This window comes from Achromobacter sp. F4_2707, assembly GCF_047501535.1.
Lineage (GTDB): Bacteria > Pseudomonadota > Gammaproteobacteria > Burkholderiales > Burkholderiaceae_B > Yanghanlia.
Map to the genome: position 1 here is coordinate 113686 of NZ_JAZDRJ010000009.1, position 57671 is coordinate 171356.

Annotated in this window: 44 protein-coding genes, 4 tRNA genes and 1 pseudogene (2 of these 49 only partly in view); 26 read left to right on the forward strand and 23 right to left on the reverse strand. The window is 57.1% G+C overall.

Annotated features, from left to right (window positions below; translation table 11 throughout):
* The 4 genes from VRY85_RS10380 to VRY85_RS10395 all read right to left on the reverse strand — a co-directional run.
* Window positions 1–330, reverse strand: the beginning of a protein-coding gene (locus VRY85_RS10380; protein ID WP_414598522.1) for a TRAP transporter large permease. It extends 1587 nt beyond the left edge of the window; only the first 330 of its 1917 coding nucleotides appear in the window; its start codon is at window positions 328–330; its stop codon lies off the left edge, out of view.
* 14 nt (window positions 331–344) lie between these two features.
* Window positions 345–956 (reverse strand): TRAP transporter small permease subunit, encoded by a 612-nt coding sequence (locus VRY85_RS10385; RefSeq protein WP_414598523.1) that lies wholly within the window; start codon window positions 954–956, stop codon window positions 345–347.
* Window positions 957–1162: 206 nt separating this feature from the next.
* Window positions 1163–2320, reverse strand: a complete 1158-nt coding sequence (locus VRY85_RS10390) for a TRAP transporter substrate-binding protein (protein WP_414598524.1) — start codon at window positions 2318–2320, stop codon at window positions 1163–1165.
* Between the two features lie 287 nt (window positions 2321–2607).
* Window positions 2608–4077, reverse strand: a complete 1470-nt coding sequence (locus VRY85_RS10395; protein ID WP_414598525.1) for a hypothetical protein — start codon at window positions 4075–4077, stop codon at window positions 2608–2610.
* A 390-nt stretch (window positions 4078–4467) separates the two neighbouring features.
* On the opposite strand from VRY85_RS10395, the gene VRY85_RS10400 reads away from it, so the two are divergent.
* The 6 genes from VRY85_RS10400 (at window position 4468) to VRY85_RS10425 (ending at window position 7869) form a co-directional block, all read left to right on the forward strand.
* On the forward strand, window positions 4468–4704 hold the full coding sequence (locus tag VRY85_RS10400) for a type II toxin-antitoxin system CcdA family antitoxin (RefSeq protein WP_414598526.1): 237 nt from the start codon (window positions 4468–4470) through the stop codon (window positions 4702–4704).
* A 122-nt stretch (window positions 4705–4826) separates the two neighbouring features.
* A complete protein-coding gene (locus VRY85_RS10405) occupies window positions 4827–5072 on the forward strand; it encodes a type II toxin-antitoxin system ParD family antitoxin (protein ID WP_414598527.1) in 246 nt (81 codons plus the stop codon).
* Complete coding sequence (locus tag VRY85_RS10410) at window positions 5069–5353, forward strand: type II toxin-antitoxin system RelE/ParE family toxin (RefSeq protein WP_414598528.1); 285 nt, start codon at window positions 5069–5071, stop codon at window positions 5351–5353. The genes VRY85_RS10405 and VRY85_RS10410 overlap by 4 nt, the downstream gene beginning before the upstream one ends.
* A gap of 395 nt (window positions 5354–5748) precedes the next feature.
* Window positions 5749–6267 (forward strand): transposase, encoded by a 519-nt coding sequence (locus VRY85_RS10415; protein WP_414598529.1) that lies wholly within the window; start codon window positions 5749–5751, stop codon window positions 6265–6267.
* An 88-nt stretch (window positions 6268–6355) separates the two neighbouring features.
* Window positions 6356–7138, forward strand: a complete 783-nt coding sequence (locus VRY85_RS10420; protein WP_414598530.1) for an IS3 family transposase — start codon at window positions 6356–6358, stop codon at window positions 7136–7138.
* A gap of 458 nt (window positions 7139–7596) precedes the next feature.
* Window positions 7597–7869 carry a helix-turn-helix domain-containing protein gene (locus tag VRY85_RS10425; protein WP_414598531.1) on the forward strand — a complete coding sequence of 91 codons (273 nt, stop codon included), beginning with the start codon at window positions 7597–7599 and terminating at the stop codon, window positions 7867–7869.
* Window positions 7870–8111: 242 nt separating this feature from the next.
* On the opposite strand, the gene VRY85_RS10430 is transcribed toward VRY85_RS10425, so the two are convergent.
* Window positions 8112–8188, reverse strand: a tRNA-Met gene (locus VRY85_RS10430).
* 134 nt (window positions 8189–8322) lie between these two features.
* On the opposite strand from VRY85_RS10430, the gene VRY85_RS10435 reads away from it, so the two are divergent.
* The 3 genes from VRY85_RS10435 (at window position 8323) to VRY85_RS10445 (ending at window position 11946) form a co-directional block, all read left to right on the forward strand.
* Window positions 8323–8922 carry a hypothetical protein gene (locus VRY85_RS10435; RefSeq protein WP_414598532.1) on the forward strand — a complete coding sequence of 200 codons (600 nt, stop codon included), beginning with the start codon at window positions 8323–8325 and terminating at the stop codon, window positions 8920–8922.
* A 337-nt stretch (window positions 8923–9259) separates the two neighbouring features.
* Entirely contained in the window at window positions 9260–9475 is a 216-nt protein-coding gene (locus VRY85_RS10440) for a cold-shock protein (protein WP_414598533.1), read from the forward strand.
* 209 nt (window positions 9476–9684) lie between these two features.
* Window positions 9685–11946 (forward strand): diguanylate cyclase domain-containing protein, encoded by a 2262-nt coding sequence (locus VRY85_RS10445; RefSeq protein WP_414598534.1) that lies wholly within the window; start codon window positions 9685–9687, stop codon window positions 11944–11946.
* On the opposite strand, the gene VRY85_RS10450 is transcribed toward VRY85_RS10445, so the two are convergent.
* Window positions 11943–12128 (reverse strand): hypothetical protein, encoded by a 186-nt coding sequence (locus VRY85_RS10450; protein ID WP_414598535.1) that lies wholly within the window; start codon window positions 12126–12128, stop codon window positions 11943–11945. The two genes, VRY85_RS10445 and VRY85_RS10450, sit on opposite strands and share 4 nt — an antisense overlap.
* A 20-nt stretch (window positions 12129–12148) precedes the next feature.
* The gene (locus tag VRY85_RS10455) at window positions 12149–13348 is read right to left on the reverse strand and encodes an MFS transporter (protein ID WP_414598536.1); all 1200 of its coding nucleotides are present in this window, start codon (window positions 13346–13348) and stop codon (window positions 12149–12151) included.
* Between the two features lie 586 nt (window positions 13349–13934).
* On the opposite strand from VRY85_RS10455, the pseudogene VRY85_RS10460 reads away from it, so the two are divergent.
* The 3 genes and pseudogenes from VRY85_RS10460 to VRY85_RS10470 form a co-directional block, all read left to right on the forward strand.
* A pseudogene (locus tag VRY85_RS10460) lies at window positions 13935–14064 on the forward strand (methyl-accepting chemotaxis protein); the annotation flags it as partial.
* A 109-nt stretch (window positions 14065–14173) separates the two neighbouring features.
* Entirely contained in the window at window positions 14174–14377 is a 204-nt protein-coding gene (locus VRY85_RS10465; protein WP_414598537.1) for a hypothetical protein, read from the forward strand.
* Window positions 14378–14629: 252 nt separating this feature from the next.
* Window positions 14630–15073: a GNAT family N-acetyltransferase gene (locus VRY85_RS10470; protein WP_414598538.1), complete on the forward strand. Its 444-nt coding sequence runs from the start codon at window positions 14630–14632 to the stop codon at window positions 15071–15073.
* Here VRY85_RS10470 and VRY85_RS10475 read toward each other — a convergent pair.
* The 4 genes from VRY85_RS10475 to VRY85_RS10490 form a co-directional block, all read right to left on the reverse strand.
* Window positions 15068–16969, reverse strand: a complete 1902-nt coding sequence (locus tag VRY85_RS10475) for a diguanylate cyclase (RefSeq protein ID WP_414598539.1) — start codon at window positions 16967–16969, stop codon at window positions 15068–15070. The two genes, VRY85_RS10470 and VRY85_RS10475, sit on opposite strands and share 6 nt — an antisense overlap.
* Before the next feature lie 92 nt (window positions 16970–17061).
* Window positions 17062–18189 (reverse strand): ABC transporter permease, encoded by a 1128-nt coding sequence (locus tag VRY85_RS10480; RefSeq protein ID WP_414598540.1) that lies wholly within the window; start codon window positions 18187–18189, stop codon window positions 17062–17064.
* Between the two features lies 1 nt (window position 18190).
* Window positions 18191–20953, reverse strand: a complete 2763-nt coding sequence (gene rbbA, locus VRY85_RS10485; RefSeq protein WP_414598541.1) for a ribosome-associated ATPase/putative transporter RbbA — start codon at window positions 20951–20953, stop codon at window positions 18191–18193.
* 39 nt (window positions 20954–20992) lie between these two features.
* Complete coding sequence (locus VRY85_RS10490; RefSeq protein ID WP_414598542.1) at window positions 20993–22072, reverse strand: HlyD family secretion protein; 1080 nt, start codon at window positions 22070–22072, stop codon at window positions 20993–20995.
* A gap of 162 nt (window positions 22073–22234) precedes the next feature.
* Here VRY85_RS10490 and VRY85_RS10495 point away from each other — a divergent pair, with 162 nt between their 5' ends.
* The 5 genes from VRY85_RS10495 (at window position 22235) to VRY85_RS10515 (ending at window position 38659) form a co-directional block, all read left to right on the forward strand.
* Window positions 22235–32236 (forward strand): cadherin-like domain-containing protein, encoded by a 10002-nt coding sequence (locus tag VRY85_RS10495; protein WP_414598543.1) that lies wholly within the window; start codon window positions 22235–22237, stop codon window positions 32234–32236.
* 126 nt (window positions 32237–32362) lie between these two features.
* The gene (locus tag VRY85_RS10500; protein ID WP_414598544.1) at window positions 32363–34015 is read left to right on the forward strand and encodes a TolC family protein; all 1653 of its coding nucleotides are present in this window, start codon (window positions 32363–32365) and stop codon (window positions 34013–34015) included.
* Window positions 34016–34045: 30 nt separating this feature from the next.
* Window positions 34046–34960, forward strand: a complete 915-nt coding sequence (locus tag VRY85_RS10505) for an efflux RND transporter periplasmic adaptor subunit (RefSeq protein ID WP_414598545.1) — start codon at window positions 34046–34048, stop codon at window positions 34958–34960.
* A gap of 7 nt (window positions 34961–34967) precedes the next feature.
* Window positions 34968–36305, forward strand: a complete 1338-nt coding sequence (locus VRY85_RS10510) for an efflux RND transporter periplasmic adaptor subunit (RefSeq protein ID WP_414598546.1) — start codon at window positions 34968–34970, stop codon at window positions 36303–36305.
* Window positions 36299–38659 (forward strand): site-2 protease family protein, encoded by a 2361-nt coding sequence (locus VRY85_RS10515; protein ID WP_414598573.1) that lies wholly within the window; start codon window positions 36299–36301, stop codon window positions 38657–38659. The genes VRY85_RS10510 and VRY85_RS10515 overlap by 7 nt, the downstream gene beginning before the upstream one ends.
* A gap of 149 nt (window positions 38660–38808) precedes the next feature.
* Here the strand turns inward: VRY85_RS10515 and VRY85_RS10520 are convergent.
* Together VRY85_RS10520 and VRY85_RS10525 are read right to left on the reverse strand one after the other, a co-directional pair.
* Window positions 38809–38893 (reverse strand) — tRNA-Leu (locus tag VRY85_RS10520).
* Window positions 38894–38976: 83 nt separating this feature from the next.
* Window positions 38977–39061, reverse strand: a tRNA-Leu gene (locus VRY85_RS10525).
* Between the two features lie 120 nt (window positions 39062–39181).
* Between VRY85_RS10525 and rnr the strand changes: the two genes are divergently transcribed.
* Genes rnr through VRY85_RS10540 form a run of 3 tightly spaced genes read left to right on the forward strand, consistent with a single transcriptional unit; the run spans window position 39182 to window position 43667 of the window.
* Entirely contained in the window at window positions 39182–41623 is a 2442-nt protein-coding gene (gene rnr, locus VRY85_RS10530) for a ribonuclease R (RefSeq protein WP_414598547.1), read from the forward strand.
* Window positions 41624–41676: 53 nt separating this feature from the next.
* Window positions 41677–42432 (forward strand): 23S rRNA (guanosine(2251)-2'-O)-methyltransferase RlmB, encoded by a 756-nt coding sequence (gene rlmB, locus VRY85_RS10535; protein WP_414598574.1) that lies wholly within the window; start codon window positions 41677–41679, stop codon window positions 42430–42432.
* Window positions 42433–42434: 2 nt separating this feature from the next.
* Window positions 42435–43667, forward strand: a complete 1233-nt coding sequence (locus tag VRY85_RS10540) for a cystathionine gamma-synthase family protein (RefSeq protein WP_414598548.1) — start codon at window positions 42435–42437, stop codon at window positions 43665–43667.
* Between the two features lie 191 nt (window positions 43668–43858).
* Here VRY85_RS10540 and VRY85_RS10545 read toward each other — a convergent pair.
* Together VRY85_RS10545 and VRY85_RS10550 are read right to left on the reverse strand one after the other, a co-directional pair.
* Window positions 43859–43934 (reverse strand) — tRNA-Val (locus VRY85_RS10545).
* Window positions 43935–44024: 90 nt separating this feature from the next.
* The gene (locus tag VRY85_RS10550) at window positions 44025–44297 is read right to left on the reverse strand and encodes an HU family DNA-binding protein (protein WP_414598549.1); all 273 of its coding nucleotides are present in this window, start codon (window positions 44295–44297) and stop codon (window positions 44025–44027) included.
* 543 nt (window positions 44298–44840) lie between these two features.
* Between VRY85_RS10550 and VRY85_RS10555 the strand changes: the two genes are divergently transcribed.
* The 5 genes from VRY85_RS10555 (at window position 44841) to VRY85_RS10575 (ending at window position 49273) form a co-directional block, all read left to right on the forward strand.
* On the forward strand, window positions 44841–45794 hold the full coding sequence (locus tag VRY85_RS10555) for an energy transducer TonB (RefSeq protein ID WP_414598550.1): 954 nt from the start codon (window positions 44841–44843) through the stop codon (window positions 45792–45794).
* A 9-nt stretch (window positions 45795–45803) separates the two neighbouring features.
* Window positions 45804–46850, forward strand: a complete 1047-nt coding sequence (locus tag VRY85_RS10560; RefSeq protein ID WP_414598551.1) for a MotA/TolQ/ExbB proton channel family protein — start codon at window positions 45804–45806, stop codon at window positions 46848–46850.
* On the forward strand, window positions 46850–47335 hold the full coding sequence (locus tag VRY85_RS10565; RefSeq protein WP_414598552.1) for an ExbD/TolR family protein: 486 nt from the start codon (window positions 46850–46852) through the stop codon (window positions 47333–47335). The genes VRY85_RS10560 and VRY85_RS10565 overlap by 1 nt, the downstream gene beginning before the upstream one ends.
* Before the next feature lie 146 nt (window positions 47336–47481).
* The gene (locus tag VRY85_RS10570) at window positions 47482–48168 is read left to right on the forward strand and encodes a response regulator (protein WP_414598553.1); all 687 of its coding nucleotides are present in this window, start codon (window positions 47482–47484) and stop codon (window positions 48166–48168) included.
* The gene (locus VRY85_RS10575) at window positions 48143–49273 is read left to right on the forward strand and encodes a sensor histidine kinase (RefSeq protein ID WP_414598554.1); all 1131 of its coding nucleotides are present in this window, start codon (window positions 48143–48145) and stop codon (window positions 49271–49273) included. The genes VRY85_RS10570 and VRY85_RS10575 overlap by 26 nt, the downstream gene beginning before the upstream one ends.
* A 36-nt stretch (window positions 49274–49309) precedes the next feature.
* Here the strand turns inward: VRY85_RS10575 and VRY85_RS10580 are convergent, their stop codons facing one another.
* The 7 genes from VRY85_RS10580 to VRY85_RS10610 form a co-directional block, all read right to left on the reverse strand.
* A complete protein-coding gene (locus VRY85_RS10580; protein ID WP_414598555.1) occupies window positions 49310–49825 on the reverse strand; it encodes a hypothetical protein in 516 nt (171 codons plus the stop codon).
* A gap of 135 nt (window positions 49826–49960) precedes the next feature.
* The gene (mnhG, locus tag VRY85_RS10585; RefSeq protein WP_414598556.1) at window positions 49961–50326 is read right to left on the reverse strand and encodes a monovalent cation/H(+) antiporter subunit G; all 366 of its coding nucleotides are present in this window, start codon (window positions 50324–50326) and stop codon (window positions 49961–49963) included.
* Window positions 50323–50604, reverse strand: coding sequence for a K+/H+ antiporter subunit F (locus VRY85_RS10590; protein WP_414598557.1), 282 nt, complete (start codon window positions 50602–50604; stop codon window positions 50323–50325). The genes mnhG and VRY85_RS10590 overlap by 4 nt, the downstream gene beginning before the upstream one ends.
* A complete protein-coding gene (locus VRY85_RS10595) occupies window positions 50601–51086 on the reverse strand; it encodes a Na+/H+ antiporter subunit E (RefSeq protein WP_414598558.1) in 486 nt (161 codons plus the stop codon). The genes VRY85_RS10590 and VRY85_RS10595 overlap by 4 nt, the downstream gene beginning before the upstream one ends.
* The gene (locus tag VRY85_RS10600) at window positions 51083–52720 is read right to left on the reverse strand and encodes a monovalent cation/H+ antiporter subunit D (RefSeq protein WP_414598559.1); all 1638 of its coding nucleotides are present in this window, start codon (window positions 52718–52720) and stop codon (window positions 51083–51085) included. Before VRY85_RS10600 ends, VRY85_RS10595 begins: the two co-directional genes overlap by 4 nt.
* A complete protein-coding gene (locus VRY85_RS10605; protein ID WP_414598560.1) occupies window positions 52717–53061 on the reverse strand; it encodes a Na+/H+ antiporter subunit C in 345 nt (114 codons plus the stop codon). Before VRY85_RS10605 ends, VRY85_RS10600 begins: the two co-directional genes overlap by 4 nt.
* 1 nt (window position 53062) lies before the next feature.
* The gene (locus tag VRY85_RS10610; protein ID WP_414598561.1) at window positions 53063–56005 is read right to left on the reverse strand and encodes a monovalent cation/H+ antiporter subunit A; all 2943 of its coding nucleotides are present in this window, start codon (window positions 56003–56005) and stop codon (window positions 53063–53065) included.
* Window positions 56006–56250: 245 nt separating this feature from the next.
* Between VRY85_RS10610 and hemN the strand changes: the two genes are divergently transcribed.
* The gene (gene hemN, locus VRY85_RS10615) at window positions 56251–57666 is read left to right on the forward strand and encodes an oxygen-independent coproporphyrinogen III oxidase (RefSeq protein WP_414598562.1); all 1416 of its coding nucleotides are present in this window, start codon (window positions 56251–56253) and stop codon (window positions 57664–57666) included.
* Here hemN and VRY85_RS10620 read toward each other — a convergent pair.
* A protein-coding gene (locus VRY85_RS10620; RefSeq protein ID WP_414598563.1) for a YbaN family protein crosses the window boundary here: on the reverse strand, window positions 57648–57671 show its end. It continues 381 nt past the right edge of the window; 24 of the gene's 405 nt are visible here — the last part of the coding sequence; the start codon falls outside the window, past its right edge — the gene reads right to left on this strand; its stop codon occupies window positions 57648–57650. The two genes, hemN and VRY85_RS10620, sit on opposite strands and share 19 nt — an antisense overlap.

Here is a 57671-nt window from a genome sequence, read left to right on the forward strand (position 1 = left end):
AACCAAATACCCCATGAAGATGAACAGCGGTACGGCGATCAGTACGTCGTTGGTCATCACAGAATAGGCGCGCAGCACCATGAGATCGAGTGTTTGTTCAATGGCCGTCTGCATGGGCAGCTGGCTGTAGGCCAGATACGTGAACACGACACCCATACCCATCAAGGTGAAGGCAGTGGGGAAGCCCAGCATAATCGTGACCACGATGAGGGCCAGCATCAGCAGCCCAAGGTGACCGTTGGTGATGTTCTCCGGAGACGGCATCAGAATGGCGATGCCCACCACGATGGCTATCAGGATGGACAAGCCGAACCATACTTCTTTTCTCATTGTCAGTTCCTTTGCTATCGCTGTGTCGACGTGGAAGTATTGGCCTCGGGCGACGTGCCTCCCACATTAACCATGCCCTTCAGTTTGTCTAGATCGACCTCTTCAACGTCTTGGTCGCGTCGTGGCCAAGCGCCCTGCTTAAGGCAGGCGATGCAATACACGACTTCAACAAACCCCTGAAATAGCAAAGTGAGCCCAGCGATTGGAATGACAGCCTTGAAAGGATAGAGAGGAGGACCGCCGGAAGCGAGGCTTGAGGTTTCCCTGATGGCCCAGGATTCTTCGAAATAGTAGAAGCCGGCCCAGCACAGGGCGATGACTCCTGGAAAATAGAAAAGAAAGTACAGGGCGAGATCAAGCCCGGCCTGCAGGCGGGGTGGAAAAAAACCATAGAGCACATCGCCGCGCACGTGGCCGTTCTTGGAAAGCGTGTATGCGCCTGCCATCATGAACAAGGTGCCATACATCATGTTCATGGCGTCGAACGCCCACGCGTGCGGTGCCGCGAACACGTATCGGGATATGACTTCGTAGGTAATGAACAACGTGAGCGCCAGGACAAGCCAACCGAAAAACTGGCCTATCCGGGTATTCACGCGGTCAATGATGAACAACACTTTCTGCATGGAGAACCTACCTGTGGCCGTCGAGCGGCGCTACCATCCGACCCGCACGGATGTTCCCGGGTACGGGAACGCTCTGTGGGTGTGGCGAGAATCTTCCATATGTCCGCCTGAGTACTGCTGGGCAGAACGCCAGAGGAGCATATGGTGCCAAAAAAACACCATCAGCTTTTGTGAGCGATGGTGTTTAAGAGCCCTACATGGAAAGATCAGCTCTTTGTCTGGCGACGGCCGAAATAGTGGTTGTAAGCCATGCGACGGTTGTTGTTGGTGTCCATGTCCCATGCCAGAGCACGTTGTGCGAAAGCGCGTTGAGATTCTTCGATCTCTTTGAACATTGGGTTGGTTTTGGCTTTTTCTTCCACGATTCGATCCCAGACTTGCAGTTGCTGCTGCAGGATGGTGTCGGGCGTTTTGTAGAACTTCACACCGTCTTCCTGTTGCAGCTTGATGTAGTCTTCGGAATAGCGGTGGATGGCTTTCCAGGACATATCGGCCGAGGCGGCTTCGCATGCATTGGTGACAATGGCACGCAGTTTTTCAGGCAGAGCCTCGTATTTGGGCTTGTTGAAAATAACTTCAAAAGTTTCCGACGACTGGTGGAAGCTTTGCAGCATACATACCTTGGAAACGTCGGGGAAGCCCAGCAGACGGTCGGACGTGGCGTTGTTGAATTCAGCACCATCGAGCAGGCCGCGATCGAGAGCGGGAACGATTTCACCGCCAGGCAGGGCGTTGACGGCCGCACCCATTTCGGTGAACAGGTCGATTGCCAAGCCGTTGGTGCGGAACTTCAGGCCTTTGAGGTCTTCAGTGCGCGTGACGGGCTTTTTGAACCAACCAAACGGTTGGGTGGGCATGGGCCCGTAAAGGATAGAGACTACGTTGACACCGATAGACTCGTAGAGTTTATCGAGAAGCTCTTTTCCGCCCGCATACTTGTACCAGGACAGCAGCATGTTGGCGTCCATGCCAAAGGCGGGGCCGGAAGAGAACAGCGCCAGCGCATTCTGCTTGCCGTAGTTGTAGCCTAGAACGCCATGGCCGCCGTCAAGCGTACCTTTGGCAACGGCATCTAGTAGTGAGAATGCAGGCACCACGGCGCCAGCGGGCAAAACTTCGAGCTTGAGTTCGCCGCCTGACATATCGTTAATTTTGGCGGCAAGATCGAGTGCGTATTCGTGGAAGATATCGACCGTAGGCCAGGTGCTCTGGAAGCGGAACGTGACAGGGGATTGTGCCTTCACAATGGCGGGAAAGGCCATCGTTGCGGCGGCTGCCGTACCGGCTGCCGCGCCTCCTAGAAAGCGGCGCCGTGAATTTTGTACGGGAGTTTCGGTATTGCTGACTGCAGAGCTGCTCTTCATCGGTGTCTCCTTGTTGATCTGTACTTTGGAACAGCAGTATGACTTTTTAGCTTTTCTTTTATTAGAACCAGCGTTGCTTTTATAGGCGATGCCATAGGTAGCGTCAATGAGGGATACCGAATGTAAAAAAAGCCCTAAGACTATTGTTTATGCATTCCTTATGTAGAAATAGGTTGTTGATTTTAAAGTTGTTTTATTCTGTTTTTTGTATTCTGGCGGTTGTTGCTGACGGAACCCGAGTTGCGAGCAGGCAGGGTAATTACCGAGATCAGGAAATATTTAGAAACTCACAGCATGATGGCGCAGGCCATCATCGCTAACAGAGCGAAGCACATGCCGATATAAGGGAGGAGCGCAGCGTAGACAGTACGTTCTTGGCCGTGCCCGTGTGTCAGTGTCGCTGCAATGGACATGCGAACCGGTGAAAACGAGCTCATGGCTGTGCCCGATACATGCTGTAGGGCGGCGACCGCCGGGATTCCCAGCCCGGCCTGAATACCCAGTGCCAGCTGAGACGACATAAACAGGCTGTTTGGCGCGTTACCGCTGTTTGTCAGGATGCCAAACGCACCCGATAGCAGAGGGGTCAGTACCAATGCCCCTTGCTCCAGTTTGGCAAACATGCCATTGGCAATCGCTTGGGAGATGCCGGCGGCAGAGAGTACCTCAGCCATCATGGCAAACAAAAATACCGCCAACACGGCGGGTTTACCTGTGTTCCAAGCGGCTACGCCTTCCCGGGCCAATGAGGCGGCGCGACGCTGCCATAACGCCGTCAAGACCCCGCCAGCCACGAGCCAACTACCCGCATGGTATAGCGGAGGCCAGGCAGGAAGGTCGCTGAACGGGGTCACGGCAGCCACTGTGCTCAGTGTGTGTTGAGCCTCTGGGGCCAGGCGGCTGAGCGCCAGAGAGCTGATCAGCAATATGAAGGGCAGTATTTTCCGAGAGGTAGCAAGGGTGTGTTTGAGGTCCGGCCTGCGCTCAAACAGGTAGTAGATGACGATGAGTGGCCCGTATGTGGCCAGCAGAGCAGCTTCCGGCCCGAGGTAAAGCGTTGCGATGGCCAAGAGGCTGAGGCCCACGCTTATCCAGATGGCTTCCCGCACAGATTCTCGTCTCGACGCCTTAAAGCCCGCCAGCTTGGCGGTGCGCCAGAACAGCGGGAGCCAGATCAACATGAGCAGCCCGGTAGGTAGGGCAGAATAAAAGCCCATCTCGTTAGCGGGCATACGGGCATACGCAGCTGCCAACATCGTACCGCTGCCCATGCCACCCCATGGAATCAAGGTCTGGCTCATCAGGGCGAACACCATAAGGTGACGAGGGCTGATATTCAGGTGTCGAATGAGGGCAATGGTGCCCAGCATGCCAACACCAAACCCTGTTGCAGACTCCGCAAATGGCCCAATAAGAAAGCATGCGAAAAACAGCAAGCGCCTCTGGGCTAGCGCCGAGGAGGGCGCTTTGGTTTCCACCGGCAATGTGCCTTGGGCCCCAGGTCGAGCACCGGGTACAGCGATCTGCCAGAAAAACAGTCCTCCCAGAATATACGGGGCGATGGTCAGACCAATCCAGAAACCCCGGGTTAGTGCGACCATTAACTGTTCGCCGCCGAACAGCCCGGGCCCTGTGAGGGCTGCAACAGGAATCGCTACAACCAACCCCAGAAATGCGGCTAGCGTAGTGCTGATACGCCCGCTAGCCACCGCCGCTGCGACAGTGAGAGCAGGGAACAACCAGAGCAGATAATTCATTTGCCGGAGAACCCTATATCGGCTTACTCAGCCTGACCTTAGCTTTAAAGAGGTGAGTACCGTGGCGCAGGAACGCCGTTTTGTCAACGAGATGCAGGGCTCACACAAAAAAACCGCCCCGAACTTTGCGGTTTCGGGGCGGTTTGTCTGTTCTGGTGGCGCATCCCTGATGCTGTAAATTTGCACAGGAATTCCTCAATTCATATTGATTATCAATGGCTTACAAGCTGTTTGAGAGCAGTGTAGCAGCGGTGTGTCGCAGCATTCAAGGGAAATCAATTACGAAATTTGCTATCATTTTTCCCAACAATACCCGCCACACTTCATGCCGTAGCATCAGCGCCGGTTCAGTGCTCCCAGGGCGGGTTTCTCTTTTCTCATGAGTGTTCTATGCAGCGTCACGTTCCTGTGTCCAATGACGCATCCATCAGCGACGACCGACCTGCAGTCCACAATGGGCAGGCCCAAGCATCAGGTGTCAGCCGGGCAGAAATAGCAGGAGCTGTGCAGGCAGACACACGCGACATGGCTGAGCGTTGGTTGGCCGAAAACGACGAAGCGCTGAGAAGTTCCAACGATTTGGTAGAAAGGCACGGCTTGCCCCTGGCAAAGTACCGGATGTTCTGACGCTCCCCTCAGTTGTCTTGGATGCTTCACATAGAGGTATTGCAACCTGCAAAGGCAGCAGTAAAGACACGACGATTTACCAATAAGTAATATAAAATGGTAGAACCGTAAGGAGAGAACCCATGCGAAACACATCCGTATCCCTCGGGCAGCACTTCACCAGCTTTATTGAATCCCAAGTCCAGGGCGGGCGCTATGGCTCTGCAAGCGATGTGGTCCGGGCAGGGCTGCGGCTCTTGGAAGAACACGAAACAAAGGTCAAGGCGCTGCAAGACGCGCTAAACGCCGGTCTTGAATCCGGCGAGCCGCGCCCGTTCGACTTTGAGGCTTTTAAGGCTCGCAAACGCGCAGGGCACGAAGCCCAATGAAAGCTGTTGCGTTCTCGCCCGCAGCAGAAGCCGACCTTGGCGAGATTTGGGACTACACCGCCGATAGGTGGGGGCCGGACCAAGCCGACAGCTACACCGACGCGATTCGGGATACTTGCTATGCGTTGGCTAAAGGAACAAAGCAAGGCCGTCCCTCAGTGCTGCCGCGCTTTCAAAAATACCTGTGCGGCTCGCATGTGGTCTATTTCTTGGATTACGCCGACCGCTTGGACGTTATCCGTATCTTGCACCAAAGGCAGGACGCAGAACAGCACTTGTAGGACGCAACGGCGCAGAGCGGCTGCACGGGCATCATGCAGTACTTAAGCATAGGTACAGTATTTTGCGCGTCAATGATTGACGATACGGGTGTCCGGAACGGCAACTAGGCCTTGAGTGTTACCGAGCCACTCTGCGATAAGTGCCAGTAGTTTGGTGCACCCGAGACCTTCGACAGGGTCGCACGCAAAAGAGGTGTATTCGGGAGTGCAGATGTTGCGACGCTCGTATGTGCTATCAATAAGCAACCATTGGCGCAGATAACGACTTAGGGCGTAGTGCTTGACTCGGTCTTCTAAGGTTCTTTGGCGCACTGCCGCCACACCAAAAATATCCAGACTGAATCACACCGGATTTGAACTGACCCCCAAGAGTTGGACACAACGTTGGAGGGCATATGAGGAAATTCGACCTCAGGTTCAAACTGAAAGTGGTTCGTGACTACCTCGCGGGCAAAGGGGGATACAAAATCCTCGCAGCCAAATACGGCATCGCTAACAGCCTCGTCAGAAGTTGGGTGGCGGCATACCAACACCATGGCAGTGCCGGTCTCGTGCGTCAGCGCGGCCGATACACACAAGAGTTCAAACTGGAAGTGCTGCACCGTAGGGCAGCTGAAAATCTGTCTTACCGTGAGCTTGGCGCTATTTACAATATCGGTAACCCTCATAGCATCATGTTATGGCAGCAACAACATGAACGCGGCGAGCTTCGTGCGCCGCAGAGCCTTCCATCATTGGACCATTCGATGTCGACAAAGAAAAAGAGGTCGCCTCGGTCGCCAGAATCTGAGCTGTCAGCGGAAGACGGACTACTGCGCGAGAATCAACGGTTACGCGCGGAGGTCGCGTACTTAAAAAAAGTCAGTGCCTTGGTTCTAGCGAAGAAATTGGCGCAGCGCAAAGGGCGCAAATAGTGCTGGAACTGAGGCATGAATTTCCCTTGACAGACTTGCTGCATGTTGCGCAACTGCCCCGCAGCACGTTTTATTATCAGGCAAGGTTTTGCGGTCGCCTGGTCGACATGACGAGCTCAAAGCGAAAATTCAGGCCGTCTATGCGGAACATCGCGGCCTGTATGGTTATCGTCGCATCACGGCGACTATCCGTCGTGATGGCCATCTGGTCAATCATAAGGCCGTACAGCGACTTATGAGTGAAATGGGCATGAAATCGCGCGTGCGCGCAAAGAAGTTCAGGTCTTATAGGGGCGAACTCGGTGAGGCTGCCCCCAACTCTCTGAACCGCGAATTTGCTGCATCGCAAGCAAACCAGAAATGGGTGACGGACGTGACCGAGTTTGCCGTGGCAGGCAAGAAGCTGTATTTGTCGCCGGTTATGGACCTCTACAATGGTGAAATCGTGGCTTACCAGACCAGCAATCGACCCGATTTCTCACTGGTCATTAATATGCTCAAGAAAGCCGCAGGGAAATGCACAGGGACGGACGGTCCCCTACTTCATTCCGTCAGGGGGGCTCAATACGTTTCGATTCGCTATTCCGACCGGCTAAGCGAAGCCGGAATCAACCCGTCAGTCGGTAGCACGGGCAGTGCCTACGACAACGCACTGGCCGAGACAATCAACGGTCTGTACAAAACGGAAGTGATTCACCGCAGGGCGCCTTGGAAAACCAAGGCCGCCGTGGAACTGGCCACCCTGGAATGGGTGTCTTGGTTCAACCATCAACGCCTGCTGGAATCGATCGGAGACATCCCGCCGGCAGAAGCCGAAGAAAGGTACTATCGACAACTTGCAGCACCCGCTGCGGAACCTGTTTTACTTTAACCAAACAGCCTCCGCGATTCCCGGTTCGATTCAGATTTCCCGGGCCATGATTGTTCTTACAGGCAAGGTTGCTGGTGACAGGGTGCCGCGAGCCTTTTTAGCTCGAGCGTTTTACGCAGCGAAAATAAAACATGAATTCTCGACGGTTGACACCTGTTCCGATGACGCGGTCTCCTTCTTGCATCATCTCCATGCCTTGCTCCGAACAATATTGTCGCGCTGTTGCGGCAGAGTTAGACAACAGGCTCTGGGTGCCGACAAGAGCGCTGGTAGATGAAGACGAAACCACATAAGTGTCCCTATCTATTTGCGCAACTTGTGTAGTGGATACACATGCGGAAAGTGTGAAGGGGAGCATGCAAGCCAGCAAAGCGTTCTTCATTTGGACTTTATGAGATTTAAAAACAGTAGAGTTACATACTGTAGTAGATAAAGCAGTAGTGCGCCACTCTACGCGGATGAACAAAAGTATTGCCACTTCGCCGACTAACGCACGCGCCAGAATTGCGACGAATTTGAAGCGTCTGCGTATGGAGCGCGGCCTCAGTCAGGAGCGTATGGCAGAGCTGGCAGACTTTCATAGGACCTACGTGTCCCAGCTTGAACGGTGTGTGACGAATATCAGTATTGACGGGCTCGAGCGCATCGCACAGGCTCTGGAAGTCGATGTGATTGATTTACTCGCTGCCGGGTCGGCGGAGTTGCCGAGTGACGCATCAGACGAAACGTAGGCCGACCATATTGCGCTGTAGCGCAACGGCTTCCTCCACGCAATTGTCATTGGCGAGAGTCCGGGAGGCTCAGTTCCTACTCTGAGAGACCCGGCAGGATGGGGGGGAATCGGTGAGATAGCAGTGTGCGATGCAGTCACTGCGTAGTTGCACGTTGTGTAAAAGTGTTTACAAAGTGCTTACACAAATAGCAGAAAGCAAAACGCCAACCCCGAGAGGTTGGCGTAAGTGCTTGATATTCTTGGTGGCGCATCCCTGATTCGAACAGGGGACCTGCGGATTATGATTCCGTCGCTCTAACCGGCTGAGCTAATGCGCCAAAGAACGCAACTATAACAGACGTTTTTTTAGAATGCAAGCAGCAAGAACCCATGTTTTCAAGCGGGCTTATCCGGTTCTATGGCAGCGCCTGCAGTACAGTGGGTTGTACAGAAATATTCAGGGTTATGGGCGATGGCTTATCCGGCTTTTTTTGACACGATTCCTACCGTTATCTTGCGCGATCCATTGGCGCGGTTTTTGGGGGCGGCCGAGGATGGATTGATCGAGTATTCATTTGCCGAGGTGGTGAAGCTGACAGGGCATTCGTGCCCGACGGTGGCTGGCGCCTGGCTGATGACGGTGGGGGCGCTCAAGCGGTTGTACGGCGATGACACCCCCATACGCGGTGAGGTTGCTGTCCGGTTTCAGAAAAATGCCGCCGAAGGCGTTACCGGCGTGATTGCCGGGGTAGTGACATTTTTGACGGGCGCTACCGAGGATACCGGTTTCAAGGGCTTGCGCGGGCGCTTTGTCCGGCGCGGCCTTATGAGTTTTGATCAACCTATCGACGGTGATATCCGCTTCGAGCGCGTCGACACAGGCCAGGCTGTGACAGTGAGTTTTGACGCATCGCAGGTGCCCTCGCCGTCAGATCTCATGCCTCGATTGTTTATGGCGATGGATAAAGAGGCCACGCAGGAACAGAAAGCGGCCTTTGCTGCAGCTTGGCAGGACCGCGTGCGTCGCATTTTTGAAGAGGCGGAAAAAGGGCAGGTGTTGAAATATGCGTGATGCCCGATCCTTCGAATGCGCGCTGTCCGAACTTTCGAGCAAGTTTGGTTATTGATGGTGCAATGAAGTGCGGCATATGAAACTAAGAAAGTGCCGATCCAAGAAAGCGCTATTTGGTGCGGAATTCCGGCCCGTGTGTCCGAGATTGTGCACAAACACAAAATCTTGCACGATAATCATTGACCGCAACGTGCCGCCCGGTTACTCTGCTGTTGGCAAGTGAATATTTAGGTTAGTTATTTGGATCAGTTAGCACAACATCATGTGCCGATGAGTGCCTGTATACGCCTGGTGTCCTGCCCGAGCATTTCCGCTCAACATCAACAGGAGTATTAACATGAGCACTCAAAAAGAGTTCGGTATCGTCAAGTGGTTCAACAATGAAAAGGGCTTTGGCTTCATCACCCCCGAAGCGGGTGGTAAAGACCTTTTCGCTCACTACACGGAAATCGTTGGCGAAGGCCATCGTTCCTTGGAAGAGAACCAGCGTGTTTCTTTCGTTTCCGGCATGGGCCAAAAAGGTCCTCAAGCCAAGTCGATTCAGGCTGCATAAAGCTTGAAATAAGCCTGGTTTGAATAAGCTGGGCTTTATGGCGTAAAGCGCCTCGATTCAAACACCCCGGTGGCTTAGGCCTTCCGGGGTGTTTGTGTATTTGCGGGTTATAGCGTGTTTTTACCCCCATCTCCGCCAATCTAGATAGCTTATTGGATGCTATCCTGCCCTAAAATGATGTCTTTTGTTCATATCGATTGGTGGAATGAATGCCATCAAGATGGTTGAAGTCGCGATTACTGCAGTTTTCGGCGGTTATCGCGTTGGGTATCGGGGTTCTGGTTTTCATTCAGCTGCTGGAATCGCGTTCCTCTACCTGGCAGCGGGCCCAGACAGCGAACACCAACCTGCTGTTCACGGTAGGGCATGCGCTGGAAAGCACGTTCGAAACCGCTGATCGTTCATTGCGGCACTCTGTCGTGGTGATGGAAGCGGCAGCGGGCCACGGCAGAACAGGCATGAATGCGGCTTTGACGGTGCCGCCCGACACCCTGTTATTCGCCGCAGTGCCCGAAAACGGTTTTGGACACCAGCTGGTGCTGGACAACCAGGGCAATGTTCTTGCGGCCTCTGGTTCGCCGCCGCCGGGCGATTGGGGCTTTGGCGGTCGCCCTTACTTCACAGCCCACCGCGATCACGCGGATGCCGGTTTTTTTATCGGCGCGCCGTTTCTTTCCGCAATGGACAACCGGCCCAGCGTGCCGATGAGCCGCCGCTGGAACCTTCCCGATGGCAGCTTTGGCGGCGTGATTGTCCAGACGCTGAAGCTGTCTGTCTTGTACGAGCTGTTTTCTTCTTTTGAACTGGGCGCCGACAGCGGCATCAATGTTTTTTCAAGCAATGGCAGCGTGCTGGTGCGCTTCCCGTATACAGGTGAGTATCTCGGGGTGTCGCTGAAGGGCACACCCAATTTCGAGCGTTTTGCCAGGGAAAAGCAGGGCAGTTTCACCGGCATTGCCGCCATTGACGAGATTGAGCGTCTGTATGTGTTCCGCACACTCAACCGTTATCCGATCATTATCAATGTGGCGCAATCCTCTCAGACCATACTGGGGAACTGGCAGCGCAATGCTCTGTGGCTGGGAAGCGCCACGCTGGCCCTGATGGCCGCTTGCGTGTTTCTGGCCATATTCGCCGAGCAGCATTTAAGGGCTCATCGCCGCACTTCTCAACGGCTGGGGCAGGCGGAACGGGAACTGCGCACCATCGTGGACAGCCTGCCGGCGCTGGTAGCCTACTGGGATAAACAGCTTGTCAACCGCATGGCCAATATTGCCCACCAGCAGTGGCTGGGGCTGGCGCCCGGAGACATGGTGGGGCGCCATGTCAGCGAGGTTACGAAAACTGACAAACTTTTCGCACAGCCTTACCTGGATGCGGCGCTGGCGGGTGAACCCCAGGTGTTTGAACACGATCTGGTCGATGCCGACGGCGCCTTGCGTCACACCCTGACCACGCTGATTCCCGACAAGGAAGATGGCGAAGTAAAGGGGCTCTTCCTTCTGGTTACCGATATTTCAGCGCGCAAAGCCACGGAAATGGCGCTGTTTGAGGAAAAAGAACGTTTCCGGGTGATTCTGGAATCCATCAAGGATGGCGTGATTACCACCAACCATGAGGGGAGGGTGCGGTATTTGAATCCCGCTGCCGAAGCCATGACGGGCTGGAGCCTGGAAGAGGCCCGTGAAAAACGCATGGAAGAAGTCATGCAGGTGGAGTCCGCCACGGGCGAGGGCATTGGCCAGTGCCCCTTGCAGGAGGTGCTCAGCAGTCGGCGGGCTTCCAGAAACAAGATAGAGCTGGTGCTGGTAAGCCGTGCCGGCGAACGCATGCATATTGAAAATTCCGCTGCGCCCATTCTGAACGAGCAGGGCCAGGTGCTGGGCGCGGTGGTTGTTTTCCATGACAGCGGCCCTGTGCGTGCTATGGCCAACAAGATGATCCATCTTGCCCAGCATGATGCGCTGACCAGCCTGCCAAACCGGCGTCGGCTGGATCTGGTCGGGCGTCAGGCGCTGCTGAGGGCGGGTGCGGCAGGCCATAAAGTGGCCGTGCTGTACCTTGACCTCGATGGTTTCAAGCAGGTCAACGATGAGCATGGCCACGCGGTGGGGGATCAATTACTGGTGGCGATCACGAATCGTCTGTCGGCCCGCCTGCGCTCCAACGACAGCCTTTACCGGCAGGGCGGGGATGAATTCGTGGTGTTGATGAAGCGTATCGAGAGCTATGAGGAAGTCGAACGCCTGGCCATGCGACTGATAGAAAGCTGCCAGACGCCGGTGGGAGTGGCTGACCAGCGTTTCTCGATTACAGTCAGCATCGGGATTGGCATCTACCCCGACGACGCGCTGAAACTGGGGGATTTAATCCAACATGCCGATCGGGGCATGTATGTCGCCAAGGGCACAGGGCGGAATCGCTATGCCTGGCTGAGCGAAACGGCTGATACGGGCGACGCGGCTGATTAAAAGCCGCACAGCGCCATGAGGTTTTCCCATTGCAGCTTCATGGCGGGCGACAAATGGCCGACAAAAGCCAGCCCCAGTACGGCAAGCAGTATCAGCACGCGGGCTACCCGCCACACCCGCCCGGGGCGATGAGCGGGAGGCGCTTCAGAATGCGATGCTTCGGGCGACGAAGAAAAAGGCATGACCAGATTCCTTCAGGGGTTTATGCTGCGGCGGGCTGAGCGAGCGTTTCTTCCTTGATGGGCAGGCATAGAATCGCAGCCACCACAGCCAGCACAATGCCCACCCACCACACCAGTGTATAGCTTCCTGTCGCCTGATAGGCGTAACCACCCATGGTGACGCCGATGAAGCTGCCGATCTGGTGCCCCAGAAAGACGATGCCGGACAAGGTGGCCGCATAGCGCAGGCCGTAGATCTGCCCGATCAGCCCTTGGGTCAGGGGCACGGTTCCCAACCAGAAAAGCCCCATCCAGGCGGCAAACACGTAAGTCACCATGGGTGAGGGGGGTAGGGAGATCAGAAGAAGAATGCCGAAGGCGCGTAGAAAATAGATCCAGGCCAGAAGCGCCTTTTTGCTATAGCGGCCTCCAAGGCTGCCTGCGTAATAGCACCCAGCTACGTTGAACAGGCCAATCAGGGCGATAGCAGTGGCGCCGTGGGTGGCAGACAAGCCGCCATCCATCAGGTACGCAGGCAGGTGCAATGTGATGAATGCGGTATGAAAGCCGCACACCGCATAGCTCCAAAACAGGAAATGAAAGGATTTATGCGTAAGAGCCTGGTGTATTGCACTGCTGAGCGATTGGCTGCTGCGGCTCCCTTCTGGTTTGCCGGTAAGAAACGTGGACAGGGGAAGGCCGATGGCGATACACAGCGACAGCACCCACAGCGCGCCTGTCCAATCCAGATTGGAAATTAACATCTGGCCGCCGGGGACAACCAGAAACTGGCCGAGAGAGCCGCCCGATGCGGCGATCCCCATGGCAGTGCTACGGTAAGCGAGCGGCACCGCCCGAGCGACCACAGGCATGATAATTGGAAAGGTCGTGCCTCCTTGCCCAAGGCCGACAAGCACTCCTGCTGTGAGGTAGAGCGAGAGCTCATCGGTGGAATAGCGCATGCCCAGCATGCCCAACATGTAAAGCAAAGCGCCTAAGGCGATGGTGCGGCCCGAGCCATAGCGATCCGCCAGCATACCCATGAAAATCGCGCTTACCCCCCACACCAGGTTCTGAATGGCGAAAGCCAGGGAAAAGACATCGCGCCCCCACCCTTTGTCAACGCCCATGACGGGCATGAAAAGCCCGAAGGTGGCTCGCACACCCAGAGCCAGCAAAACAACGAAGGCGCCCACATAAAGTGTGCGGATATAAGGGGTGGGGTGGGCGGCGGTGTTCATGCAGACGTGATGGCTCAGGCAGGAGAAAGCAGCAATCTTACCGCAGTGCGTCGCAGAGGGCGGTTAGAAGGGCGAATAGTTATGAATTGCAAAACTCTACCGTCTCAATTATCAAGAATCTTCTAATATAACGGCCCCGCTTAAAGCGGCTTTAGTTTTATATACAGGTGATTTCGGATGGCGAGTACCCATTCCCTATTGTCTGCGCACTATCAACGCGCGGATCGGGTGATGCTGCCCCTGCTGTGGGGCTTACCTATATCGCTGTGTGGTTGCAGCGTGATGCCGTACAAGCGGGCGAGCTGCAGCAGATGGTAGCGAGTATGGCCAGTGCAGAGGACGGCACAATCGATCTCCATGTCGATAGCGTGGCGTACCGCAGCGTGGGGGCGCAATCCCTGTCTGGCACACTGCAATCGCTTAGCGGGGCCGTTGGTCAAGTCCGCAGCAATGCGGTGCTGACTGATGAGCTGTTGCGCAACATCACCGGCATCACATCGCAAGTTCGGCAGGGGGTCGGGCGTCAGGCGTCAGGCGTCCATGGTGGTAGGGGCGGAACACGCCGTCGATACCATTCTTGCAAACAGCCGGGCCGGAAGGCAGAGGGTTTTCGGTGGTGGCCGGTGAAGTGCGCTCTTTGGCGCAACGCTGTGCCGACGCAGCGAAAGAGATCCGTGCGCTGATTGACGTGTCGAGCGCACAGGTCAGCCAAGGGAGCGCGCGCATCCAGGCTGCTGAGCATGTTATGAGCCGCCTGCTGGGGGAATTTCGCAGCTTACCGCCGTAATTGCTGAAAGCCGCCAGGCAAGCGAGCAGCAAGGTGAGTTGATTAACGAGATTGGCCGCATCGTGAAGGAAATTAGCGCCATCGCGCATGAGAACCTGGGGCGATTGGGCCTGGCAGACGACTCGATGCTGCAATTGGAGCAGGCGACGGTCGGGCTGGTGGATTCAGTACAGCGCTTTAACGTCAGGGCGGATGAACGGCAGCGGTTGGATGCTGGGGAAAGGTTCAGTTTGCTGACCTGACCAAGAATTTGCGGGAAACTGAAGCCAATAATAGAAGGCCCCGCCATTGAGGCGGGGCCTTACTGCCGTTGCGGCAGTGGTGCACTATTGAATAGTGCGATAAGAGGGCTTCAAGCCGCTCGCCATCCCTTGACGGCAATGCCAGTTTAGCCTGATGTTCTATCCCTGAAATAGGTATTTACCCTAGCGTGAAAATGCTCACGCTATATTGCTGATTTCGTAGATGATGTGTCAAAACAGAGAGGCGAAACGGTGAAGGGCTCAAAGGTTCTGGAAGGGTATCGGGTGACGCTAGGCGACTGGGAGGCCTGCAGTGCGGATGCCAGCGCGATTCGTCATGAAGTCTTTGTTGTTGAGCAGAAAGTGCCGGTGCAAGACGAGCAGGATGAACACGATGCCGTATGCGTGCATGCGGTCGCCTATGCAGCCAATGGTGAGCCGGTGGGCACGGGGCGTTTATTGCCGGACGGCCATATTGGGCGCATGGCTGTGCGGCGATCACAGCGGGGTAAGGGGCTGGGTTCTTTGCTACTGACGCGGCTTATGGAGGAAGCCCGGCGACGGGGTCTCCCGCAGGTCGTGCTGGCCGCTCAAGTTTCAGCCCGGCCTTTTTATGCTGCGCATGGCTTTGAAGCGCACGGCTCGGTATTTTTAGACGCCGGTATTGAACACATCATGATGCGGCGGGCGCTATAAAGGAGCAGCCGCTTCCACGCGATTGCGGCCATTCTGTTTGGCGCTGTAAAGTGCTTGGTCTGCGCGTTTGCTCAGGCTTTCAAAGGTTTCGTCCGGCCCCAGCGTCGCAACACCCATAGAGGCCGTTAGGTGGAACTCAGCACCGTCTTCGAGGGGGATGGGGGTGTTCTGAATCGTGACGCGCAGCCGTTGTGCTACTAGCATGGCGTGCTCCAACGAGGTGGCGGGCAATAGAATGGCAAACTCTTCCCCACCGACCCGCGCGGGAATGTCCTGCTCCCGGCATGCTTCGCTCATTTTCCGGGCAGAGATCTGCAAAGCTAGGTCTCCCGCCTGGTGTCCGTATGTATCATTGACCCGTTTGAAATGGTCGAGGTCGAATGCGATCAAGGACAAGGCTTGCGTGTTATGGCGAGACTGTATTATTTGGCCGGCCGCCGCCTCCTTGAAGTAGCGGTGATTGAAAATGCCCGTCAGCCCGTCGCGTTCGGCCAAGTTGCGCAGCTTTTCGTTCAGGCTGATATGGGCTGAAATATCATGGCCAATGGCGATGATATTGTTCACGGCTTGGTTTGGGGTGATGACGGGGCACAAGGTCCATTCTATGTGCGGGGTGCCGTTGGGTGTCAGGCATCTTGTACGCAACTGCTGCTCGGCAGCGTGTTTTAAAGTCGCACACACGCTTTGTTGTGCCGTTTTGGTGTCTTCTTGCGCCATCAGGCTGGAAAAGCTTAGCTTGCTGATATCAGCACCAGCGATGTCGAACAAATTACAAAACGCAGGGTTGGCATAAGATAGTTTGCCGTTGGAGTCGAGCCGAATAATGCACGTAGTGGTGCGTTCGACAATGATCCGGTAATCCTGTTCTTGTGCCTGCAAACGTCGTTGGTCGTGCCGGATACGGCGGACATAGTCGCGCCGCCGCATGGCATATCCAAGACGTCGCTTTTGGATAAACAGCAGCCCGGCTGATGTGATGACAATAAACAGCAACAACAGGCCGCCTTGGACATAGGCGAAACGGCGCCATTCAGCCAGGATCGAGTGGAAGTCGCGGCCGGTCACCACTTGTAGCGGCAAGGGGGCCATGGACGAATAGCCTGCAATGGCGCTGGCCGCTGTCAGTTGGGGGGAGTCAGCGCCTTCAAGCAGCATGAATCTAGACTCATTGGTCGAAAGCGGTGGCGGCAGGGGGAGGGGTTCGAGATTGTCGCCCACCATGGCCAGAGGGTCATGGCGTTGTACCGCCGCACCGCCACCCCCAACGCGAATGGCGGCACGGCTGTCCTTATGGCGCAGGGCTGCCCACATATCGGGGGCATACAGCGTGGATTGCATCAAGCCTTTTATATAGTCCGGGTTAACCGTGGCGGCAACAACTCCGACGAAGCGCCCGCTTCTATCATGAATGGCCTTGCTGAAGGAGATCGTTAAATCTCCGCTAACGTTGATATAAGGGGTCGATACATACAGCCGCAAGGGCTGAGGGTCGGCAAGGACGTTGCGAAAATAGGGGCGGCCGCTAAAGTTGCCCTGGTTGCTGGAGTCGCGTGTGCCGATGACTTGTATGCCATTTGCATCGAGGATGCTGATGGAGCGGATCAGAGGCATGGCATTGACCAGGGATTGCATGTGGTCACGCTGCTGCTCCAGATCAGTGAAATATTGCATGGCAAGAATTTCTTCAAGCACTCGGTCCACGCTCGTGACGTGTATTTCGATATTCGCCGATACGATTTGGGCTTGCGTGACTAGACTCTGGCTTTCAGTGCTGCGTTCCTGGCGGTAATCCATAAAGATGGATAGCGCGACCATACCACTGAGTACAAGTAAAAAAGCCGTTAATGCCAAGCGTTGTAAGCGGGCTTGCCTAGCAAGCAGGGTAGCTGTCTGCATGGGGGAAAGCCGACCTGCCTGCTAAGTTGGCATGGTCGATGAATATTTAATTAGAGATTTCTAATAATAACATTATGTAATAATTAGATACTTTATGTCATACGAGCCAAGGTGTGACGGAAGCGTCTGAGCGAGTAGGTAAAGAGCACCGCGCCAATCAGGAACAAGGCCAGAAACGAGGGCCAGACTGTTTCCAGCCCAGCACCGCGATAGAGCACGGCTTGGCTTAAGCTGACGAAATGGGTGGTCGGCGCCGCAAGCATAATGGTCTGAACCAGTTCCGGCATGCTTTCGCGCGGGGTCGAGCCGCCGGAAAGCAATTGCAGCGGCAGCAGCGTAAGAACCAGCAGCAGCCCAAATTGCGGCATGCTGCGGGCCACCGTGGCCAGGAAGATGCCCATGGATGTGGTGGCGAATAGGGAAAGCCCCACTCCTATAAAAAACAGCAGTAGCGACCCTTCTATGGGCACGCCCAAAGCGCCACGCACGACCAGCGTCATGGAAACCGTGGTGGCGATCAGCACCACCAGCCCCATCGACCAGACTTTGGCAATCATGATTTCGGTGGGGGTGACGGGCATGACCAGCAGGTGCTCGATAGTGCCGTGTTCGCGCTCTCGTATCAGTGCGGCCCCCGTCAGAATAATAGACAGCATCGTAATGGAGTTGACGATTTCCATGACGCTGCCGAACCAGGCGGGCTCCAGGGTTGGGTTGAAGCGCATACGCAAGGCTAGATCGACAGGAGGCGTTTGCGCGGCCCGGTGGCTGGCCACGAATTCACGCACTTCATCAGTGACGATTTTTTGAATGTATCCGCTGCCGGTAAAGGCTTGCGACATACGCGTGGCGTCGACATTCAACTGAAGTGACGGGGTGTCGCCAGCCAATGTGTCGCGTTGGAAACCAGACGGGATGGTGAGTGCGAAAGTGTATTCGCCTGCGTCCATGCCAGGGTCAATGTCCGCATGAGTGACCATGACTGGCGGTAAGAAGTGCGGCGGGTAGAAGGCGGATGTGACGCGAGTGGAAAGAGGAGATCGGTCTTCGTCCACGATCGCGATCACTGAGTTATGCAGCGTTTCAGGTATGGCGGTGGCGGCCGTATACAGCGCGACGGTGAACAGGTAGACAATCAGGATCAGCATCACGGGTTCTCGCCACAAGCTCCACAATTCCTTGACGCCCAGATTCCATATATTCAGTAGGTGCCGTTTCATCTCAGGCCTCCTGCTTTTTCAGCATCAGTATCGCCAGGCCCAGGATGACCGGCACAGCGATGATCAGCGGCCAGAAGTAGTCATGCAGTTCAGCCATGCCTAGCGCCTTGTTGAACACCCCGCGGCTAATCACGAACATATGGGTGGAAGGGTAGATTTCGCCAATCAAGCGGGCCCCGCCTTCCATGGCCGACACCGGGTTCATCAGCCCCGAATACTGTACGGCGGGTAGGAGCGTGCCTATCATGGTGAGAAAGAGTGCGGCAATCTGGCTGCGGGTCAGGGCGGAAAACAGCAGCCCAATCCCGGTGGAGCACACAACGTAAATAAAGGTTGCGGCGGTGAGCACAAGAAAACTGCCCGTCATGGGCACATCAAACAGGGTGACGGCCAACAGACACATGGCCAGATAGTTCACCATGGCAAGGCCGACGTAGGGAATCTGCTTGCCGATCAGAAACTCAGTTCGGGTTACAGGGGTTACGTACAGATTAGTGATAGAGCCCAACTCTTTTTCCCGCACGACCGAAAGCGCTGCGAGCATGGCAGGCAGCATCATCAACAACAAGGGGATGACCGCCGGCACCATGGCGGGCAGGCTGCGTACGTCGGGGTTGTAGCGGAAGCGGGTTTCAACATTGGGGGCGATGCTGGCGCCCACAATTTGAGGGAAGGTTTCTGCCAGCCAGTGGGTATGAATGCCTTCCACATAGCCGCGCAGCGTTTCCGCGCGCGAAGGCATGGCCCCATCCACCCACGCGCCAATCTGTGTGGGCGTGCCGCGTTTGATGTCCCGCCCAAAGCCCGGCGGTATTTCTATAGCCAGAGAAATTTCGCCACTGCGCATGCGGCGGTCCAGGTCGGCGTAGTCGGTAATGGGGGGCTTTTCCGTAAAGTAGCGTGAACCCGATAAACTGAGTGAATAACTGTGGCTGAGCGTGGTTTGGTCGCGGTCCAGCACTGCAAAGCTCAGGTCTTCGACATCCAGGCTGATACCGAAGCCAATTACCAGCATCAAAATCAAAGAACCCGCCAGAGCCAGCGTGGCTCGAATAGGGTCGCGGCGCAGCTCCAGCGACTCGCGCCAACAGTAGCTCAACAGCCGCCCCAAACTGAACGAGGGCGACTTAATGGGGTCTGTCCCGGTTTTGGTTTCCAAAACCGGGACAGACCCCGTTGGTGCGTCGCTTTCGCTGGCTTCAAGCAGGTAGCCGATAAAGGCGTCTTCCAGGTTGCGGGCGCCGCGTTTTTCCACCAAGGCTGCGGGGCGGTCGCTGTCGAGCACCTTGCCTGCGTGCATCATGGACATGCGGTCACAGCGTTCCGCTTCATTCATGAAGTGGGTGGAAATGAAAATGGTGACTTGGTCGCGCCGCGACAATTCCACCAGGTGGCGCCAGAAAGCGTCGCGGGCAACGGGGTCAACGCCTGAGGTGGGTTCATCCAGAATGAGGATTTCTGGCTTGTGCACCATGGCCACGGCCAGTGAAAGCCGCTGCCGTATGCCAAGGGGCAGTTTGGCAGGCAACTCGTCGCGTACATCGAGCAGGCCGAAGCGTTCCAACATGGTTTCAATGCGTTCGGCGCGGTGTTCCTGCGGTACGTGGAACAGGCGGGCATGCAGCAGCAGGTTCTGGTGAACCGTGAGCTCTCCATATAAAGAGAACGACTGCGACATATAGCCGACTCGGGCGCGGGTGGCCATGTCGTTTGGGTCCACTTCGCGGCCAAACAGCCAGGCCCGGCCTTCGGACGCGGGTAACAGGCCCGTTAGCATCTTCATGGTCGTGGTTTTGCCGCAGCCATTGGAGCCCAGAAAACCAAAGATCTCGCCGCGCCGGATGCGAAAGCTCACGTTATCCACGGCCACGAAGTCGCCAAAGCGCATTGTCAGGCCTTCGGCTTCAATGGCGATTTCGGCGTCGCTGTCGTCGACCAGCGGGGGAATCTCCACCGCACGGTGGCCGCGTTTTTGCTCTTCGGGCAGCAGGGCGATGAAGGCTTCTTCCAAAGAAGTGCTGGATGTGCGTTCCAACAGTTCCTGCGGGCTGCCGGTTGCCAAAACACGCCCTGCATCCATCGCAACCAGATGATCAAAACGCTGGGCCTCGTCCATATAGGCCGTGGCCACCAGCACACTCATGCCTTCGCGCTCACCGCGAATCCGGGCGATTAAATCCCAGAACTGGGCGCGGGCCAAAGGGTCAACCCCTGTGGTGGGTTCATCCAGTATCAGTAAATCAGGGTCGTGAATCAGGGCGCAGCATAGCCCCAGCTTCTGCTTCATACCCCCGGATAGCTTCCCCGCCGGGCGGGCAAGAAAGGGGTAAAGGTCGGTGCTGCGGGTCAGGGAGTCAATGCGGCGGCGCCGTTCCTGCGCATCGTGGCCGAACAGGCGCCCAAAGAATTGCAGGTTTTCTTCTATGGATAGGGTGGGGTAGAGATTCTTCCCTAAACCTTGTGGCATGTAGGCAATGCGCAGGCAGTTGGCGTTGCGCTCGCGCTTGCGCGACATGTCTCCACCCAGCACATGTATGCTGCCCTCCTGAATACGGCGAGCACCGGCAATCAAAGCCAGCAGGCTGGATTTACCCACCCCGTCGGGGCCGATCAGGCCGGTGGTGCAGCCCGCAGGAATGTCTAGTGATACGCCATCCAGTGCTACGGTTTTGCCATAGTGCAGACTGACGTCACGTAGTGTCGCCACAGACCCTGGAGAGGCTGAAGTCGGCCTGTGGGACGTGTGGTCTCCCGGACTGCTCATCGCTTGAGTTCCGTCGTTCAAAGGTCCGCCCCCTTACCCTTATTGCCCGATGTTCGGGGTCAGTTCCTCGGGCCAATCGGCCGTGTCATCCACTTTGACCCAGGTGATGCCGGGCAAACCGGTTTTGACGTATTCCAAATATTGCTCAAGCAAGGTGGGGGGAATGCGTGCACGCACACGGAACATCAGCTTTTGCCGCTCCGTAGCCGTTTCCACGGTTTTTGGGGTGAACTGCGCCGTGCTGGCAACAAAGCTGATTTCCGCTGGGATCACAAACTGTGGTGCAGTATCGAGAATGATGCGCGCCTCGCCGCCCAGCGCCAGGCGGCCCGCTTGTACTTCGGGCAGGAAAAACGTCATATAGACATCGGATAGATCCACCAGATTCAGCACTTTGCCCCCAGGGGCCAGCACCTCGCCCGCTTGAGCAATCAAAAACTGTACCCGTCCTGTTCGTGGTGCCCGCAAAATAGAGTCGGCAATATCGGCCTCAACGCGGGCCACCGTCGCCGCGGCTGCGCGTGCGCGGGATTCCGCGCCAATATGCTGGGCCTCGGCGGCCTGCACTGCCGCTTCGGCAGCAACAACCTGGGCACGGGCAGCCGTCAGGGCGGCTTCTGCACCCAAGGCACCTGTACGGTCGTCATCTAATTGCTGGCGGGAAGTAGCCCCCTGGCCCGCCAGAGACTGCGAACGCTTCAGGCGCTGATTGGCAGCATCCAGCTCAGCCTGGCGCTGCATGACAAGGGCTTGCGCTGCCGCCACATCGCTTTGGCGCAGAGCGATCTGTGCCTTGGCCGCCGCCACGGCATGCTCTGCTTCTTGGCGAGACGCCTCCGCCTCTGCCAATTGGGCTTCCAGCGTCGTGACCTGCATCCGGGCCAGCGCCTGCCCCTCTTGTACGAAATCGCCTTCTTTTACAAGGATTTCTTCAATACGGCCTGCCAACTTGGTGGCTACATCGACTTCGGTAGCTTCGATTCGCCCGTTACCACTGGCAAAACCCGGCCCGGGGCCGTTTTCTTGTATGCCCTGCCAGCCGTACCAGCCCAGCAGAGCCAGCGCCAACAGCGCGATAACAATCAAATAAACCTTGGATTTCTTATGCTTCGTGGCCATGCGACTGCCTTGGAAATTGGAACGAGGATGAAGCGCAGCCCCTGCGCCTCGCGGCTTCCAGTATATCCGCAGGACGTTACAGAGTAGGAGGGCGTACTGCCCCAAGGAAATGCGCAAACGGCAGCGGAACGGGCGACTGACTTTTTATCAAAAAGTAAAAATATGTTCTTAATTAACAATTGTTTATTGTCGAAAAAGAGTGATAAACAGTTGGTTGATGTATCATTTCATCAAAAAATCCATAATTTCAGTATGGTTTTTGTCTGGCCCGCGCGCGCCTGTTCCATTCTTCCAGGGAAAACCCAGTGGGAATGGCGTTGTCAGGTGTTTTTGTCGCTCTCGGTGCCTCTATTGAATCGTTATATCGTTGAGACCCTTATGACTCTCCGCCATCGCCGCCGCCCCTCAGCTCCCGTTACCGCCACGCGTTCCGCCCCTCAGGGGGCCACGGCCATCAATCCGGCCGCCAAGGCCGCCGCCTTCGCGCCGCGCCTGTCGCGCCTGGCGCTGGAAACCCGGATTCTGTTCGATGGCGCCGCAGCCGTCGCCGCTGACGGCGCAGGCGAAGACCCCTTCTTCGACGCCCAACCGCAATCGCAGCAGGATGACGACAAGCAGCAGGACAACCCGCTGTTTGATCAGGGCGGCGATTATGTGATGGCGGATGGGGAGGGGCAGGCCGGGCTGAATGGGCAGGAGGATGACAATATCATCGAAGATCCACTGGATGCGGGAGATAGCGACGCATCGGGTGATGTGGTGGCCGCAGGTGATGGTGTTGGCGCGCCCGAGGCTCCGGTGGGGGAGGCGCTGAAGGAAGAGGGTGAAGGTGGCGACCTCAATGGAGGCTTCCAGCCTTTTTCTATGACGCCAATGAGTACGGGCGACGTCAATATCACGGTGACATTGGCAAATGAGGATCCGCTCCAAGTCTCGGAACCCAGTGACCTTAATGAGGAAGGTGCGCATGTCGTCGACTTGACCGGTTGGGTTTTGAGTGGTGACGACGGTACCTACACTGTTACGGTAAAGGTGCAAGAAGAGTCCGGCATTACCGGGCCGTCGGGCAGCATCATAGAGGAATCTGGTTTTACAGGCACCTTTACAGGCACTAAAGCTGAAATTCAAAGTTGGTTGAATAGCTTGAGCTTCCAGGCCAATGACATAGAGCTTGGCAGTGCCGCGCGCACCGTGACAATTGCAGTGATGGCAGGTGAGCAAGAGCTCGCCACTCGCGAGGTTGTTATCACTCCTAGCAACGACCCAGTCAAGGTGGTGCGCAACCCCGAAGATGAGGGCGTTACGTTAACGATCAATGAAGGTCGTGATGAAAATGGCAACTTCACTGCTCCACAGGTATTGAAGTGGGAAATCAACGACCCTGAGGTTGAAGCCGGGGCGCAGATAGCAGAACAGATTGTTTACAACTTGCAAGAGGCCCCCGAACACGGATATTTAACATTGAATGGTGGGCGCCTGGGGGTAGGCTCAATCTTCACTCACGAAGATGTGGAGAGCGGGCGCGTTAAGTACGTTCATGAAAAAACCGGTGCGGATCAGAACACACCCGACACATTCAAGCTACGCGTAAATGATGGCGCTACACCAATCGGTGACTCGGATGTCGTTGAATTTACCCTGGAATTCACGCCTATTAATCAGCTCCCCACAGTATCGGGCGGCGGCGTGGTTTATGAACACCAACCCACCAATGCGAAAGATACCGGCAGCGTAGGGTCGTATATCCAAGGGAATACAGGTGGCGATCCAGGTGATGATCTGAATGATGCGCTTGTACAGCTTACGAGTTTGAGTGAGGACGATAAGGGTGGGACATTATGGTTTACTGGTACTGCCCTTATAGATGGTGATGAGCAATACATTGATCGTGCCCTTACAGCAAGCGACCTGAGCGGTGCCGGCTTCTTCTTCAAATATGCAAGCCGTGAAGGGTTGCGTTATGAGCACGATGGTAGGGAAGGTGATCATTCAGATTCATTCAAAGTAAAAATCTTTGACGGCGGTGGCGAGGGTGATAGCAGTGAGGAAGCCACTATTACTCTGGAAATCCGTCCTATTGATGATGACCCGGTATTGGGCTACGAGGACGGGAATGGAGTCATCCAAGAGCCTACCCTTGAAGCAACAGTGCTAGCAGGCGAAGTAGGGGACCCTGTTGACACCAACGCCGTCACATTGACCAAGGAAGTGATCAGTGCCACTGACGTTGACACACCGCCTGAGCGCCTGAGTTTCGTGGTGGATTACAGCGCTAGCGATATGGAGCATGGTCAGTTGCAGTTGAAGGTGGGGGGCACGTGGTGGAACCTGCCTAGCGGCAGCTCCTTCACCATGAGGGATGTGGAAGAAGGTAATGTGCGCTATGTGCAATATGACAGTGCTGATGATGCTGCAGAAACAGATACCTTCTTCTTCCGTGTTATCGATAACACCACGGCGATGCGTTGGGATAATAACGGCGACCCTTATGACCGCATAGGCGGTATTTATGTTGACCCTGAAATTCAGGGTTCAGAGCTTGATCGTCATGAATTCGTAATTAATCTGAAAGAATTTACCGGGACGGGTACTGGTGCTGAGCCTCTGAAGAATCTTAATCGCGATGCCACCGAGGAAGCCCTGAATGCAGGTAAGCCTACTGTTGAAGTGTCAACAACGGTGGCGGGCGAAGTCAAGGAAGGCGAGAGTATTCAGATATGGGGCAGCAAGTCAGATGATGAAGCCGAGGAACGCCCGTATATCAGCTATGAAATCACCGGAATCGAAAAGGACCAGATTACCTATACCTTTATGGGTTTTGATGCCGATAAAGGCCACCCCGACGCAGGTTATCTGACGAAGGGTAGTGTAACACTTAACAAATACGACACCTTCACACAAGCAGATCTGGATGCTGGTTTAATAAGGTTCGTGCATCATGGCGGCGAGAAATTCTTTACTAGTGCCTTGTTTAACGTATCAGCTGGCACTACGGAGCTGGTGAATGATGAGATTGTTCAGCAAGTATGGAATCAAAAGCTGGACTTCTACATAACACCTGTGAATGATGCGCCGGTAGTAACTGGTTCCGACAGCCAGGTGATCAAAGAAGGCGAAACAGTCTACATCACTCCGGATATTCTTAACGTATCAGACCCTGATGATGATACCAGTCTGGTACCTGATTATACCGCTCCTGATATAGATAGTAATGAAACTATCGACGAAAGCCACAACTATGCTGTTGATCACGATGACTCGAAACCCTTGACATTCAAAGTGCAAGACTTGCCGGAAAACGGCGGAGTACTTGAGTATTGGAATGGTTCTGGCTGGGTACCAGTAACAGCGGAAACGGTTCTTAATGCCAATCTCTTGAAGGGTGGCCCTGAAGGCTATGCATCCGGTCTGCGTTTCGTGCACGATGGCTCAGAAGTACGTGAATTCAAGTTTGGCGTGGTGGCCACGGACAGGTGGGGTCAGGACTCTGGAGATGCTGCTGAAGTAAGAATCCAGATTACAAACGTCAACGATGCGCCGTTGATTCCGAAGACTCCAGGCGATACAACAACCAAGGCAGGCGAAGACCCTAATCAGATTGGCGATGATATCAAGAACAAAGCCATCACCGTATACGAAGGTGGCAAGCAAGGCATCACTATAGAGTTTTTACAAGCATACGATTCCGACAGCACCGAGAAACAAGTTCAATACACCATTACAGAAGCGACAAAATATGGTGATCTGATGCTTAATGGCGCCAAGCTGGGCGCCGGTTCATCCTTCACGCAGAAAGACATTACCGACGGGAAACTGAGCTACGTACACCGTGGCGGTGAGGAGAATGCCGCTAGTGAGAATTACGACGATCACTTCAAGTTCACCTTGTCCGACGGTGACCTGGAGCAGACAGGCAACGAATTCTGGATTCATGTTCGGCCTACAAACGACGCGCCAACCGTGGAAGTGCCCACCGGCCCGATCAAACCAGATGATCTTGGCGTAAACGTAATTAATGGCATTAAGGTTGATGATCCTGATCTGAAGGATATCGACACTGTTCACGAAAAAGACTTCGTCCAAGTTACGGTAAGGCTGAAGGATGGGGTCGGTACGGTTCAGACAACGGGTTTTACGTTTGAACCAAATAACCCTGCCGCAGGTGTGCTTATTTCGAACGAGGATGGCCTGCTGGTTCTGCAGGGTACTCGCGAGCAAGTCAATAATGCGCTGGACGGCTTGAAAGTCGAGTTTTCTGAGGACAAAAACCTAAAATATACCCTGGAAATCATTGCTGATGACCGTTTGCGTAACACCGATGGCAGCCTGAAAGTTGATGGTGGCGGTAATCAAACTGCTAATGGCGGTGATAAGAACCAACCAGAACAACCGGGTGGTGCGCTTGGTGAGATCAATTTCAATGAGTATGAATGGACCACGGAGTCTGTACCCACAGATCATGGGAATATCACTTCCAAGACAATAGAAATCTGGTCTTCATTAGAGAATGATCCGCCTGTTCTGGAGGTGCCATCAGACATCATCAAGGTTTATGAGGATGTTCTTTCGCATATAGATCTTGGCACATCCTTTGAGTTAAGCGATGTGGAATCTGCAGCATTTGATACACCTGTGACTCTGACCATCACCCTTAAAGGCGATGCCTCTGTGTCTGAATTTGGGAAACTGCAGATCAGCAATGCGAACTTACCTTCGGGTTCTATTGGTGGTGTCACCATTATCGGGCAAGGAGGCGCTTCTCTGGCACTGGTAGGCAAAGCTTCGGATATCGAAGCTTTGTTGAAAGCCAGCGGCAACTCGGGCGGCCTTTACTACACTTCGCCTGGGGACGTTAACCACGACTTGAATGGCGAGGATGGTACCAATGGTGATATCACCATTAACTTTTCTCTGGATGATAATGTCGGAAGTACGTCCGGAAGCGGCTCTGACCTTGGAAAGGAGCCAGAGGAAGGAAGCCGCGAAGAGAAGGCGGTCCACCTGAAGATCGTTGCTGTTAACGACGCGCCTACCGTTACAGCGCCTACCGGTGAAGATTCTGGAATCCTGACCATTGATTCTGCGGACTGGACGCCTGCGGGAGATTTCAGGCTGGCGGATGTGGATGCGAATGATGGCTATGCGACAGGTGAGAAGGACGGAATTATTCAGGTGACCGTCCGGGTGCTTGGCGCTGATGGCACTCCGTTAAACTTGGAGGCTTATGGCACATCAGGCATCAGCTTCCAATCAACGACGGCTGACCACGGCGCTGAAAGCGACGGCACTCTTAATGGCAGCAATAGCGCCCTGCGCATCTATGGCACGCTGGAACAGGTGCAGGCGTATTTGGACGGTTTGCAGGTGCGGTTTGCCAACGCGATGCAATCAAATCTGGACGGCGGTTTCAAACTGGAAGTCATCGTTGATGACCGTTTGTACGAAAAAAATGGTGCTGACTGGGTTCTGACAAAGGGTGGTGATGGCAAGCCACTGGCCAATGGCGGTGCTGTAAACCAGAACGGTACGGCTACGCCGCAGGAAATCTCTGACAAGCAGAGCCTCAACGTCTATACCGACAAGGTTGCGGGCTACGATGTTTTCAATATCGACAATGCCACGCGCGACCTCTTCATTTCCTCCATCAATGACCCGGCGGAAATCGGTATTGGCGGTGTCTATGACGCAGATATAAAAACGCTGAGCGCCGTTGAAACAGGCGATACAAAGACGGTCACGCTTACCGGCCTGACTATCGCCGACTCGGATGCGCAGCCCAATGACATATTGGACATCACCATTGCTGTGCCGGAAGGCTTTACCTTTGCAACCCCTCCCGAAAATAGCCCCGTGAGTGGTGATGGTAAAACCATCACCCTGAGCGGAACCCTGACGCAGATCAATGGCTGGATGTCCAGCGTTACCATTAACCTTCCCGACACGGATGCTCCTGGCGCAGGCGCTCGGGAACAGGATTGGAACGGTTCCTTTGATTTCACTGTCACCGTCAATGATCGGGGCAATACGGGTGTAACGCCAGAAACAGCACCAGATGGTAAAAATGGCAACGGCTTCACGATTGGGGTATATGACGGCAAACCGGCCATTGTCACGACGCGTACGTTGACGTTCACAGTCGCCCCCACCAACGATGCGCCGCTAGTCACGCTGCCTGAAGGCAAGACAGAAGCAAAAGAAACCCTTGCTCCTGTGGACGAGGATTTCAGCAATACCGCCGCGCCGACGCCAGGCACTACACCTACCGTTGAGACCCTGTTCAGTAAGTATTTCGATGACAGTCGCGATGCCATCAATAACAACAGCAATGGCGATATAGGAGCCGTAGACGGTACGGACTCCGATAGTTTCTGGGGCGTGGCTGTGATTGGCAACGCCGCTGATACGGATAATCAGGGTAAATGGCAGTACTGGAATGGCACAAGTTGGGCCGACATTCCCACAACAGTGGGCGATGGTACAGCCTTGCTGTTGAGCAAGGATACAGCCATCCAGTTCCTTCCCAGTAAGGATTGGAACGGCACCCCTGGTGAGCTGACTGTGCGCTTGGTGGAAGACAACACCAATAACGACACTACATCCACAACGACAACGATGACTTCCGGCACGACCGTGAACATCACCTCGGGTGGCGGCTTCGGTGGCACCAGCCTTTACAGCGAGGTCACGGTGAAGCTGGCTACGTCCGTGACCGCGATCAATGACGCACCCACGATCAAGCCGGGTGTCACCATTCCCGCTATTCCCGTGATCGAAGATGCCACTGCGCCGGAGGGGAACAAGGTAAACGATCTTTTTGGTTCGAGCTTCGAGGATGTCACTGATACAGTGGCAGGCGGTTCCAGCAGCAACGAATTCGCTGGCGTGGCGATTGTCGGCGTGGATAGCTCGAATGGCACTTGGCAATATGACGATGGAACGGGTTGGAAAAACCTCCCGACCGATATTGCCGAAGGTAATGCTTTCATCCTGAAGCCCACCGATGAACTTCGTTTTATACCGAATCCTGATTACAACGGCACGCCCGATGCGTCCGTATCCGTGCGCCTGATAGATAATTCAGTGGCTGTGCCGGATTCTGGTACAAGCGTTGACTTAACTGGCGACAAATCAGGGGGAACCACGCCGTATAGCGAACAATCCGTAAAGTTGACGGTGACGGTCGAGCCTGTAAACGACGCACCCACCTTGACTGTCGGGGGCAAGACTGAAGGTATTGAAGTCACACCTGCGGAAACGGAGGGTACGACCGGTGACGCCTTCGAGGTGTCTCTGCTTGAAGACACCGTGGTTGTCACTGACATTGACTTGTCCACCACGAGTAACCTTGGCAATGACGTCTTCGGCGATGGGGAAATTACCGTACAACTGACCGGCTTCATTACCGGAGATGTGCTGCGTCTGGCTTCGATGCCTGGTATGGATGGTCAAGCATCTTACGATGATGCTTCAGGCAAGCTGACCATCAATCTGCTACCCACCGCCACTATTACGGAAGTGCAGAACATCCTTTCCGCCATCAAGTACGCGCACACCACTCAAGACCCCACCAATATCAAGGGAGAGGACGGCACTCCGGTTCCCAGGGACTCGCTGACCTTCACCGTAACGCTCAGCGATGGCAATAACCAGCAAAGTGGCGGTCACGCCGGCGGCCCTAAACCGTTGAGCGCCGAGGTTAGTGGCACCATCAACCTGATCGCGGATAACGACCCACCTGTTGCCGTCCATGACGCCAACTCGCTGACCAATCTGCAAAATTCAGTGACGGGTAACCTGATTTTTGGAACAGGTAAAAATGGCGGTGGTACTGATATAACGCCAAACACTCCGGACAGCGACCCGGATACACCGACCGACCAGTTGAAAATCATCAACATAGAAGTCAAAACACCGGGGCATGGGAATACCACGCCTTCTCGCCCCATCGCGGGCGATGGCGGCGATGTCAAGATTAACGGCAAGTACGGCACCCTGACTATTCACCCGGACGGCACTTACACCTATGAACTGGATCACGACAACGAGGACGTGTTCAGCCATACGTCGGGTACCTTGACGGAAACCTTCGAGTACACCCTGACTGACAGGGAGAACCCTGGGGATGACGATAAGGTCAGGGCCAACTTGGTGATCACCATCAACGGAGCAACGCCGTCAGCGCCCACCATCACACCGAAGGATGGCAATGCTGCGGGTGACGCCGACGGCCACAATACCGTTTACGAAAAGGGTCTGCCCACCGGCAGCGTTGGCGATAACAGCCATAGTGTTGATGGCGTCATCGACCTCAAGACGGATTCCGGCCTTGTTTCGGTAGCGATTACCGGCAAGGATGGCACTACGCTTGAACTGACACTGGCTCAGCTGAAAGGAGCGACTCCCGCTTCGCCTATTGAGATCGTGACTGAGCACGGTACCCTGAAGATTACCGGGCTTAATGTTATCGGCGGTACAGAGAACAGCCCTCGCACAGCAGAGGTGCTTTACACCTATACCCTGAATGAGGCTGTCGAGAATGCGGTTCCGGGCAACGCGGGTGATGAAAATCACACCGATTCAATCGCCCTCAGTGTGAAACAAAATGGGGACCTGACAGGTTCTGGCACGCTGAACATATTTATTGTTGACGACGCCCCCACCGCCAACAATGACTCGAACACGATGACTGTTCAGCAGCCGAATGTGGCAGGCAATGTATTCGACAACGACACCATAGGCGCGGATGGCTACCCCAGCGGTGACCCTGCCGTTAAGAACCCTGTAACAGGCGTTACGGGCGGGGATCCGCAGGGGGACGGCAGCTGGAAAGTGACCGGCGAATACGGCGAGCTGCATATTCACCGCGACGGCAGCTACACCTATACGCCAGATAAAGATAAGTTGGCAAACGACCGTGCCACAGATTCGTGGGAAGAAAACTTCAACTACACCATTACCGACGCCGATGACGACCCGGCCACGGCCAAGCTGACCATCACCATTACCAATGAGGCGCCGGTAGCGAACCCGGATAACCACAGGGTGACGCCGGATACCCCGGCTACGGGCAATATCCTGACCAATGATAACGACCCGGACGGGCCTGACAAGGACCTCAAGATAACCGGTTTCGAATTTGAAGTCCCTGGTTTGGATGAGGATGGTAATCCAACAACGAAGACTGTTAGCGGAAATCCGGGTGATGAGATTGACATTGATGGTGTCGGCAAGATCACCATCAATAAAGACGGAAGCTACCTATTCATACCTGAGGATGGCTGGCAAGGTACTGTGCCGCCCATCACATACACGGTGGAAGATCCTTACGGCGCTACCAGCACATCCACGCTGACCATCACGGTTGCGCCGGATCCTGTGCCTGCGCCACCGCCAACGGATGATTTCTTCCGCCATCCGGAACCGCCGCCTCCGGGCACTCCCGTAGTGGGCGGCCCGCCGCCTCTGATCAGAGGTACTACCCCGCCTTCCTTCGGTTTGTACAACACGCCTACGGGCGAGGTGCGCAGCCCGGTAACGGGCGATCAGGTGCGTGATGTCAGCGTGTTCTTCGATGGCTCGGTATACAACAAGGTTCCGCGCGTGCCGCTGCCTTTCCACCCCATCGTCTATGTGAACCGCGAGGTGCAGGCGGCGCAGGATGAACGCGCCGAGACGGATGCCCGTTCAATGAGCAACACCTTCTGGTCGCAGCCTGGCATGGTGGGCAGCAGTTCCATTGGCGCGGGCCTGGGGCAGGACCCCAACCTGTTCGTGGAACATGCCGTGCGCATGGCGCAGCGTGGCGGTGACATGATTGACAACCTGGTGCTGGGCCGCCTGGGGCGTGTTGGCCTGGGAGCCGATGGCGCGCTGCCTGTGCCGGATCTTTCCGAGCCGGTCATGCGCGGCGTGGCGCCCGCAGTCCAGCCGCCTGCCGCCCAGCCGCCAGCTGAGCCTGCCGCGAACGAGGCGCCTGAAAACACCTCAGCACAGGACGAGGTCGCTCAGGGGGTGTCATCCGCCTTCATGGAAGCCGATGAATTGGCTGCCGAGGACGACGCCGCGCTGCAGCTCAGCCATGCCGCGCCTTCGTTCAGCGAACAGCTGCGAGGGGGTAGCGGGCGCCTGCCGGTGGTACTGCAGGCACCAAAGGATCTGTCTTGATGGCGGCCCTGCCATAGCAGCCGTGAACCCCTGGTTTTTCAGATTCGTGGCGGAATGGCCCTGGCATTGATGCCGGGGCCCGCCTCTTAAACCCGATTTTCAATTATCAGATAAGAATCAACTCCCATGTCCGTCATTTTGCCGAAATCCCTCAATCGCCCGAAAACCCCTGTGCGCCTGCTGGCGGTATCTGCCGTTGCGCTGGTGCTGGCCGGTTGCGGCACTGTTCAGCCTGTTCCTTTTACCGAGGATGAGCTCAAGGAGCGCATGGCGGAAGACCGCCTGCAGATGTACGCGGATCAGGAACCGATCACAGCGCCTATCAGCTTCCATGAGGCCACGGCGCGCGCCCTGAAATACAACCTGGATTACAAGCTCAAGCTGATGGAAACGGCGCTTTCCCGCAGCCTGCACGATGTCTCCAAGTTCGAAATGCTGCCCGCTGTGGTGGCAAGCGCGGGTTACGTCAGCCGTAATAACGATTCCGGCGGCCGTTCCATCGGTATCGAAGACCGTATTGAATCCCTGCGCCCCTCTACCTCGCAAGAGCGCGACCGCACCCTGGCCGATCTGACCTTTTCCTGGAACGTGCTGGATTTTGGCGTTTCCTACTACCGCGCCCAGCAGAAGGCCGACCAGGTGCTGATGGCGGAAGAGCGTCGCCGCAAGGTGGTTCAGAACGTGATGCAGGACGTGCGCAACAGTTACTGGCGCGCGCTGGGCGCCCAGAAGCTGCTGGGCCGCGTGGATAACCTGCTGGCGCGCGTGAATACCGCGCTTGAGCGGGCCCGCGAGATTGAGGACCAGGGCCTGATGCCGCGCCAGGAAGTGCTGGCTTACCAGCGCGCGCTGCTGGACGCCGTCAACCTGCTGACACTGCGCCGCCAGGATCTTGAACTGGCCCGCGCCGAGCTGAGCGCGCTGATGTCCATCGCGCCGGGCACGCCTTACACCCTGGCCGATGAAAATGAACTGCCTCTGCCGCCTGTGCCCGCCAATGTCGAGGCGCTGGAAACCATGGCCCTGGAGCGCCGCCCCGAGATCATGGAAGAGTGGTACCGCAAGCGCGTGACGGAAAACGACATCAAGGCCGCCAAGCTGCTGCTGTGGCCCAACCTGAACCTGGATGCGGGTATCCATTACGATTCCAACACGTACAACTACAACTCCAGCTGGGTGGATACCGGCCTGCGCCTGTCGTGGAATATTCTGAAGCTGACGCAATGGCCGTCGCTGAAGCGCGCTCATAAGTACCAGAACGAGACTGACGACATGCGCCGCATGGCGCTTTCCATGGCGGTGCTGACCCAGGTGCGTGTGGGCCTGCAGCGTTATGATCTCGCCTTGTCCGAGCTGGATTTCGCCAAGGAAAGCCTGCGCGTTGACCAGCAGCTGCTGAAATTCGCCGAAGCCGCCAGCCAGAGCCGCTTCCAGTCTGAACTGGAAGTGATTCGCGCCGAAGCCCGCGCGCTGCTGGCTGAGTACCAGCGCTACGCTTCGTATTCCAACGCCCAGGCGGCCTGGGGCCGGTTGTACAATTCGGTGGGCCTGGATGTTCTGCCTGAAGCCGTGGAAGACCACGATGTGCAGACCATTGCCAAGGCCATTGCCGACACTACCAACCAGTGGCAGCAGGAAGTGTTTGGCGTGACAGCGCAGGCTGCGGGCCAGCCCATTACGGCCACGCCGGTTTCGGTGTCGTTCCCGGCCAGCACACCGGCTGAACAGCTTGAGCAGTCTGCAATGCAGATCAGCCTGAGGGAAACCTCCGGCCGATAGGGCCGGAGTTCTTCGTAACCATTCATCACTATGCACGCAATCACTCATCCACAACCAGGCGGGAACAAGGCAGCGGGCCCGGCGCGGGCGTTGGCAGCAGTTGCCGCGCTGGCGCTGAGCCTGGGAATGACAGGCGCTGCGGTGGCGCAGTCGGCCGATGCGGGCGGCGTGCCGCCCATGCCGGAACTGCCGCCCGTGCCCGCCATGCCGGTGGTGCCGCAAACGCCGCAGCCTGTGCCGCAAGCGCCCTTGCTGGCTCCCATTACGGAAGACCCGAACGCGATCCGCGTACTGCTCAGCCCCGAACTCGAAACCACGCTGGCGGCGCAGATGGTGGGGCGCATAGTGGAACTGCAGGCGAGGCTGGGTTCGGAAGTCAAGGAAGGCCAGCCGCTGGTGAGCTTTGACTGCAATGAATGGGATGCGCGCCTGAAAATGGCGCGCGCTGAAAATTCCGCCGCCCGCGAAACGCTGGGCGTCAAGCAGCGCCTGCACAAGTTGCAGGCGGCGGGCGATCTGGAAGTTTCCATGGCGCGCGCCGAAGTCCACAAAAGCGCTGCCGCCATAGAAGTCGCCCAGGCCCAGTTGGCGCATTGCGTGGTGAAAGCGCCCTTTGATGGCAAGGTGGTGAAGGTTCACGTCAAGCCGCACCAGGGCGTGAATATCGGCGCGCCTTTGGTAGAGCTGGTAAGCGATGGGCCTTTGAAGCTGCGCCTGAATGTGCCTTCGCGCCTGCTGCGCCAGGTGCAGGTGGGTACGCCTATCGAAGTCGATATCATGGAAACCGGCAACAGCTATGTGGCGCGGGTTTCAGCGGTGAATGCGCGGGTGGATGCCGTGGCGCAAACCATCGAACTTGAAGCCACGCTGGATGACGTATCGGCGGAACTGCTGCCCGGCATGAGCGGCGTGGCCCGCCTGCCTGAAGCGCGTACGGGAGACTGAACCCAAGGTGAGTGCAAAGCTTTCCGATATGCTGGAAACGCTGGAAGCGCGGGCCCGGGAGGCAGAAAGCCTGCCCGGGCTCGCTTTTTCCATTGCGAATGAGTCTTACGGCCTGTTGGGTTTCCGGCAGGCGCTGGTATTGCGCGGCGATGCCCGCGCCCGCCTGCTGGCGGTATCGGGCCTGGCCAAGCCCACGGAAGACAGCCCCTACATGGTGTGGCTGCGGCGCGTGTGGGCCTGGCTGCATCCGCAACTGGAAGGCAAGGCGGCCTGGTTCGAGCCTGAACCGGGCGCGGAAATGCCGGAAATGGTGCGCGAGGGCTGGGGTGAGTGGTGGACACAAGGTGTCTACGTCCTGCCGCTGCGCGGCCGTTCGGGCGAAGTCCTGGCCTGGGTGGTTTTCCTGCTGGAAGCCGCGCCCAAGGATTGGCAGGAACGTTCGCTCAAGCGCCTGGCGGGCACCTGGGGCTATTGCTGGGGCGTGTTGTCGGGGGCCTCGCAGCGCAGCTGGCGCAGCCGTATCCGCAAATGGTTCCGGCCCATGCGCCTGCCGCTGCTGGTGGGGGTGGTGCTGCTGGCTTTCCTGCCGGTGCGCCAGACGGTGCTGGCCCCGGCTGAAGTCGTATCCCTGGATGCCCAGGTGGTGGCCGCCCCGCTGGATGGTGTGATCAAGGCCGTTCATGTGCGGCCCAACCAGGTGGTCAAGGCGGGCGAGCCGCTGTTTTCCCTGGATGACACCACCTTGCGCAACCGCTATGAAGTGGCGCGGGAATCGGTTGCGGTGGCCGATGCGGAACTCATCGCAGCGACTCAGAAAGCGTTCTACGACCCGGCTTCCCAGGCTGAACTGGCTTTGCTGACTGGCCGCGCTCATGAACGCCGCGCCGAACTGGCCGCCGTTTTGGCCCAGCTGGAGCGGGTGAGGGTGGCGGCTGAGAAAGACGGCATTGCCGTGTTTGGCGACCCGGACGACTGGCTGGGCAGGCCGGTCAGCACCGGCGAACGCATCATGCTGCTAGCCAACCCCGACGAACCCGGCATGCTGATCCACCTTCCGGTGGCCGATGCGATCGGGCTGGACCCGGGCGCCCAGGTCAAATTCTTTCTGACTGTGCGGCCGCTGGAGCCGCTGGAAGGCAGCGTGATTGAAACCAGCTATCAGGCGGTGGACTCGCCCGATGGCATTGCCAGCTACCGCCTGCGCGCCGTGTTTGCGCAAGGCGAGGGCGGCGATGCCCGCATCGGCCTGCGCGGCACGGCCAAGCTGTATGGCGAGCAAGTGCGCCTGGGCTATTACCTGATGCGCCGCCCGCTGGCCACGCTGCGCGAGTGGACGGGATGGTAGACCCGGAAAAACCGCGGGCCGCCGCAGCCGGGGAAGAAGGTGGCGCGGCGCCAGAGAGAAAGGCCGTGCGCGCGCGGCCCAGAAGGGTGGTGGCCAAAGTCTCGGTGAATACCGTGAAGCGGCCTGCGCCCGCCGCGCTACAGCAAAAGGATGCAGAACAGGCTGGCGTGGCGACATCGGCTTTGGCGGCAGCGCTTTCACAGCTGGAATCCACCCCGAAAGCGGCGGGAAAAACGCCACGCCGAACCGTGGGCAGGCAAGCTCCCGCCCAGCCCAAGGGCCTGCCGCTGCGCGAAGACCTGCGCCTGTACGAGGCCGGGCCATCTCGCGAAGGCGAGCCTGTGTGGGTGATACAGGACCCGGTCAGCAACCGCTTCTACAGCATTGGCTGGATGGAATACGAATGTCTGCTGCGCTGGCCGGGCGACCCGGCCCGCATTGCGGCGGATATTTCCCGCGCCACGCCCATGGTGGTGAGCGCGGAACTCGTTCAGGAATTTGCACAGTTTCTGGAACAAAACCGCTTGCTGCGACCCAGCGCCGAAGGGTTGGATAAATTGCGCCAACAGGCCAATGCACCCGGCTGGCGGGAGTGGAAGTGGTGGCTGAAAAATTACCTGTTCGTGCGTGTGCCTCTGGTGCGCCCGGACCGGGCGCTCAACCGCATGCTGCCCTGGGTGGAGCCGCTGTTTACCCGTACGGCGCTGTTTCTGTTGATTTGCGCCAGCTTGCTGGGGGTAGCGCTGGTGGTTCGACAGTGGGACGTTTTCACTCATAGTGTGATGGATCTCGTGAGCCCCAAAGGTATTGTGGGCTTTGCGTTGGCGCTGGTACTGTCCAAAACCTTGCATGAAATGGGGCATGCGCTGGTGGCGACCCGGCAAGGGCTCAGGGTGGCCCACATGGGTGTGGCATTTGTGGTCATGTGGCCCATGCTGTATACGGATACGGGGGAATCCTGGCGGCTGCGCACGCATAAGCAGCGGCTGGCGATTTCCGTCGCCGGGGTGAGCACGGAACTGGCGCTGGCGGGGCTGGCAACCTTGGCATGGGCACTGTTGGATGATGGCGCACTGCGCCAGGCCATGCTCTATTTGGCCACGACAGGCTGGGTGTTGTCCTTGGCCTTGAATGTCAGCCCTTTCATGCGTTTCGACGGCTACTTTATTCTGTCGGACATCCTCAATTTTCCGAATCTTCACGAACGGGCTGGTGCAACGGCCCGCGTGGCACTGCGTCGCGGTCTGTTGGGTCTGCCCGATGCTTACCCAGAACCGTTCCATCCCCGCACGCGACGCAGCTTGACCCTGTTTGCCTATGCCACCTGGTTGTATCGCTTCACGGTTTTCATGACCATCGCATGGGCGGTCTACACCTTCTTTTTCAAGGTGCTGGGCATTTTCCTGATGATTGTGGAAATCATCTGGTTTATTTTTCGTCCCGTCTGGAGCGAGCTTGTCGTGTGGAAAAAACGTTGGCCCGAGGTGCGGGCGCTGCGCCGCTGGAGCATGTATCTGCTTGCTGTCGCCATTCTTGTGCTGCTGGCCATGCCATGGAAATTCGACATCAAGGCGCCCGCCGTGGCGCAACCGGCCCGTCAGCAGGATGTCTACGCCCCCGTTCCCGCCCGTATCGCCGCCATCCGCGAACCAGGCCAAGTGCGCGGCGGCGACGAGCTGCTGCGCTTTGAAGCGCCCGACCTGCAAAGCCGCCGCGACGGCATTGAGGCGAGTGTCGCTGCATTGGCGCATCGTTTGCAGGGTTTGATGGCAGACGAGCTGGGCGCCACGCGGCGTCAGGCCCTGGTGCGGCAGCACCGCGAACAATTGGCTGAACTGGCGGCCCTGCGGGAAGAAGAGGCACGGCTGCGGGTGGTGGCTGAATTCGATGGCCTCTGGACAGATGTCGATACTATGTTAAGCCCTGGCGCCTGGGTGGATGTCAAGACATCGCTGGGCGCCCTGATCGACCCTTCGGCGTGGGTGGTGGACGCCTATGTGGAACAACGCGATGTGGCGCGTTTCCAGCCGGGTGCGCCTGCACGTTTTTACCCGCAAGGCCAGTCAGGGGCCATCGAGGCTGAAGTCGAGTTTGTCGATACCACTCGCAGCCAGCGTCTGGCTCACGCCATGCTGGACGGTCGCCGGGGCGGGCCAGTGCCCACTCAGGAAGCCGCGCAGGCCGAAGGTGTCCCTGTTGAAGCGTTGTACCGCGTGCGCCTGCGCTTGGCCGGGGCCCCGGCTTCCGGCAGGGAAGGGCGCGGCCGTGTACGCATAGAAGGCGAGCCCCGCAGCCTGTTGTGGGACGGCACCCAATGGCTGGTTGGAGTTCTTGTGCGTGAAAGCGGCTTCTGAGCTTGCCGGGAGCCCGCCTTTGCCGTTTAGCGAGGGCAGGCCGGCAATGCCTGAGGAAGCGGCCAACAAAAAACGGCCAACAAAAAAACCCAGCTAAATCGCCTGACTTAGCTGGGTTTTCTGGATACTGCGTTTGCAGCTTAAAGCGGTGGTGCCCAGGAGAGGACTCGAACCTCCACACCTTGCGGCACTAGTACCTGAAACTAGCGCGTCTACCAATTCCGCCACCTGGGCTTGTTTTAGGCCAGCATTAAAACGCCTGCCTGAAAACTTGAAGAAGTGAAATATACAAAATAAAACGATGTTCGTCAAGGCGGTGGTGCCCAGGAGAGGACTCGAACCTCCACACCTTGCGGCACTAGTACCTGAAACTAGCGCGTCTACCAATTCCGCCACCTGGGCTTAGCGTGTATGCTATGGACTTGCCGAACAGCGTTACGAAATTCACTTCTGAAGTTTCGTACTGCACTTCCGAGGAAGTTGCGAAGTATAGCGCGGTTTTAAAAGAAACGGAAACCCCCTTTGAGCAAACGATCAAAAAAAAGCAATAACGTGGAAATCATCGCCGGTGCGATGGATCTCCCACCTGATTTTGACCCCGATGTCCCCAGCCGCGAAACCATCATGCAGCAATTAAGGGGCTTTGGTAAACCCATGGCCCTTGAAGCTCTGGCTCGCGCGGTGGGGGCCGGTGTGCCGCTTTCTGTGGGTTTTGAGCGACGCTTACGCGCCATGGAACGCGACGGCCAGATATTTATCAATCGCCAAGGCAAGGTACAGCTCAATACCAAGCTGGAATTCATCGCAGGAAAAGTCCAAGGCCACCGCGACGGCTTCGGTTTCCTGTTGCGCGAGGACGGCGGCCCGGATCTCTTCTTGCCGCAACGCGAAATGCTTAAGGTGCTGCATGGCGACCGGGTGCTGGCAAAAATCGAAGGCGAGTATCGCGGCAAACTGGAAGGCACAATTGTTGAAGTGCTCGAACGCCGCACCAATAGTTTGGTGGGGCGCTTCCTGCGCGAACGCGGCGCCTGCATCGTGGTGCCTGAAGATCAGCGCATCAAACGCGACATTCTGATTCCCGTTCAAGAAATCAACGGTGCCGAGCACGGCCAAGTCGTGACTGTCGAAATCATCCAACAGCCTACGCGCCACACCCAGCCTTTGGGGCGGGTGGTGGAAGTGCTGGGGGAAATCGACGATCCGGGCATGGAGATCGAAATCGCTGTACGCAAGTTCGGTGTGCCACATGAATTTTCAGAAGGCGCCCAGGCTCAGGCCGCCCGGCTGCCCGACACCGTCCAGCCAGCGGAAATCAAAGGCAGAATCGATTTGCGCGATGTGCCCTTCATCACCATTGATGGTGAAGACGCTCGCGACTTCGACGATGCCGTCTTCTGCATGCCGGTCAATCTGGGCACTGAAAAGCGGCGGCGCGCCGGCTGGCGCCTTTTGGTTGCCATTGCCGATGTCAGTCATTATGTGCGCCCTGGCGATGCGATCGACGCAGATGCGCTGGAACGCGGCACCAGTGTGTATTTTCCAAGGCGGGTTATTCCCATGCTGCCGGAAGCGCTGTCTAACGGCATTTGCTCGCTGAACCCAGACGCCGACCGCCTGGTGCTGGTGTGCGACATGGTGATCGCGGGAAGTGGTCAGAAGGCCGGGCAGATCACCGCGTATCAGTTCTACGAGGCAGTCATTCATTCCCATGCGCGCTGTACGTACACGCAAGTGTGGGAATCCTTGCAGCAGCCGAATGGGCCGGCAGCGAACGCCATGGGCGATCTTCTGCCTCATGTGCGCGATCTCCACGAGCTTTATCAGTTGTTTGCAGCGGCCCGCGTCAAGCGTGGCGCCATTGATTTCGACACGGTCGAAACCCGCATTGTCTGCACGCCCCTGGGCCGTATTGAGCGCATTGAAGCCACTGTGCGTAATGATGCCCACAAGCTGATTGAAGAATGCATGCTGGCGGCCAATACCTGTGCAGCAGAATTCATGACGCGCAATAAGCGCCATGGGCTGTACCGGGTACACGAAGGCCCTACGCCTGAAAAGCTGCAAACGCTGCGCGCGTATTTGAATACGGTGGGTTTGTCTCTCGACGGCGGGGATGATCCCTCCACGGAAGATTACGCCCGTCTGGTGCTGCAGGCGCGAGGGCGGCCCGATTACGAAATCATCCAGACCATGTGCTTGCGTTCCTTGCAGCAGGCGATTTACAGCCCCGAACAGTCCGGCCATTTTGGTTTGTCCTACGAGCACTACGCTCACTTTACCTCGCCCATCCGCCGCTACCCAGATCTCCTCACCCACCGTGTCATCAAAGGCATTCTGGCGGGCAAGCGCTACGTGCCCAAGGTAGACGACGTCGCCGCAGCCATGGTGTTGCCGGGCGATAACCCCGAAGAGGCTGCCTGGGAAAAACTCGGCCTGGTCTTATCGGCGGCGGAACGCCGCGCCGACGACGCATCGCGCGATGTCGAGGCCTGGCTCAAATGCTGGTTCATCAAGGAGCACGTGGGCGAAGTCTTCAGTGGCAGGGTCACTGGTGTGGTGCCATTCGGCTTGTTCATTACCCTGGACACCTTGTTCGTCGAAGGGATGGTGCATGTGTCCGAGTTGGGTTCCGATTACTTCCAGTACAACGAGTCGGCGCACGAACTGCGCGGCGAGCGCACAGGCATGCGCTATCGCCTCACCGATTCCGTGCAGGTGCAAGTGGCCCGGGTCGATCTTGAAGCGCGTCGTATCGAATTTCGGCTCGTTAAGGGTACAAGCTTTAAATCGTTGTTGGCTTCCGGCCAGCCCGAGGCGCCACGCCGCGTGAAAAAAGCCGCTTCTGCCAAGCCGGAAGCGCTCAAAGGTACAACGGCCAGTCAGCGCCGCGCTGAGGCTAAACGCAGTGCGCGTAAGGCGGCATCCAGTACAAGCAAAAAGTCCGGCGGCACCCGGCGTTAAAATGCCTTGTTGGGGGAAGCTTTGGGCTTCCCTGCACGACCCACTTCGAGGAAATCATGTCGTCACAGGTATTGGCCGGTTTTCACGCCGTCATCGCGCGTTTGCGTCATGCGCCGGAAACCATCAAAGAACTTTATTTCGATGAATCGCGGCGCGATAAACGCATCCTGAATCTGATCGAGCAGGCCAAAGCGGCAGGCGTAAAGCCGCGAACCGTGCCTGCTGCGCGGTTGGATGGTATGTCCGGCGGTATGCGACACCAAGGTGTGGTGGCGCTTGCTCAGGCCCATGTACTGGCGGTGGATGTTGACGAAGTGCTGGACGAACTTGAAGATAAGGGCGAACCGGCCTTGCTATTGCTACTGGATGGCGTGACCGACCCGCACAACCTGGGCGCTTGCTTGCGCACCGCCGATGCGGCGGGCGTTCACGCGGTGATTGCCCCACGCGACAAGGCGGTGGGGCTCAATGCCACAGTGCGCCGTGTGGCTTGTGGTGCGGCGGAAACCGTGCCCTACATCATGGTTACCAACCTTGCACGCACCATGCGTGCACTGAAAGAGCGCGATGTCTGGCTGGTAGGCACGGACGATGAAGCGCCTGCCGGTTTGCATCAGGTCGATGGGCGGCGCAGCATGGGGTGGGTGATGGGAGCGGAAGGCGAGGGCATGCGCCGCCTGACTCGCGAAACCTGCGATGAGCTCGTCAATATACCCATGTTGGGTTCGGTAGAAAGTTTAAATGTCAGCGTCGCTAGTGCTGTGTGCCTGTATGAAACCGTCAGGCAACGGATGGCGGCTAAAGGTTAATCATGTCCAATAATCATTTCACTACTTCCATATTGCATTCGGACCGCCGTCTGGGCACCGAGGACGGCGCGGTACACAAGCCGATTCACCCTTCCGCCCAGTATGCCTTTAACAAGGCTGAAGACCTGGTGGCGGTCTTTCAGGGGCGGCCTGGGTTTTCTTATGCGCGTCAGGGCACGCCGACAACGGGCGCACTAGAGGCCAAAATCACGCAGATGGAAGAGGGCGTGAACTCTGTAGTGTTCGCAACCGGCATGGCGGCGCTAGCCGCTGTATTTATGACTTTGCTTAAGCAGGGCGATCACATCATCAGCAGTCAATACATCTTCGGCAATACCAACAGCCTGCTGGGGACTTTGCAGAATCTGGGTGTGGAAGTGACCTTGGTTGATGCAACCGATTTGGAGCAAGTGAAGGCAGCGCGTCGGCCTGAGACTCGCATGGTGTTTGTGGAAAGCCTGGCTAACCCTGGCACCCATGTATGCGATCTACAAGGGATTGGTGATTGGTGTGCCGCAGAGAGATTGCTCTATGTGCTGGATAACACCCTGGCCAGCCCTTGGCTGTGTACAGGTAAGGCCGTCAAGGCGGGTCTGGTGGTGAATTCGCTATCCAAGCATATTGGCGGCCATGCCAACGCTTTGGGCGGCGCTGTAACCGATACCGGGCTGTTTGACTGGTCGACTTACCCGAATATTTCCGATGTCTATAGAACTGGAAACCCAGCCGGGTGGGGGCTGACCCAAATTAAGAAGAAAGGGCTGCGTGATATGGGGGCGACGCTGTCATCCGATGCAGCCCATCGTATTGCAGCAGGCGCCGAAACTTTGGCTTTGCGCATGGGCAAAGCCTGCGATAACGCCCTCGCGCTGGCGCGCGCCTTGTCGGCACACCCGCGTGTGGCGCGGGTGATATACCCAGGCTTGGAGCAACACCCGCAACATGAACGGGCGAAGCAGTTATTTGGTGGGCGTTATGGCGCTCTGGTGGCGGTGGAACTCGACGACGCCGTAGACCTTTTCGCCTTTCTGAATCGCCTTAAGGTCTTGGTGTTGGCGACCCACGTAGGGGATAACCGAAGCCTCGTTCTACCCGTTGCCCACACGATTTACTATGAAATGGGGCCGCAGCTACGCGCGCAAATGGGTATTTCTGACAACCAATTGCGTATTTCCGTGGGGATAGAAGACACAAACGACCTGATTCAAGATTTTGAGCAGGCGTTAGCGGGCTGACACTTACTTTTGGCAAACCGCTATCTGTGTGAGTTGTGGGCCGATTGTGGCAGCGCGGCGCTGTAAAAGCCGCCTGCCATAAAGAGCTGAGTGCAGCAGTTGCTGAGCGCAGCAGCAAACGCTAAACGCAGCAGAAAACAAAAAAGGACTTATGAGAAATTCATAAGTCCTTAATGTTACTAAGCTTTTGTTGGTGGGTGCTGACGGGTTCGAACCGCCGACCTACGCCTTGTAAGGGCGCCGCTCTACCAGCTGAGCTAAGCACCCCGTGGGGTACCACTTAAAAGCTTTAGCTTGCGAACTGCAAAAAACAAATTATAGCGGCTAAATTTATTTTCTGCAAGCAGCAAGGAAAACTTAGTTGACCGCGTCTTTCAAGCCCTTGCCCGGACGGAACTTGGGCACACGCGCCTTCTTGATTTTGATCTCTTCACCAGTGCGGGGGTTGCGGCCGGTGCGTGCAGCGCGTTCGGACACGGAGAAGGTACCGAACCCAACGAGTGTGACGTCGTCCTTGTTCTTGAGGGCTGTGGTCACCGCGCCAATGAAGGCATCCAGCGCGCGAGCGGCGTCGGCCTTGGAAAGATCTGCCTTCGTGGAAATGTGTTCGATGAGCTCTGTTTTATTCATTAAGGATTACCCCTAAAAATTATTCATCAGACTACTTATAAAGAAACAGCCTGGAAAAGAAAGACTTAGGCTTCTGCCAATGGAACCCACGCAAGACAGAAAACCTATAGCAAGGCTACAGCGTATTAGGCCTTCTGAAATGGAGTGCTGTCAAGGGTGGAACCCCTGAAACCCGCATTAACATTGACCTGAGTGGAATGTCGGCCACGAATATCCCCTTAAGGGGTGTAAGCCGTGGACGGGTGGGTTAGAGTGGCTTCGCCCAGTGTATAGCACCCAGTGTATAGCAGATGGCACGCATCAGAGTCGCGATTGTTGCTCAGGCGGGTTGGCGATGCAAGTGAGTGCTGACAAAAATTTACGTTGGCCGGTGTCCGGCAGCGCCAGTTGTGGCCGTAAGCGTAAATTTTTCGATATGTTGATTCTGATCATACTAGGCTTGATTCTAATTGCGAATGGTTCGCATTAGTGATATTATTTTAGTTCTGGGCAGGCGCAAGCAGCGTCTTGCTGCTATACGCATTTAGCCATTGTTGTTGGGTCATGCCTCGCTCGTCTCCATCTTCTAAAACTAGTCTCGTGCCGGTGCGCTTCATAGGCGCAACGGTGGCCGTTGGGCTGCATGCAGCCATTCTTGCGGCCATTGTTTCGGTGCCGCCAGGAAAAATTGAAATTGATTTGCCTGAAACCGTAGAAATCCACTTTGTTGAGATTTCCGATGACGTGCAGGATGCTGCACCCAATGAAAACCCCAGCGATGAACCTGCATCGGAAGCAGTGGAAGACGCGGTAGAAGACGTGGAGGAGGTTGAGCCTGAACCGATTCCAGAGCCTGAACCCGAACCGATTCCTGAGCCGGAACCTGAGCCGGAGCCGATTCCTGAGCCGGAGCCGGAACCCATCCCCGAGCCAGAGCCAATACCCGAACCTGAGCTAATACCCGAACCCGAACCGGAGCCTGAACCGATTCCAGAACCCGAACCTGAGCCCGAGCCCGAGGCGATTACAGAGCCTCCGCCTGCGCCTGAGCCGCCGCCTCCGCCCAAACCGGAGCCACCTCCTAAGCCTAAGCCCGCGCCGAAGCCCAAGCCGGCTCCAGCGCCAGCGCCTAAACCCAAACCTGCGCCCGCTAAACATGCGCCGGCAGCAGCCGGGCCGGCGGGGCAAGAGACTGCGCCTGTGGCGAAAGCACCGTCTGCACCGGTGGACCCAGACCGTCCTCGTGTCATTGGCAAGGTGGATTACGTGGGCAAGCGCCCCTCGCCCGTGTACCCCCGCATGTCACAGCGCCGTGGGGAACAGGGCAGGGTGATTGTGCGCGTGCTGATTTCGCCAGAGGGTAGTGTGTTGAACGCCACCGTGCAGCGTTCCTCGGGTTATGAGCGCTTGGATGCGGAGGCCGTCAAGGCCGCGCGTACGGCGCGATTTAAGCCTTACACCGAAAACGGCCATGCCTACCGGGCGTTGGCGGATATCCCTTTTGATTTTGTTCTATAGGACACACCCATGCTCGATTTCATCGACCTCGCCCTTCAGTCGCTTGCCCAGGTAAGTGATGCGGCCACGCAGGCGACCGATGGGGCCGGCCAAGCGGCTTCCGCCGCCGGTGCCGCTGCCAACGCCAGTGCCGCAGCCGCTTCGAGCGCTGTGGACGCCGGGGCCTCGGCCACTTCCGCCTTGGGCGGAAGCATGAGCCCTGGGGCGGCGGACTCTGCTGTTGCGCCCGCTTCATTCCCTGGTGCTGCGGGTGCTGCTGCCACGCAGCCGGAGGGCCTTGCGGTAACCGGGCCTGGAATGGTGCCGCCCGCTGAGAGCGCGCCGCCCACCGGCTTCCTGCACTTCATCGCACAAAGCGATATTGTGGGTAAGTCCCTGTTTGCCGTGCTGATCATCATGTCGCTTATCAGCTGGTACCTGATTGTGGTCAAAATGATTATGCGGGTACGGGTCAAGCGTCGTTCGGCGCACTTCCTGAGAGAGTTCTGGGCCGCCAGCTCTTTGGAACAGGTGGAGAATGAAATTGCCACCCACGGCGCAAACGAGCCCTTTGCGCATTTGGCCAGCCATGCTATCCACGCCCGTAACCATCACGCTAAGTATGGCGCAATGCGTTTGGAAGAAAAGGGTTCGACAGGCGCGTTTGTCACGCGCACCATTCGCAAAGTGATCGATGAAGAAACGGCCAAGCTGGAAAACGGCCTGACCATGTTGGCCTCGATTGGTTCGACCTCACCGTTTGTGGGCTTGTTCGGGACGGTGTGGGGGGTTTACCACGCTTTGGTGGGCATTGGTTTGTCGGATGGCGTGACCATTAATCGCATTGCCGGCCCTGTGGGCGAAGCCCTTATTATGACGGGCCTGGGTTTGGCAGTAGCCATTCCTGCGGTGTTGGCTTACAACGGGTTTGTGCGCAGCAACCGAGTGTATTTGGCCAAACTTGACGCCTTCGCCCACGACTTGTTCACTTTCCTCACCACTGGTCAGCAAGTTGTTGAAGGTAACGGCAAAATGCGCCGTGTCACGAAGTTGCCGGCCGCCGCGGGAGACGCATAATGGCATTTGGCAGCTTTGACAATAAAAGCAGCAGCAATGCGGTATCTGAAATTAATATGGTGCCGCTCATTGACGTGATGCTGGTGCTGTTGGTGATTTTCATCATTACGGCGCCATTGCTCAGTCATTCCATCAAAATTAACGTGCCGCAAGCCAGCTCTGAGCCGGTGCAGCAGGATCCTAAGGTGGTGGATTTTGCAGTGGATGCTGACGGGCAACTGTTCTGGAATGAGCAACCGGTCAGCATGGAGCAGATTCCGGCCCTGATGGCGGCTGAGGCGGCGCTTGACCCGCAACCTGAAATACGCCTGCGTGCAGACTTAGATACCCGCTATGAGGTTTTGGCGCAGGTCATGAGTATGGCGCGCCAGTCGGGCCTGAAGCGTTTGGGCTTTGTGACGCGGCCCGGTTCGACGCCTGCTGCGGCACCCGGCCCGGTAGCTGATACGCCTGCCGCCATGCAAGCGCAAGGTGCGGGTTCTTAACCGCCTGCCGCAACACGCCGCGCGCTGCACAAATGCCGGTCATCGAAAGCGCTCCTCACAAGGGCGCTTTCGTTTTTTTGTCGAAGGCGAGCGATATCCGGCAGTATTTACGGCGATTTCTCCCGACCTTCCCTATAATTGCGTGTATGCGAATACTCGTAATCGAAGACGACCCAACCCTTGGCCCGGCACTGCGGGAATTTCTCACCCAGCAAGGTTATGCCGTTGACTGGCTGCAAGACGGCTCTCAGGTGCTGAACACTGTAGCGGGGCAACTCTACGATCTTCTTCTGCTGGATCTCAACCTGCCCGGCAAAAGCGGGTTGGAAGTGCTGCGCGAACTGCGTGCGGCCTCCGAGTCTTTGCCTGTATTGATTCTCACAGCACGCGATAGCGTGGATGATAGGGTGGACGGGTTGGACAGCGGAGCGGACGATTACGTCACCAAGCCCTTTGAGCTGCCCGAGCTGGCCGCCAGAGTCCGGGCGTTGGGCCGTCGTCGGGCGGGCCAGGCTCATGCAGTCATCGAAGCAGGGCCTTTGCAGTTTGATACGGTGGGCCGGGAAGTCCGGGTGGCAGGGGAACGGCTCAGCCTTTCCGTGCGCGAGCTTTCCGTTCTGGAAATGCTGATCATGCGGGCGGGCAAGGTGGTGACTAAACAGCAGATTGTGAATTCCTTGTCTGCCTGGGATTCGGATTTCAGCGAGAATGCGGTGGAAGTCTATATCTACCGGCTAAGGCGCCGGCTGGAAGGGACGGGAGCCACGATCCAAACGGTGCGAGGTTTCGGCTATCTGCTGGAAACGGATGAAGCGCTGGCTGCAAAACACTAGTCGCCTTGAGCGGCTGATGCCGCGAGGCTCGCTGGCACGCCACTTGGTGGTTCGGCTTATGCCGGCCGTGCTGGTGCTTATTCTCATGGATGTGGTGGTTACCTGGTATTTCACTGGCACCATGAGCATAGAAGAATGGCTGGAGCGCGATCTGTTCTGGGCCATGTTGTTTAGCCAGCTTGTTTTGCTGCTGGTGTTTGGTTGGGTGCTGATTACAGGCATTCGTTCCGGCCTGGATAGCGTCAACCGCCTTTCGCATGAGCTTAGCCAGCGTTCCATTGACGATTTGCAGCCCCTTGATACCGACGGCCTTTCCAGCGAAATCGCCCCCCTTATTACCCATATAAACGATTTGCTGAAACGGCTTGATGATGCGGTTCAGGCGCAGCGCCGCTTTGTTGGCCATGCCGCTCACCAATTGCGTACGCCACTGACCGGGCTCAAGCTTGAATGCGAACTGATGCTGGCGGGGAATCTGCCTGCGGATGTACGCGAACGTGCCGAACGCATCAAGTCGGTAAACGACAGGATGATACGGCTGGGTCAGCAACTGCTGGTGCTGGCGCGGGCAGACTCCTCCACACGGCCGCAAGACAGTTTTGTACGCAGCGACCTGAACGAATGGGTGCGGAATTCCGCCGCAGAGTGGGTGCCACGCACGCGCGCCGCAGGGCTGGCACTGGAATTCACTGCTGCGGATGAACCTGTGAGGGTGGACATCGACCCCATTCTTCTTGAAGAGCTATTGAGCAACTTAATTGACAACGCGTTGCGCTATGGGCTGGGAGCCAGCGCGATCCGTATTCAGGTGAGCAGCAATCCGCCTAGCCTGACCGTGGAAGACGACGGGCCCGGTATCAAGCCGGAAGAGGCAGAGCGCGTCTTTGAGGCGTTTTATAGAGCGCCGGGCAGCGTGGCGGGTGGCTCGGGCCTGGGCTTGGCGATTGTCCGTGAAATCGCCCATGTCCATGGAGGATGGTGGAATTTGCTGAGTCGTCCCGCATTTCCAGGCACGCGAATTACGGTGGTATTCCCCGGTCCACGTAAGGGAGCGAGGTTGAATCGGCTCGAGGGGTGGAAGGGCAGCGCGCCCGGCGGCATGTAAATCACATGGCCGGGGCGCGCTTAGGCCTCAGGCGTTTTACCTTACCGGCTGGGCGCCGAGTGTGCCGGGCGCGGGTGCGCCGGGTTGTTGATAGTAATTATTTGGCGCGGGCACTGGCTGGGCGCCGTATTGGCCCGCTGGAGCCGTAGTGTCGGCAGGCACGGTAATGGTCAGTTCGCGGAATATGCCTCCGCCACTCACGCTTCCGTGCTCCACGGCGCTGCTATCTGTCATCAGGCGTTCGCAATCCGCGCGTTGTGCGGCAGGCAGGCGGGCACAACGAGCGGCGCTGTTTGCCGCAGTGTTTTCATGTGCGGTGGTGAGGCGGTTGCGACGGGCCTCCTGTAATGCCGCGCCAGCTTCGCGCTGGCAAGTGCGTTTTCTTTCAGGATCGGTCAGGGTGGCGCAACGTTGCATGTCTGCGTCGTAGCGCGCCTGCAGGTCTGAGGTCGAAGCGTTTTGGGCTTGAGCCGCCGCCAAGGGCAGCAGCCCGGCTGCTGCCACAACGAGCGCCATGTGCGTAGGGCGCAGAGTCCGTTTGATTGCCTTCATGGAACCTCCTGTAGTTAGGGAAGCGTGTGTATCAGTGCTTCCTGGCTGTTACATATTCAGTATATCCAGACGCAGCCGCGCAGCGTGCAAGCGGATGTATCGGTACAGCGGTTCAGAAATGCTTTAAAACAGTCCTCAGGATTCTGTCTGCGTAGAGGGGGTCTTTTCCGCTTTTGTGCGCTCTTCCACTCCCCGGCGCAGCTCCCGCTTAATCGCCGCCCGCATCAGCAGCATGGCCGTTACCGGTGATGTGATGATGAGGAAGAAACTCACCAGCAAGGAATGGGCCACGAAGCGGTGTTCTGTGACCGAAGCCATGATTAGAATAGATACAACTATGCAGAAAGAGGCCAGGGTATTGCCCAGCGTCGGTGCATGTATGCGGCTATAGAAGTGTGGCAGGCGCAACAACCCCAGCGAACCGGTGAAAGCAAAAAAACCAGCAACAACAAGCAGAAACGAAATAGCCAGAATGGCCCAGTTTGGAAGATCAGGAGTCATGGTTCGATCACCTCGCCACGCAGCAGGAATTTGGCCATAGCTACTGAGCCGACAAACCCAAATACGCAAATAAGCAGGCCAATATCAAAATACAGCGGCGAGCCAAAGCGCAAGCCAAGCGTCAGTAGTACAAGCATGCCATTGATGTACATGGTGTCCAGGGCCAGCACCCGGTCGGCCATGGAAGGGCCGGTGGCCAGCCGATAGACAGCCAGGCACATGCCAAGCACAAAACATGCGATGGCAAAGAACAAGGCTATTTGGAATATCTGGTTCATTCGAAAATCTCCTTCAATGGACGTGCGTAGTCATACTGGATTTTGTGAATCCAATAGGCTTCGTCCGTGAGATCAAGGACATGCAGGGTGAGCAGCTCTTCATTTTCTGCGAACTCCGCCCACACGGTGCCAGGCGTGTAGGTAACGATGCAGGAAAGCACCGCCAGACCATGCGGGTCTTTGAGGTCGATCGGGATTTTGATAAACCCCGGCGATATCTTTTTATTGCCCACCCAAATAATGCGGGCCACTTCCAAGTTGGAGTTGAACACGTCAACGGCCACTCGCCATAGCAGCTTCAGGGCGACCAGGGGTTTGCGCGGGCGGGCGCGTAGCGGCCGCAGCGCTCGCGATGCCCAGCCGAAGAACAGCGCCAGGGCGCCGCCCAGCACAATATTGCCAAAGGACAGACTGTCGTTCAACAACAGCCACAGTCCTAAAAGCATGGTGGGAAGGTAGAGCCAGCTTAAAAGCTTTTTCATGGCAGAACCTCCGTGGGAGTAACACTACGGCCCGGGCTTTGATTGAGAACCGCGCTAATGTAGGAATCAGGTGAGCCCAGATATCTGGCCGTATCTTCCAGGTAGCGCATCAGGGGCCCCGCCCAGATGACCATGGCGATGCATAGAAAAATCAGCATACTGACAGGGCCGGCCTCGGATAAACGCAGGCGCGGCGTGGTGGTGTCTTCAACGCTCCAGAACAGGCGGATGCCGGTTCGCCCCAAGGCCACAATGCAGGCTAGCCCTGACAGCAACATGAAGCCGATCAACAGCCAGGTACCAATGCCGGGCGCACCTTCAGCCGTGGTGAGCGCGGCCGACAGCATAGCGAATTTGGCCACAAAGCCAGAAAAGGGAGGCAGGCCGGCAATGAGCAAGGCGCAGGCGACGAAAGACAGGCCCAGAAATGCCATGGCGGCGGGAATGGCGACGCCGACTACGTCATCGCTTTTATCCGGGGATTCGGGGTCCTCAAGGTCGAAGGCTTCCAGGCTGACCGCCAGCAGGTCGGCGCCAAAGGCCTGTGTGCGTTCGACCATTTCAAGCAACAGGAAGAAGGCGCCCAGAGCCAGCACGGAGCTAATCAAGTAGAACAGTGCAGGCCCTGTGAGTGTCACGCCGGGCATCCCGAGGGCGGCGAACAGAGTGCCGGACGAGATGATGGCGCAGTAGGCGGCCTGGCGTTCGGGCTGGGGGGCTGCTATGAGGCCGACAATACCGAAGGCCAGGGTGGCAATACCCACCGGGAACATCCATTCGCCGCCGAAGGCCGCTGGCGCGCCTGTTGGCAGCAGCAGCGAGCCAATGCGCAACAGGGCATACACACCGACCTTGGTCATGATCATGAAAACGGCTGCCACGGGCGCGCCGGCATTGGCATAGGTGGCCGGTAACCAGAAGTTCAGTGGCCAGGCTGCAGCCTTGATCAGGAAGGCAATGCCCAGGATGGCGGCCCCGGATTCGAATAAACGGCGCTCCGGGCCGACAAGTTCCCCGGCGCGGGCGGCGAGATCCGCCATATTCAAGGAACCGGTTACGCCGTAAATCATGGCCATGGAGATCAGCAGCAAGAATGAGGCGATCAGGTTGACCGCCACATAATGCAAACCGGCAGACACGCGCGCACGCCCCGAGCCATGCAGGGCCAGCCCATATGATGCGGCCAGCAAGACTTCGAAGAATACGAACAGGTTGAATAAGTCGCCGGTGAGAAAGGCGCCGTTCAGCCCCATCAGCAGGAACTGGTAGAGGGGGTGAAAGTGCACCCCGGCGCGGTCCCAACGCGCGGTGGCATACACCCAGGCAGCCATTCCCAGCAACGCGGTGAGCACCAGCATGACGGCTGAGAGGCGGTCGACCACTGCCACAATGCCGAAGGGCGCAGGCCAATCGCCCAGCAAATAGACGGCAACGCCGCCCGGCCAGTCGTTGGGGATATAACCAGCCGTTGCGAACAATAGAGTAATGGCCACAGCCAACTGACTGGCAATGGATATGAAGCCCAGCGTGAGGCGGCCCCGCCGGTGGCCGTCGCGCACGACCAGCATGAGCGCGCCGCAGATCAACGGAATGACGACGGGCAGAATAGGAAGGTGTTGCATCCAGCCTGTCACTTGAGGGTCTCCTTGCCGTCAACGTGGTCGGTGCCGCTGAAGCCGCGTGACGCAAGCAGAATCACCAGGAACAGGGCGGTGGTGGCAAAGGCAATGACGATAGCCGTCAGCACCAGGGCCTGGGGCAGCGGGTCGGCATAATGCGAAATGTCGCCCGCCCATTCAGGATCAATCACCGGGGGGATGCCCAACGTGACACGCCCCATCGAGAAAATGAACAGGTTGACCGCATAAGAGATCAGGGACAGCCCCATGATGACTTGAAAGGTGCGTGGCCGCAGCACCAGCCACACACCAGAGCCGGCAAGAACGCCGATGGCAAGGGAAAGAATCAATTCCATGTCAGTTGTTCTCCTGTGAGGGAGTACCGCTTTCGTGCTGCTGAATAATCGCGGGCTTGCGATACAGGCGCAAAGATTGGTGAGCGATGGCGATCAGCATCAGAACCGTCGCACCGACAACCAAGGTGTATACGCCGATGTCAAACAACAGTACCGAGGACAAATGCACCGCACCAATGAGCGGAATATGCAGATCGACGGCAACCGATGAGAGGAAAGGCTTGGAAAACCACCACACGCCCATGGCGGCGCTGCCCGCGGCCAGCAGACCGAAGGCGATCCAATACTGCGGATGCAGGCGCTGGCGTGTTTCCACCCACACGACACCGCTCACCATGTACTGAATGATGATGGAGGTTGCCATGATGAGCCCGCCCACGAAGCCGCCCCCGGGCAGGTTGTGGCCACGCACCAGGAAGTAGACCGACACCATGGCGGCCAGAGGCAGCAGCAGGCGCACCAGCACAGCTGGAATCTTCATGACGCCATCGGGCAACAAAGATTGAGGGTCCGGGTCGCTGAAGCGGTCCAGCAGTTTGCCTTCGTAGGCAACGAACTGCCGCGCGTGAGGCAGTTCGAGCGTCTCGGGTGGTGGACGGAAACGGCGCAGCAGCGCGTACACCGTGAGTGCCACAATGCCAAGAACAGTGATTTCTCCCAAGGTATCGAAGCCTCGGAAGTCGACCAGAATCACGTTGACGACGTTGGAGCCGCCGCCCAGAGGCAAGGCTTGTTCAATGAAGAACGAGGATATGCCTTCGGGGTGATCGCGGGTCATGATGGCATAAGCAATGACGGTAAAGCCGCTGCCAGCCAGAATAGCGATGATGAGGTCGCGCGAGCGCCGCACGCCTGCGAAGATGGCATTGCGGATGGGCGTTTCGCTTTCGTCGCCTTCGCCTTCCACGCGCCGAGGCAACCAGCGCAGGCCCAACAAGATGAGCACCATGGTGACGACTTCGACAGTAAGCTGGGTCAGGGCGAGATCAGGCGCTGACAACCAGGCAAAGGTAATGACGGTACACAGGCCGGCGCCACCGGCCAGCATCAGGGCGGCGGGGCGGTGGAATTTTGCACTCGCCGCCGTTCCAACCGCGCAGGCGGCCCCAGCCAGCCAAAGTACCGCGAAAAGTGGGTCGAGCGGGGTGACGGACTGCGGTTGCAGCCAGGCACCATTGAGCAGGGGCAAAGCGGCCACAGCCAACGTAAGCAGAACGATCAGGAAAATCTGTGGCTGCAGGCGAGGCGAGCGGGTCCAGTCGAGAATGAACGCCGAAGCGACGTCAACGCCTTCCAGAATGCTTTCAAAGGTGCGACGGCCATCGAAACGATAGATGAAGGGGGTATAGCCGGGGCGGGCATGCTGGCGGCTAAGTAACAGCCGTTGCAGGATGATGCCGCCGACCAGGGCGACAAAGCTCATGGCCAGTGGCAGGTTGAAGCCGTGCCACACCACGAGGCTGTAATTAGGGGTATCTTCGCCCAACAACGCTTCGACGGCCGTATGGAGGAAGGGGCCGGGAATAAGACCAGGCAACATTCCAACCACTAAGCAACCAACCACCAGAATGGCACTGGGAATCAGCATCATGAGCGGTGGCTCGTGCGGTGCGCGAGGCAGATCCTTGGCTTCCGGGCCGAAGAACACCTCAGTAATAAAGCGCAGCGAATAGGCAACGCTGAAGGCGCTGGCTACGACGGCCAGAAGCGGCAGCCCGTAGCGGGTGAACTCGTTACCGGTGAAGTAGACGGTTTCCGCGAAGAACATCTCCTTGGAAATGAAACCGTTGAGCAAAGGCACCCCTGCCATGGCCGCTGCGGCAACGATGGCCAGCGTCGCGGTAATAGGCATGCTGCGGAACAACCCTGACAGGCGGCTCATATCGCGGGTGCCGGTTTCGTGGTCCACAATGCCTGCCGCCATAAACAGCGAGGCTTTGAAGGTGGCGTGGTTAATTATGTGGAATACCGCTGCTACCAGGGCCAGGCGGCTGTCCATGCCTAGCAGCAAGGTGATGAGCCCCAGATGGCTGATGGTGGAATACGCCAGCACTCCCTTCATGTCGGTCTGGAAAGTGGCTGCGTAAGCACCCAACAATAGGCTGATCGCCCCGGCGCCGCCGATAATCCAAGTCCATTCAGGCGTGCCGGCCATAACCGGCCACAGGCGCGCCAGCAAAAACACCCCCGCTTTAACCATTGTGGCTGAATGCAGGTAGGCAGAGACGGGGGTAGGTGCCGCCATGGCATTCGGCAGCCACACATGAAAGGGGAATTGTGCGCTTTTGGTCAGGGCGCCCAGCGCGACTAATACCAATATAGTGGTGTACCAGGGGTGATTGTGAATGAGGTCGCGCGATTGCAGCACTACGTCGAGCTCGTAGCTACCGACCACATGGCCAATCATAAGCACGCCGGCCAGCAGGCAAAGGCCACCCGCACCGGTGATGGTCAGCGACATGCGCGCGCCCCGGCGTGCATCCAGCCTGTGATGCCAGTAGGCGATCAGCATGAAGGACGACAGGCTGGTGAGCTCCCAGAACAGGACGAGCTGAATCAGGTTGCCCGACAGCACAACCCCCAGCATCGCCCCCATGAAGGCAAGGAAGAAGGAGAAATACCGGGGGACAGGGTCTTCCGGCGACATGTAATAGCGAGCGTACAGGGCAATGAGCGCACCCATCAGGGTGATAATCATCGCAAACAACCACGCGAAACCATCCATGCGCAGGCTGAGGTTGACGCCGTGATCCGGAAGCCAGGGGACGGTGATGCGGATGACCTCGCCGTCCAAAATAGCGGGAAAGTGGCTGATTGCCAGCCCGGCGCATACCAGTGCGATCAGACCTGCGAGCCAAGCTTCTATATTCCGCGCATTGGATGGCAGAAAAGCAGCAACAATGCTGCCGAAAAAAGGCAAAGCAAGTATGAGAACAAGGGACATCAGGCAGGCGAGTCAGGGAAATGTAAGGTTCGACAGCCCTTTATAATACGATATGAAGCAGCATGTTCGAGGCCACTTGGCGTTTTTTTTTGCGAAAATCCGTGAGTTTCTTGCTTCGAACGTGCTTTGATCAGCATCAAGAAATTGTCTGGCATTAAACTGGACAATGTTAGCTTGATGCAGACCGTGTGCCGGTCGGGCGCGCGCGCCGGGGCAGGTACAGGTCTAACCCCCCGGAGTACGCTATGGTCGATACGACCGAAACGCAAAATTCAATTTCCTTTCCTGACATCGAAATTTCCGAAGAGCTGGTGCGGCGCTTTGATATCAGCGGCCCGCGCTACACCTCATACCCTACGGCAGACCGCTTCGATTACACCTTCAAAGAAGAGCGTTTTCTGCCTTATCTGCAGGAACGTGCTCAGCGCGATGATAATCCGCCGCTGTCGGTGTATTTTCACCTGCCGTTCTGTCGTTCGCTGTGTTACTTCTGCGCCTGTAATAAGATCATCACACAGGATTACAGCCGTTCAGCGCAATATGTGCGCTATGTGCACAAGGAGATGGAACTCCTTGCCCCACACTTGGGGAAAGACCGCCGCACAGTTCAGCTTCACCTGGGAGGCGGCACACCCACTTTCATGAGCAACGATGAACTCGCCATGCTCATGGACGCCACGCGCAGCCATTTCGACTTCACGCCTGATGCCGAGCTGGGCGTGGAAATCGACCCACGCACGGTGAACGAAGATACTTTGTCTTTTCTGGCGGGGCTGGGCTTTAACCGTTGTAGCTTTGGTGTGCAGGATTTCGACCCTGCGGTGCAGGCGGCTGTCAATCGCATTCAACCGCTCGAAATGGTGGAGCGGGCTGTTAAGGCCAGCCGTGATACCGGTTACGAGTCGGTGAATGCCGACCTTATCTACGGTTTGCCCAAGCAGACTTTATCTAGCTTCGAACGTACTATCGACGGAATCATCCGCCTTTCGCCCGATCGCATCGCGCTATATAACTACGCTCATCTGCCGGCGCGCTTCAAGGCGCAACGCATGGTCAAGCCCGAAGACCTGCCTTCTGCTGAAACCCGTTTACAGATTTTCCTGCTGTCTACGCGCCGCCTGCTGGAAGCCGGCTATGTGTATATCGGGCTGGATCACTTCGCCAAGCCCAATGATGAACTGAATCTTGCACGCCAGGATAAATCCCTGCATCGCAACTTCCAGGGGTACACCACACGGGCGGAATGCGACCTTATCGGGTTTGGCGTTTCAGCCATTGGCAAAGTGGGGCGCTCCTATAACGGCAATGTGCGCACGGTGAATGCCTACTACGAGGCGCTCGACGCAGGCCGCTTGCCGGTGGAGCGGGGCTACGATTTATCGACGGACGATGTCCTGCGCCGCGATGTCATCATGATTCTGATGTGCAGCATGCCCTTGCGCTTTGCCGATATCAATCAAAAGTATGGCATCGATTTCGAGCAATACTTCGCCAGCGAACTCGAACGCCTGCGCCCCTATGAAGAAGTCGGGTTCATGGAACGGAAAGATGGCGTGATTACCGTCACCCCCAAGGGGCGCTTGTTCGTGAGAGCGTTGGGCATGGTGTTCGATAAGTATCTCAGCCAGCCCACGGTATCTACCTACTCACGCTTGATCTGATCCGC

Bases quoted from the DNA above. Each gene is read 5' to 3' on its own strand.
- VRY85_RS10570 (WP_414598553.1), top strand. From the start codon at position 47,482: ATGCGAATACTCGTAATCGAAGACGACCCAACCCTTGGCCCGGCACTG.
- VRY85_RS10475 (WP_414598539.1), bottom strand. From the start codon at position 16,969: ATGCAGACAGCTACCCTGCTTGCTAGGCAAGCCCGCTTACAACGCTTG.
- VRY85_RS10595 (WP_414598558.1), bottom strand. From the start codon at position 51,086: ATGAAAAAGCTTTTAAGCTGGCTCTACCTTCCCACCATGCTTTTAGGA.
- VRY85_RS10555 (WP_414598550.1), top strand. From the start codon at position 44,841: ATGCCTCGCTCGTCTCCATCTTCTAAAACTAGTCTCGTGCCGGTGCGC.
- VRY85_RS10580 (WP_414598555.1), bottom strand. From the start codon at position 49,825: ATGAAGGCAATCAAACGGACTCTGCGCCCTACGCACATGGCGCTCGTT.
- VRY85_RS10480 (WP_414598540.1), bottom strand. From the start codon at position 18,189: ATGAAACGGCACCTACTGAATATATGGAATCTGGGCGTCAAGGAATTG.
- VRY85_RS10490 (WP_414598542.1), bottom strand. From the start codon at position 22,072: ATGGCCACGAAGCATAAGAAATCCAAGGTTTATTTGATTGTTATCGCG.
- VRY85_RS10605 (WP_414598560.1), bottom strand. From the start codon at position 53,061: ATGGAATTGATTCTTTCCCTTGCCATCGGCGTTCTTGCCGGCTCTGGT.
- VRY85_RS10590 (WP_414598557.1), bottom strand. From the start codon at position 50,604: ATGAACCAGATATTCCAAATAGCCTTGTTCTTTGCCATCGCATGTTTT.
- VRY85_RS10565 (WP_414598552.1), top strand. From the start codon at position 46,850: ATGGCATTTGGCAGCTTTGACAATAAAAGCAGCAGCAATGCGGTATCT.
- VRY85_RS10450 (WP_414598535.1), bottom strand. From the start codon at position 12,128: ATGCCTTTTTCTTCGTCGCCCGAAGCATCGCATTCTGAAGCGCCTCCC.
- VRY85_RS10390 (WP_414598524.1), bottom strand. From the start codon at position 2,320: ATGAAGAGCAGCTCTGCAGTCAGCAATACCGAAACTCCCGTACAAAAT.
- hemN (WP_414598562.1), top strand. From the start codon at position 56,251: ATGGTCGATACGACCGAAACGCAAAATTCAATTTCCTTTCCTGACATC.
- VRY85_RS10445 (WP_414598534.1), top strand. From the start codon at position 9,685: ATGCCATCAAGATGGTTGAAGTCGCGATTACTGCAGTTTTCGGCGGTT.
- VRY85_RS10560 (WP_414598551.1), top strand. From the start codon at position 45,804: ATGCTCGATTTCATCGACCTCGCCCTTCAGTCGCTTGCCCAGGTAAGT.
- VRY85_RS10515 (WP_414598573.1), top strand. From the start codon at position 36,299: ATGGTAGACCCGGAAAAACCGCGGGCCGCCGCAGCCGGGGAAGAAGGT.
- VRY85_RS10415 (WP_414598529.1), top strand. From the start codon at position 5,749: ATGAGGAAATTCGACCTCAGGTTCAAACTGAAAGTGGTTCGTGACTAC.
- VRY85_RS10455 (WP_414598536.1), bottom strand. From the start codon at position 13,348: ATGAACACCGCCGCCCACCCCACCCCTTATATCCGCACACTTTATGTG.
- VRY85_RS10405 (WP_414598527.1), top strand. From the start codon at position 4,827: ATGCGAAACACATCCGTATCCCTCGGGCAGCACTTCACCAGCTTTATT.
- mnhG (WP_414598556.1), bottom strand. From the start codon at position 50,326: ATGACTCCTGATCTTCCAAACTGGGCCATTCTGGCTATTTCGTTTCTG.
- VRY85_RS10550 (WP_414598549.1), bottom strand. From the start codon at position 44,297: ATGAATAAAACAGAGCTCATCGAACACATTTCCACGAAGGCAGATCTT.
- VRY85_RS10425 (WP_414598531.1), top strand. From the start codon at position 7,597: ATGAACAAAAGTATTGCCACTTCGCCGACTAACGCACGCGCCAGAATT.
- VRY85_RS10540 (WP_414598548.1), top strand. From the start codon at position 42,435: ATGTCCAATAATCATTTCACTACTTCCATATTGCATTCGGACCGCCGT.
- VRY85_RS10385 (WP_414598523.1), bottom strand. From the start codon at position 956: ATGCAGAAAGTGTTGTTCATCATTGACCGCGTGAATACCCGGATAGGC.
- VRY85_RS10495 (WP_414598543.1), top strand. From the start codon at position 22,235: ATGTTCTTAATTAACAATTGTTTATTGTCGAAAAAGAGTGATAAACAG.
- VRY85_RS10500 (WP_414598544.1), top strand. From the start codon at position 32,363: ATGTCCGTCATTTTGCCGAAATCCCTCAATCGCCCGAAAACCCCTGTG.
- VRY85_RS10400 (WP_414598526.1), top strand. From the start codon at position 4,468: ATGCAGCGTCACGTTCCTGTGTCCAATGACGCATCCATCAGCGACGAC.
- VRY85_RS10505 (WP_414598545.1), top strand. From the start codon at position 34,046: ATGCACGCAATCACTCATCCACAACCAGGCGGGAACAAGGCAGCGGGC.
- VRY85_RS10575 (WP_414598554.1), top strand. From the start codon at position 48,143: ATGAAGCGCTGGCTGCAAAACACTAGTCGCCTTGAGCGGCTGATGCCG.
- rbbA (WP_414598541.1), bottom strand. From the start codon at position 20,953: ATGAGCAGTCCGGGAGACCACACGTCCCACAGGCCGACTTCAGCCTCT.
- VRY85_RS10610 (WP_414598561.1), bottom strand. From the start codon at position 56,005: ATGTCCCTTGTTCTCATACTTGCTTTGCCTTTTTTCGGCAGCATTGTT.
- VRY85_RS10440 (WP_414598533.1), top strand. From the start codon at position 9,260: ATGAGCACTCAAAAAGAGTTCGGTATCGTCAAGTGGTTCAACAATGAA.
- VRY85_RS10410 (WP_414598528.1), top strand. From the start codon at position 5,069: ATGAAAGCTGTTGCGTTCTCGCCCGCAGCAGAAGCCGACCTTGGCGAG.
- VRY85_RS10395 (WP_414598525.1), bottom strand. From the start codon at position 4,077: ATGAATTATCTGCTCTGGTTGTTCCCTGCTCTCACTGTCGCAGCGGCG.
- VRY85_RS10435 (WP_414598532.1), top strand. From the start codon at position 8,323: ATGGCTTATCCGGCTTTTTTTGACACGATTCCTACCGTTATCTTGCGC.